The sequence below is a fragment of the Pseudomonas sp. GW821-FHT09H03 genome, assembly GCF_059415945.1.
The window spans coordinates 102,340-160,010 of record NZ_JBWKOF010000010.1 but is presented as its reverse complement, the minus strand read 5'-3'; the positions used below and the strand labels follow the sequence as shown (position 1 = coordinate 160,010).

At 57.7% G+C, this 57,671-nt stretch carries 51 protein-coding genes and 1 pseudogene (2 of these 52 only partly in view); 41 read left to right on the top strand and 11 right to left on the bottom strand.

The window, feature by feature from the left end; translation table 11 throughout:
- Positions 1 to 1,192, bottom strand: partial view of an HD domain-containing protein gene (locus AC07OG_RS16310; protein ID WP_495067497.1) — the 5' portion only. It extends 116 nt beyond the left edge of the window; 1,192 of the gene's 1,308 nt are visible here — the first part of the coding sequence; its start codon is at positions 1,190 to 1,192; the stop codon falls past the left edge of the window.
- A gap of 92 nt (positions 1,193 to 1,284) precedes the next feature.
- Positions 1,285 to 1,947, bottom strand: a pseudogene (locus AC07OG_RS16305) (SOS response-associated peptidase family protein).
- A 72-nt stretch (positions 1,948 to 2,019) separates the two neighbouring features.
- On the opposite strand from AC07OG_RS16305, the gene AC07OG_RS16300 reads away from it, so the two are divergent.
- Complete coding sequence (locus AC07OG_RS16300) at positions 2,020 to 3,072, top strand: PD-(D/E)XK nuclease domain-containing protein (RefSeq protein WP_495067496.1); 1,053 nt, start codon at positions 2,020 to 2,022, stop codon at positions 3,070 to 3,072.
- 445 nt (positions 3,073 to 3,517) lie between these two features.
- On the opposite strand, the gene AC07OG_RS16295 is transcribed toward AC07OG_RS16300, so the two are convergent.
- Complete coding sequence (locus AC07OG_RS16295) at positions 3,518 to 4,552, bottom strand: ABC transporter substrate-binding protein (protein WP_495067495.1); 1,035 nt, start codon at positions 4,550 to 4,552, stop codon at positions 3,518 to 3,520.
- Between the two features lie 147 nt (positions 4,553 to 4,699).
- Positions 4,700 to 5,473, bottom strand: coding sequence for a class II aldolase/adducin family protein (locus tag AC07OG_RS16290; RefSeq protein ID WP_495067494.1), 774 nt, complete (start codon positions 5,471 to 5,473; stop codon positions 4,700 to 4,702).
- A gap of 174 nt (positions 5,474 to 5,647) precedes the next feature.
- On the opposite strand from AC07OG_RS16290, the gene AC07OG_RS16285 reads away from it, so the two are divergent.
- The 3 genes from AC07OG_RS16285 (at position 5,648) to AC07OG_RS16275 (ending at position 9,357) form a co-directional block, all read left to right on the top strand.
- A complete protein-coding gene (locus AC07OG_RS16285) occupies positions 5,648 to 7,069 on the top strand; it encodes an aminotransferase-like domain-containing protein (protein ID WP_495067493.1) in 1,422 nt (473 codons plus the stop codon).
- A gap of 463 nt (positions 7,070 to 7,532) precedes the next feature.
- Positions 7,533 to 8,312, top strand: a complete 780-nt coding sequence (locus AC07OG_RS16280; RefSeq protein WP_495067492.1) for a transporter substrate-binding domain-containing protein — start codon at positions 7,533 to 7,535, stop codon at positions 8,310 to 8,312.
- A gap of 13 nt (positions 8,313 to 8,325) precedes the next feature.
- Positions 8,326 to 9,357 (top strand): histone deacetylase family protein, encoded by a 1,032-nt coding sequence (locus tag AC07OG_RS16275; protein ID WP_495067491.1) that lies wholly within the window; start codon positions 8,326 to 8,328, stop codon positions 9,355 to 9,357.
- 34 nt (positions 9,358 to 9,391) lie between these two features.
- Here AC07OG_RS16275 and AC07OG_RS16270 read toward each other — a convergent pair whose 3' ends face one another.
- The gene (locus AC07OG_RS16270) at positions 9,392 to 10,321 is read right to left on the bottom strand and encodes a LysR family transcriptional regulator (RefSeq protein WP_495067490.1); all 930 of its coding nucleotides are present in this window, start codon (positions 10,319 to 10,321) and stop codon (positions 9,392 to 9,394) included.
- A 230-nt stretch (positions 10,322 to 10,551) separates the two neighbouring features.
- Here AC07OG_RS16270 and AC07OG_RS16265 point away from each other — a divergent pair, with 230 nt between their 5' ends.
- The 6 genes from AC07OG_RS16265 (at position 10,552) to AC07OG_RS16240 (ending at position 15,888) form a co-directional block, all read left to right on the top strand.
- Positions 10,552 to 11,214 (top strand): amino acid ABC transporter permease, encoded by a 663-nt coding sequence (locus AC07OG_RS16265; RefSeq protein ID WP_495067489.1) that lies wholly within the window; start codon positions 10,552 to 10,554, stop codon positions 11,212 to 11,214.
- Complete coding sequence (locus tag AC07OG_RS16260; protein ID WP_495067488.1) at positions 11,211 to 11,972, top strand: amino acid ABC transporter ATP-binding protein; 762 nt, start codon at positions 11,211 to 11,213, stop codon at positions 11,970 to 11,972. The genes AC07OG_RS16265 and AC07OG_RS16260 overlap by 4 nt, the downstream gene beginning before the upstream one ends.
- Before the next feature lie 71 nt (positions 11,973 to 12,043).
- On the top strand, positions 12,044 to 13,372 hold the full coding sequence (locus tag AC07OG_RS16255; RefSeq protein ID WP_495067487.1) for an aminotransferase family protein: 1,329 nt from the start codon (positions 12,044 to 12,046) through the stop codon (positions 13,370 to 13,372).
- Complete coding sequence (locus tag AC07OG_RS16250; RefSeq protein ID WP_495067486.1) at positions 13,369 to 14,049, top strand: CoA transferase subunit A; 681 nt, start codon at positions 13,369 to 13,371, stop codon at positions 14,047 to 14,049. Before AC07OG_RS16255 ends, AC07OG_RS16250 begins: the two co-directional genes overlap by 4 nt.
- Positions 14,024 to 14,677 carry a 3-oxoacid CoA-transferase subunit B gene (locus AC07OG_RS16245; RefSeq protein ID WP_495067485.1) on the top strand — a complete coding sequence of 218 codons (654 nt, stop codon included), beginning with the start codon at positions 14,024 to 14,026 and terminating at the stop codon, positions 14,675 to 14,677. Before AC07OG_RS16250 ends, AC07OG_RS16245 begins: the two co-directional genes overlap by 26 nt.
- A gap of 14 nt (positions 14,678 to 14,691) precedes the next feature.
- Complete coding sequence (locus AC07OG_RS16240) at positions 14,692 to 15,888, top strand: thiolase family protein (protein ID WP_495067484.1); 1,197 nt, start codon at positions 14,692 to 14,694, stop codon at positions 15,886 to 15,888.
- A gap of 204 nt (positions 15,889 to 16,092) precedes the next feature.
- On the opposite strand, the gene AC07OG_RS16235 is transcribed toward AC07OG_RS16240, so the two are convergent.
- Together AC07OG_RS16235 and AC07OG_RS16230 are read right to left on the bottom strand one after the other, a co-directional pair.
- Positions 16,093 to 17,046, bottom strand: a complete 954-nt coding sequence (locus AC07OG_RS16235) for a 3-hydroxyacyl-CoA dehydrogenase (RefSeq protein ID WP_495067483.1) — start codon at positions 17,044 to 17,046, stop codon at positions 16,093 to 16,095.
- A 33-nt stretch (positions 17,047 to 17,079) separates the two neighbouring features.
- Positions 17,080 to 18,186 (bottom strand): ATP-NAD kinase family protein, encoded by a 1,107-nt coding sequence (locus AC07OG_RS16230; RefSeq protein ID WP_495067482.1) that lies wholly within the window; start codon positions 18,184 to 18,186, stop codon positions 17,080 to 17,082.
- A 112-nt stretch (positions 18,187 to 18,298) separates the two neighbouring features.
- Between AC07OG_RS16230 and gcvPA the strand changes: the two genes are divergently transcribed.
- Entirely contained in the window at positions 18,299 to 19,708 is a 1,410-nt protein-coding gene (gene gcvPA / locus AC07OG_RS16225) for an aminomethyl-transferring glycine dehydrogenase subunit GcvPA (protein ID WP_495067481.1), read from the top strand.
- Positions 19,701 to 21,239 carry an aminomethyl-transferring glycine dehydrogenase subunit GcvPB gene (gcvPB, locus tag AC07OG_RS16220; protein WP_495067480.1) on the top strand — a complete coding sequence of 513 codons (1,539 nt, stop codon included), beginning with the start codon at positions 19,701 to 19,703 and terminating at the stop codon, positions 21,237 to 21,239. The genes gcvPA and gcvPB overlap by 8 nt, the downstream gene beginning before the upstream one ends.
- 44 nt (positions 21,240 to 21,283) lie before the next feature.
- Here the strand turns inward: gcvPB and AC07OG_RS16215 are convergent, their stop codons facing one another.
- Positions 21,284 to 22,687 (bottom strand): aminotransferase, encoded by a 1,404-nt coding sequence (locus AC07OG_RS16215; protein WP_495067479.1) that lies wholly within the window; start codon positions 22,685 to 22,687, stop codon positions 21,284 to 21,286.
- Positions 22,688 to 22,803: 116 nt separating this feature from the next.
- On the opposite strand from AC07OG_RS16215, the gene AC07OG_RS16210 reads away from it, so the two are divergent.
- The 20 genes from AC07OG_RS16210 (at position 22,804) to AC07OG_RS16115 (ending at position 44,389) form a co-directional block, all read left to right on the top strand.
- Positions 22,804 to 24,258, top strand: coding sequence for an NAD-dependent succinate-semialdehyde dehydrogenase (locus AC07OG_RS16210; RefSeq protein ID WP_495067543.1), 1,455 nt, complete (start codon positions 22,804 to 22,806; stop codon positions 24,256 to 24,258).
- 63 nt (positions 24,259 to 24,321) lie between these two features.
- Positions 24,322 to 25,116, top strand: coding sequence for an IclR family transcriptional regulator domain-containing protein (locus AC07OG_RS16205; protein WP_258666297.1), 795 nt, complete (start codon positions 24,322 to 24,324; stop codon positions 25,114 to 25,116).
- A gap of 401 nt (positions 25,117 to 25,517) precedes the next feature.
- A complete protein-coding gene (locus AC07OG_RS16200; protein ID WP_495067478.1) occupies positions 25,518 to 26,285 on the top strand; it encodes an SDR family NAD(P)-dependent oxidoreductase in 768 nt (255 codons plus the stop codon).
- Positions 26,286 to 26,427: 142 nt separating this feature from the next.
- Positions 26,428 to 27,234, top strand: coding sequence for a transporter substrate-binding domain-containing protein (locus AC07OG_RS16195; protein WP_495067477.1), 807 nt, complete (start codon positions 26,428 to 26,430; stop codon positions 27,232 to 27,234).
- A gap of 67 nt (positions 27,235 to 27,301) precedes the next feature.
- A complete protein-coding gene (locus tag AC07OG_RS16190; protein ID WP_258666288.1) occupies positions 27,302 to 27,976 on the top strand; it encodes an amino acid ABC transporter permease in 675 nt (224 codons plus the stop codon).
- Positions 27,976 to 28,722, top strand: a complete 747-nt coding sequence (locus AC07OG_RS16185) for an amino acid ABC transporter permease (protein ID WP_495067476.1) — start codon at positions 27,976 to 27,978, stop codon at positions 28,720 to 28,722. Before AC07OG_RS16190 ends, AC07OG_RS16185 begins: the two co-directional genes overlap by 1 nt.
- Positions 28,643 to 29,380 carry an amino acid ABC transporter ATP-binding protein gene (locus AC07OG_RS16180; RefSeq protein WP_495067475.1) on the top strand — a complete coding sequence of 246 codons (738 nt, stop codon included), beginning with the start codon at positions 28,643 to 28,645 and terminating at the stop codon, positions 29,378 to 29,380. The genes AC07OG_RS16185 and AC07OG_RS16180 overlap by 80 nt, the downstream gene beginning before the upstream one ends.
- Positions 29,381 to 29,409: 29 nt before the next feature.
- A complete protein-coding gene (locus AC07OG_RS16175; protein ID WP_495067474.1) occupies positions 29,410 to 31,110 on the top strand; it encodes an FAD-dependent oxidoreductase in 1,701 nt (566 codons plus the stop codon).
- A 176-nt stretch (positions 31,111 to 31,286) separates the two neighbouring features.
- Complete coding sequence (locus AC07OG_RS16170; protein WP_258666278.1) at positions 31,287 to 32,222, top strand: dihydrodipicolinate synthase family protein; 936 nt, start codon at positions 31,287 to 31,289, stop codon at positions 32,220 to 32,222.
- A 13-nt stretch (positions 32,223 to 32,235) separates the two neighbouring features.
- Positions 32,236 to 33,363, top strand: coding sequence for an NADH:flavin oxidoreductase/NADH oxidase (locus AC07OG_RS16165; protein WP_495067473.1), 1,128 nt, complete (start codon positions 32,236 to 32,238; stop codon positions 33,361 to 33,363).
- A 22-nt stretch (positions 33,364 to 33,385) separates the two neighbouring features.
- Positions 33,386 to 34,516, top strand: a complete 1,131-nt coding sequence (locus tag AC07OG_RS16160) for an NAD(P)/FAD-dependent oxidoreductase (protein ID WP_495067472.1) — start codon at positions 33,386 to 33,388, stop codon at positions 34,514 to 34,516.
- Between the two features lie 24 nt (positions 34,517 to 34,540).
- Entirely contained in the window at positions 34,541 to 35,281 is a 741-nt protein-coding gene (locus tag AC07OG_RS16155; protein WP_495067471.1) for an SDR family NAD(P)-dependent oxidoreductase, read from the top strand.
- A 622-nt stretch (positions 35,282 to 35,903) separates the two neighbouring features.
- Positions 35,904 to 36,797, top strand: a complete 894-nt coding sequence (locus AC07OG_RS16150) for an amidohydrolase family protein (protein WP_495067470.1) — start codon at positions 35,904 to 35,906, stop codon at positions 36,795 to 36,797.
- Between the two features lie 35 nt (positions 36,798 to 36,832).
- The gene (locus AC07OG_RS16145) at positions 36,833 to 37,807 is read left to right on the top strand and encodes a dienelactone hydrolase family protein (protein WP_060541251.1); all 975 of its coding nucleotides are present in this window, start codon (positions 36,833 to 36,835) and stop codon (positions 37,805 to 37,807) included.
- 249 nt (positions 37,808 to 38,056) lie between these two features.
- Positions 38,057 to 39,064 (top strand): GlxA family transcriptional regulator, encoded by a 1,008-nt coding sequence (locus AC07OG_RS16140; protein ID WP_495067469.1) that lies wholly within the window; start codon positions 38,057 to 38,059, stop codon positions 39,062 to 39,064.
- 331 nt (positions 39,065 to 39,395) lie between these two features.
- Entirely contained in the window at positions 39,396 to 40,085 is a 690-nt protein-coding gene (locus AC07OG_RS16135) for an ABC transporter permease (RefSeq protein WP_060541253.1), read from the top strand.
- Positions 40,082 to 41,080, top strand: coding sequence for an ABC transporter ATP-binding protein (locus AC07OG_RS16130; protein ID WP_495067468.1), 999 nt, complete (start codon positions 40,082 to 40,084; stop codon positions 41,078 to 41,080). Before AC07OG_RS16135 ends, AC07OG_RS16130 begins: the two co-directional genes overlap by 4 nt.
- Positions 41,081 to 41,082: 2 nt before the next feature.
- Positions 41,083 to 41,751, top strand: coding sequence for an ABC transporter permease (locus AC07OG_RS16125; RefSeq protein WP_495067467.1), 669 nt, complete (start codon positions 41,083 to 41,085; stop codon positions 41,749 to 41,751).
- A 42-nt stretch (positions 41,752 to 41,793) separates the two neighbouring features.
- Positions 41,794 to 42,687 carry a glycine betaine ABC transporter substrate-binding protein gene (locus AC07OG_RS16120; RefSeq protein WP_495067466.1) on the top strand — a complete coding sequence of 298 codons (894 nt, stop codon included), beginning with the start codon at positions 41,794 to 41,796 and terminating at the stop codon, positions 42,685 to 42,687.
- Between the two features lie 157 nt (positions 42,688 to 42,844).
- Positions 42,845 to 44,389: an amidase family protein gene (locus tag AC07OG_RS16115; RefSeq protein ID WP_495067465.1), complete on the top strand. Its 1,545-nt coding sequence runs from the start codon at positions 42,845 to 42,847 to the stop codon at positions 44,387 to 44,389.
- A gap of 3 nt (positions 44,390 to 44,392) precedes the next feature.
- On the opposite strand, the gene AC07OG_RS16110 is transcribed toward AC07OG_RS16115, so the two are convergent.
- A complete protein-coding gene (locus tag AC07OG_RS16110; protein WP_060541258.1) occupies positions 44,393 to 45,277 on the bottom strand; it encodes a LysR substrate-binding domain-containing protein in 885 nt (294 codons plus the stop codon).
- A 158-nt stretch (positions 45,278 to 45,435) separates the two neighbouring features.
- Here AC07OG_RS16110 and ydiJ point away from each other — a divergent pair, with 158 nt between their 5' ends.
- Positions 45,436 to 48,453 (top strand): D-2-hydroxyglutarate dehydrogenase YdiJ, encoded by a 3,018-nt coding sequence (gene ydiJ, locus AC07OG_RS16105; RefSeq protein ID WP_495067464.1) that lies wholly within the window; start codon positions 45,436 to 45,438, stop codon positions 48,451 to 48,453.
- Here the strand turns inward: ydiJ and AC07OG_RS16100 are convergent.
- Complete coding sequence (locus tag AC07OG_RS16100; RefSeq protein WP_082457517.1) at positions 48,397 to 48,624, bottom strand: phage integrase central domain-containing protein; 228 nt, start codon at positions 48,622 to 48,624, stop codon at positions 48,397 to 48,399. The genes ydiJ and AC07OG_RS16100 overlap by 57 nt on opposite strands.
- Before the next feature lie 74 nt (positions 48,625 to 48,698).
- Here AC07OG_RS16100 and AC07OG_RS16095 point away from each other — a divergent pair, with 74 nt between their 5' ends.
- The 8 genes from AC07OG_RS16095 to AC07OG_RS16060 all read left to right on the top strand — a co-directional run bounded on the left by AC07OG_RS16095 (position 48,699) and on the right by AC07OG_RS16060 (position 57,051).
- Positions 48,699 to 49,625, top strand: a complete 927-nt coding sequence (locus tag AC07OG_RS16095) for a LysR family transcriptional regulator (RefSeq protein WP_495067463.1) — start codon at positions 48,699 to 48,701, stop codon at positions 49,623 to 49,625.
- 55 nt (positions 49,626 to 49,680) lie between these two features.
- The gene (locus AC07OG_RS16090) at positions 49,681 to 50,046 is read left to right on the top strand and encodes a 5-carboxymethyl-2-hydroxymuconate Delta-isomerase (protein ID WP_060541261.1); all 366 of its coding nucleotides are present in this window, start codon (positions 49,681 to 49,683) and stop codon (positions 50,044 to 50,046) included.
- A 462-nt stretch (positions 50,047 to 50,508) separates the two neighbouring features.
- A complete protein-coding gene (locus tag AC07OG_RS16085) occupies positions 50,509 to 51,891 on the top strand; it encodes a glutamine synthetase family protein (RefSeq protein WP_495067462.1) in 1,383 nt (460 codons plus the stop codon).
- A 176-nt stretch (positions 51,892 to 52,067) separates the two neighbouring features.
- Complete coding sequence (locus AC07OG_RS16080) at positions 52,068 to 53,717, top strand: phosphoethanolamine transferase (RefSeq protein ID WP_495067461.1); 1,650 nt, start codon at positions 52,068 to 52,070, stop codon at positions 53,715 to 53,717.
- A 71-nt stretch (positions 53,718 to 53,788) separates the two neighbouring features.
- Positions 53,789 to 54,451 carry a class I SAM-dependent methyltransferase gene (locus AC07OG_RS16075; RefSeq protein WP_495067460.1) on the top strand — a complete coding sequence of 221 codons (663 nt, stop codon included), beginning with the start codon at positions 53,789 to 53,791 and terminating at the stop codon, positions 54,449 to 54,451.
- Positions 54,452 to 54,574: 123 nt separating this feature from the next.
- Positions 54,575 to 55,708: a ribonuclease D gene (rnd, locus tag AC07OG_RS16070; RefSeq protein WP_495067459.1), complete on the top strand. Its 1,134-nt coding sequence runs from the start codon at positions 54,575 to 54,577 to the stop codon at positions 55,706 to 55,708.
- Positions 55,705 to 55,998 (top strand): YcgL domain-containing protein, encoded by a 294-nt coding sequence (locus tag AC07OG_RS16065; protein WP_060541266.1) that lies wholly within the window; start codon positions 55,705 to 55,707, stop codon positions 55,996 to 55,998. Before rnd ends, AC07OG_RS16065 begins: the two co-directional genes overlap by 4 nt.
- 120 nt (positions 55,999 to 56,118) lie before the next feature.
- Positions 56,119 to 57,051, top strand: a complete 933-nt coding sequence (locus AC07OG_RS16060; RefSeq protein ID WP_495067458.1) for a D-2-hydroxyacid dehydrogenase — start codon at positions 56,119 to 56,121, stop codon at positions 57,049 to 57,051.
- 125 nt (positions 57,052 to 57,176) lie between these two features.
- Here AC07OG_RS16060 and AC07OG_RS16055 read toward each other — a convergent pair whose 3' ends face one another.
- Positions 57,177 to 57,671 carry the 3' portion of a nitroreductase family protein gene (locus tag AC07OG_RS16055; RefSeq protein WP_495067457.1) on the bottom strand. Its footprint extends 99 nt past the window's final position, so the window shows 495 of its 594 coding nt (coding positions 100–594); its start codon lies off the right edge, out of view — the gene reads right to left on this strand; it ends in the stop codon at positions 57,177 to 57,179.

Genomic DNA, 57,671 nt, shown 5'->3' with positions numbered 1-57,671 from the left:
CTTCCTGTCTCCAAGCGGACAACTCTAATTTGGTTGGTTTACCCTTGCCTTGATTTTTCTGAACTAGAGCAATCATGCAGCTAGTTGAGTTTTGGCCCAGGGTGATTTTCTTGTTGCTATCTACAATTGATACTTCAATTTTGCGACTGATCAAGCCTTTTTCGTTCCATACAAAGTATCCGAAATCTTTAACGGGCTTCTTTTTTACATTGTTGGACATGAATTCTGCAATATCTGCGTTTTTATGTTTGGCCGATGCGTCGAAGTTTTTAAACCATACGTAATCTATTAGCTGATAATTGCATCCGGAGATGAGTTGTTTTGCTAATTCTTTTGTGTATTTGTTGGAGCGTAAGTCTTCTTCAAATTCTGGTTCGGTTTTAAACCATTGTTCCGGTGTAATTATTTTATGTTCTACTGCTAGACGAACGAGATCGGTCTGCAGTGCGTTGTACGGAATGCACTCAGGATGTGCAATTATCATTGTATAAATACGCTGCCGGAAATCTAGCCAGGTCTTTAGTGGTTCAATCGCTGCACTGCTAAAAGAGAGGCCGTTCTTTTCGTTCAGCCTCATGCTTTTCCGTATTTTGACAATGTTCTCTCTTGCGTTGTCCCAACCCAGCATGGCAGCCATTCGGTGTACGTTATCAATATTATCGATGTCGATGTCCGCAGACACGGCGCTGTGCTGTCCCTGTTTGGGACATACAAGATCGATTACTGCGTCTTGATCAACATTATGCCTTTGCAGGATTTCTGCCAGTTCTAAGTGTTTACCAAATACAATTTCTTGGTAAGCATTATCGTCGCTGATATTGCCGCGAATCATCCGTGAAAGAGTTTCTTCATGGTTGAACTTTGCATCGATTCGTTTGAGCTCAGATTCGACGAGGTGGCCATAAGGGGGGATTGCTGCATCATGTAGAATAGCTGCAGCCAATAGTGCCTTAGTTGCATCAACGCTGAGATTACTTTTGTGAGCCAGTTCAACTGCTAAAAAAGTAACTCCAATGGAGTGGGGAAGACGTCTGGATCTGCCCAGCTCTTGGATAAGAGGTACATCAAAATTCATTTGACGCATGTTTCGAAGCCGATGAATCTCTGGGCTATCTATGAGATCAGCCAGCAACGAGGTTAGGTTTTCATCAGAAAACCGTATGAGCCCATGCAAAATGTCGTGGAATTCCATATGGCCCTTCATTCAAGCGTAACGGGGTCTACAACCCAAATTGATCGATTGTACACGCTAAAGGTAAGCAGATCATATGCCACACGGTGATCTCACTTTGCCTTCAGACCCGACGAAAAGGGCGTTTTACACATACAATTACATTTGAGCGGCGGGGGATTTTTAGCTGAGAGGCTTATTAGGCCGGGTCCCTGATTGCGCACCTTACCAATTGCACGGTCCACTTTGAACCATTCGAACGCTTCCGTGGGCTCACCCTGCAGCGGCACCATCTGTTCCGTGCGTTCTTTTGGCGTACCAGGATCCAACCACTCTCTGGCCAACTCCGGTGACAACGTCACTGGACGCCGATCTTGAATGTCCACCATGCCGCCCGCCGCGCTGTCGGCGGTGATGATCACAAAGCCGTGGTGCTTGCCCGGCTCATACACGGCATTTGGGTACCGGCCGATCGCGGCGCAGAAATGGGGGACCGGTCCCGTCTTCGAATCAGGTATGGCCGTTTCTTCGGTCTGGACTCGTCCACCCAATCGAACCAGTTGTTGATCGCGATGATAGCCCGGTGCGGCCAGATGGCGCGGAAAAAGGGGCCGTGGGCGACCTTATCAATCCCTGGCATTAATCAGCGCGGCGCAGTTCTTGGCCCAGTGCGGGCGCCCGCCCCAGCGAACCATATCCGCGTGAAGATAGTTGCCCTCCTGATGGACGTTCAGGGAATGTCTCACTTTATGAGTCAAATCCGCATGGTCAAGCAGGTGAACCTGAGAGAACAAGATCGCATGTATGATGCGCACCTTGTGTAATCGAGAATCTCGGAGAAGAGTGCATTGCTGAAATGGATCTATAGATGTTTTGCTGGAAGCAAGGAGTACGGCTCGCTGGGTGAATTGGTTATGGATAATCGGCGCTGGCGCATGTTCGCTAAGGCCACGTTCACGATGCTGCCGCTGATGCCTGTGCTCGTATACTGTTCATGGATCGCGCCACGCTTCGAGGATTCTGGAGTTACAAATCCCGCAGTGCTTGAAGTGGTGAATAGCGAGCGGTATGAGCAAGCCACCAGTGAAGTCTTCGAGCTGCTCGACCGTTATAACCGTGGGGAGATTGGTCTGGACGCGCTGCATGGTCTGCAGGGCGTGCATCGAATTGGTGGTGTGATTGTCACGTTCAATTTGAAACTGATGCCGCGAGACGAACCCAGGGAGGGAGGAGGCAAACAATACAAGCTTGACGGACAGTACAAGGTTACCGTCTCGGTTGGCTACTTGATCCTGTTCCTTACCGTCGAATTAGCGTTAATCGCGATAGCCGGCTGCGTGGTTTTACTGGGGCCGCCACAAGCTCAGCGCAAGTTCGAAGAGCAAATACTGCAGGCACATTTCTCCCTTGACTCGCCTGTGCTACCGCCTGCGATAGTAGAACGCCCCGACCAGCTAGTCGTGCGCATGCTGGAGCGTTTTCATCGCTTCGCGAAAGATCTGGAATGTCGCTCGCGCGGCAGGGGAGGTATTCAGATCGAGGATGAATACGATGTGCAGTTTGTCGTTAATGCTTTGCTGAGGTTACAGTTTGATAATGTAAAGCCTGAGGAGCAGTCTCCAAGCATGGCAGCGGGCGCCACCCGTCCGGATTTCCTTCTGCCCGATCATGAACTCGTCGTCGAACTTAAAATGACGCGCGATGGCATGACTGCAAGAACTCTAGCCGATGAGCTGATATTGGACATCGCCCGCTATCGTGCCCATCCTCTTTGCCGAGCGATCATTTTTTTCGTCTATGACCCTCGCGGCCTGATTAAAAACCCAGTGGCATTGCAAGCAGAACTGTCGGAAATTGCAGGCGAATTGCCGGTAAGCCTGGTTGTGTCGCCGAACCACTGAGTCAGGAGTGTTGATGATCAGTCTGTCCGACGCTATCCAGACTGATCCACTCCCGTGCAAGATGGATTCCCGTGCCAGCTGGTGAACATTGAGGCTGCTTTGGTTCGTTCGAAGCAGTTTTTTTTGCCTATCCGAAACCAAGCTTCAGCCGAATCACATCACTGTTAGGGCAAATTTAGGGCATAACAAAGGCCTATAGGGGCCGCTTCCGGCCTAGAGTGAGCTGATTATTCCTAGTAAATACAGGCCTGTAGCGGACTGGAAAGCTGTCAGCGGGGGTTCGAATCCCTATCTCTCCGCCATATCAATGCAAAAAAGCCCCGTTTACGGGGCTTTTTTGTGCTTGCTGTCCCGTCCTGAATAAGGTTTACACCTTCGATTGGGCCGTTGTCCCCCTCTACATCAAATCAATCGTTTCCTTGCCGGCTACTATCACAACTCGCAATCAGTTCGTTTTAGCTACCCAGGCGTTGAAGCGCTGTTCAAGCTCTTCTCCATGGTCGACCCAGAACTCGCTGTCTATCGGCATGGCCTGCTCCAGGTTACTCGGGGCGGTATTCAGGCGAGCCGCCAAGGCCGGATCAAGCAATGCAGCGGTTTGCTGGTTGGTTGAACCATAACCAAGCTTTTCGGTATGGACTTTCTGGTTTTCCGGACGTAGCGAGAAAGCGATAAACCGCTCGGCCATCGTTTTGTTCTTGCTGCCCTTAGGGATCGCCCATGAGTCGATGGCATAGATACTCCCCTTCCAGACGATCTTCACATTGGCTCCCGTCTCTTGGGCGGCGAATACTCGACCGTTGAACGCTGTACTCATGACCACATCACCACTGGCCAGGAACTGCATAGGCTGTGCGCCCGCCTCCCACCATTGAATCTCAGGTTTGATCTGGTCCAGCTTACTGAATGCGCGATCAACACCCTCTTTGGTAGACAGCACTTTGTAGATGTCTGCGTAGCCCACGCCATCGGCCATCAACGCGGCTTCCAGCGTGTACTTGGCACCTTTGCGCAGGCTGCGTTTGCCAGGATACTTTTGTATATCCCAGAAGTCGGCCCAACCAGTCGGAGCGACCTTGAGTTTGTCGGCGTTGTAAGCCAATGCCATAGACCAGACCAGCAAACCAGCCCCGCACTCTGAAATTGTGCCTGGCACGAAGTCCGACGGTTTGCCGAGTTGTGCCGAATCAAGATGCTCAAACAACCCCTCTTCACAACCGCGAACCAGGTCAGGCGCCTCAACCTGCACCACATCCCAATTGACGCTGTTCGTGTCGACCATGACCTTGATGCGCCCCATCTCACCGTTGTACTCGCCGGCGACCACCTTGTTGCCGGTGGCTTTTTCGAAGGGTTTATAGAATGCCTCCGACTGCACGTCCTTGCTTACCCCACCGAACGAAATCACGGTCATTTCGCCCGCCATGACACTCGACGTGATGGCGCTGAGAAACAAGGCTCCGATTGCTTTCTTATTCATGTCTACCCCTAGGATTATTGGTTTTGGCAGATTTGAAACACACATGGCAGTGTTCAATGCGATCACTTACAGCTTTACCAACCCGACTCTGGAACCAGTCGGATAGTAATTTCTCTTATAGATAACAGCCTGACCGTCGATCATGCTTCAGCGTCGGTAATCCGTTTGATCACTCGCAATCAGGCGCAGAGCGGACGTCCAGCCGAGTTGGTGCAGCTGTTGATCAATCTCGTCATCGGACTGCTGAGCGGTCAGTTCGCACACCGCTTCAGGTGGCATGCGCAATGGTCGGCCGCCAGCCAGGGCTTGAACCTGAGCCTGGCAAGCACGTTCAAGAAAGTAGATCTGATTGAACGCTTCGGCGATGGATCGGCCTGCGGCTAGCAAGCCATGATTGCGCAGGATCATCGCCATGTGCGTACCCAGGTCGTGAACCAGTCGGTCGCGCTCTTCGGGGTTCAAGGCAATACCTTCATAGTCGTGGTAGCCAAGCCGTCGGTAGAACTTGAGTGCATGCTGACTGATCGGTAGCAGGCCTTCTTCCTGTGCCGAAATTGCAATGCCGGCCGAAGTGTGGGTGTGCACGACACAACTGATATCGGGGCGCGCCGCATGGATCGCCGAGTGAATGTTGAACCCCGCGCGATTGACACTTGCGGGGCCGTACCGGGAGTCCACGGCATGACCTTCATGATCAATCTTGATCAGATCAGAAGCACACATTTCATGAAACAGCACGCCATAGCGATTGATCAGAAAAAACCCTTCCTCACCAGGTACGCGGGCGGAAATGTGCGTATCGATCAGATCAGTCATGCGAAAGTGTGCGAGCAACCGATAAAGTGCAGCCAGATCGCATCGGGTATCCCACTCTTCGCTGGAGATCTGGCTACGGTCGATTTGATAGGTGATGTCGTGCATTACGTATCCTTGTTCATGGTATGTTTCAGCCGAATGGGTCGACCGGCAATAGGGTGATATTGCAACACCCTTGAACGGGTCACCATGAACAGAAAATGCCCCGAAACGGCATCACTGTTATGGTCTTTTTACCGATACACTCACCGCAGAACACCACACCCGGATGGTTGTTTTATGATGTTTTTGGACCCTTGCTCGGAGGTGTCACTGGTCAGCCAGATCGTCACCGGTATCAGCCTGGCGATCAAAGAACAGCGCTTGCGCCCTGGCAGCAAATTGCCCTCGATCCGCAAATTTTCCCAGAACCACAAAGTCAGCCACTTCACGGCAGTCGAGGCCTATGATCGGCTGGTCGCACTTGGTTACCTGACGCCGGTGCGCAATGCTGGCTTCTACGTACGGGGCGTATCGGACGGGACGCTTGCCGAGCCTGAACCCGCAACCGCCGAGACCGACAACGCGCTCGACTTCGACGCCTATCTGCTGCTGCAAAAAGTATTTCAGCCCATGGGGATGGAGCTGCGCCCTGGCGTCGGCCTGCTGCCTGAGCAGTGGACCGACCACAATGGCCTGCAACGCAGCCTGCGTGCGATGGGCCGTCGGGAGCCGAGCGATTTTTCTGGTTATGGGCACGCCAAGGGCTGTGCACGATTACGAGCAAAACTGGCTGAAAAGCTCGTAGATGCGCGCATTGCTGCGCACCCGCAACAGATCATGTTAACCAGCGGTGGTAGCCATGCGCTGGACCTGATAGTGCGCTACCTGGTGCAACGCGGTGACAACGTATTGGTCGATGAGCCGGGTTATCACAACCTGCTTCTGAACCTGCATCTGCAAGGTGCAAAGCTGCTGGGCGTCCCGCGTACCCGCGACGGAGTTGACCTGGCAGTACTCGAAGAGCTCATTCGACTTAATCGTCCGAAGGTATTTTTCACCAACACACGCCTGCAATGCCCCACCGGCACCAGCCTGTCGCTGGCCGTCGCCCATCGACTGCTGCAATTGGCGGAAAAGTACGATTTCCTGATCGTCGAGAACGACATCTACGCTGACCTCGACCCGACAGGCCAACAAGCGCTGGCCGGCATGGATCAGTTATCGCGAGTGATCTACGTTGGCAGTTTTTCCAAAACCATCGCTCCCGCACTGCGAGTCGGTTTTATCGCCGCTCATCAGGAACTGATCGACGAACTGGTCCCGCTGAAGCTAGTCAGCGGGCTGACCACCTCGGAGATAGCCGAAGAGCTGGTGCTCGATGTGCTGCTGCAGGGACGGCATCGCAAACACATCAAACAATTGCACAGCAATTTGGCGCAGGCTCACGAAACCGTGGCTCGCCGCCTGGAATCCGTGGGAATGGAAATATTTGTGAAACCACATGCAGGACTTTTTCTGTGGGCCCGTCATCCGCTGATAGAGAACTCCACCGAACTTGCCATGAAGGCCAAGGATAAAAAAATCCTGCTTGCACCCGGACAGCTGTTTATGCCGGATGCCAAAGTGGTGCCATGGATGCGCTTCAACGTAGCGCACTCGATGGACGACCTGATTTATGAGTTTTTAGCGCTCGAAGCTGACACACAGCTCAATCGCTGAATAGGGAATACTTCCGTATTAACGCCATTGGACACTCCTAGAGTTGAGGCGATGTTGGTTGCGGGCCGGATGTATCGGTTGCTATCTGCCGGGGCGGCTTGGGTAGCGCTTGCCAAGGGCAAACGCCCCTACAGATCTCCCCGTTCTGCCAGCGATATGCAGCCATCATTGCACGGACATAGAGCCCATCAAGCAGGTCGCCTCGCTCTCGGCGCTCACTGCGTTGTCCTTCATGGCGCTACACATCCTCCGCCGGCGGATCACCGATCGGCGTGGGTACCGGTTTTATGGATTGCTTAATAACCGATCACGAATGCAGGTCTGTCGGTCGAGTCCGTCCAGTTCGCCTTTGCGGCGGTGCTTAGTAAAACCACTCAATTGAGCGAAAAACAACATAGATTGACGCAAGGCGAGGCGATTGGAATGCTGGCGGTTAATCACCCGCCGACAGGAAATGACACCCATGAAAAAAACAATACGTGTTCTGGCCAGCTCCCTGCTTCTGGCCGCTACCTGCTTAAGCGTATTTACTGCTGCCCACGCCGAAGATCTGGATGCGGTCAAACAAAAGGGCGAGTTAAAATTCGCGCTCACCGGCAAATATCCTCCATTCAGCTTCATTGATGCGAACGGCAAGCTGTTGGGCTTCGACGTGGATATCGGTGATAGCCTGTCGAAACAAATCGGCGTCAAGCCGGTACCGGTGACGACTGCCTGGGACGGCATCATCGGGGGGCTGTTGGCCGGCAAGTACGACGCCATCATTGGGAGCCTGGCGATCACTGACGAGCGTCGTAAGGCTGTGGACTTCTCTGAGTCGTACTACCAGTCGGGTGCGCAACTGTTCGTACGCAAAGACAGCTCGGTCAAGAACATTGACGAAATGGATGGCAAGGTAATAGGTATCACCCTCGGCGAGACTTATGAAACATGGTTGCGCGAACACAAACCGAATGTGGTGCTGAAGACCTACAAGGGGCTGCCGGATATTCTCCTTGACCTGCAGAACAAACGCATTGACGGCTTTGTGACCGACAAAATTGCGGGCCTGCTAACCGTTCGCGACAGGCAACTGGATGCCAAGCCTGCCGGTGAGTTGCTCTATCCGGAGAAGATGGGCATCGCCGTGCGCAAGGACAGCCCACAGCTCAAGGCCGCGATCGACGCCGCTCTGGCAGAGATCGGCAAGGACGGTACCTACAAGAGCATCAGCGAGAAATGGCTGGGTAGCGACATACGTTGAAGGATGACGAGCGATGCTTACTTACTTTCACCCTGAGCAATACCTGCACCATCCGCGCACCTACCTGTCCCGCGGGCAGATGCGCACCCCACAGGAAGTTCCCGAGCGTCCGCGTCGCCTGCTGCGAGCCGTGAGTAATTTGGGCTTCGACCTGCGCCAGCCCGATGACTATGGCATGTTGCCGCTGGCAGCGGTACATAGTCCAGAATACCTACGCTTTCTCGAGGAGGCTCATGGCGAGTGGAAGGCCAGTGGTCAGGACTGGGGCGATGAAGTCATTTCCAACATTTTCATTCGAGATAACAACCCGCTGCGCGGAATCATTGCCAAGGCCGCACGCTACCTTGCAGACGGCAGCTGCCCGGTCGGCGAGCAGACGTGGCGTGGCGCCTACTGGTCGGCCCAGAGTGCAATCGCCGGCGCTCGCGCCTTGCTTGATGGCGTTTCCGAGGCTTATGCACTATGCCGCCCGCCGGGGCATCATGCACGCAAGGACGCGGCCGGTGGCTTCTGCTACCTGAATAATGCCGCCATCGCCGCCCAGGAGTTGCGCAAGGGGCATACCCGTGTCGCCGTGCTGGATACTGACATGCACCACGGTCAAGGCATTCAGGAAATCTTCTATGAGCGCGATGACGTGCTCTATGTGTCGATCCACGGCGATCCTACCAACTTCTATCCGGTGGTCGCCGGCTATGAAGACGAGCGCGGCAGCGGTGCGGGTTATGGCTACAACATCAACCTGGGCATGCCCCATGGTTCGGTCGAGTCTGTATTTTTCGAGCGTTTGCAGCAGGCCGTCACTGCGCTGCGCCGCTTCGAGCCAGACGCCTTGGTGTTGTCATTGGGCTTCGATATCTATGAGCTGGACCCGCAGTCCCAGGTGGCTGTGACCAGTCAGGGCTTCAACAGACTCGGTCGGGTTATCGGTGAGCTCGGCCTGCCGACGTTGATCGTGCAGGAGGGCGGATACCATCTGGACAGCCTTCAGATCAACGCCGAGCAGTTCTTCAGCGGCTTCCTTGAATCCCGACAGCAGCTCTGAGTCAGCCAGGCGGACGGCTTCTGGCTTCGTCCGCTCAGTTCGCCGGCAGGCGCAATGCAGCAGCGCAATCTTCGCGCTGCTGCATTGTCTCCACCACGTTGGTCAATGCCTGGCGCATGTCGTCGATCAGTCGATTGCTCTTTAATTCTTGTTTGTAAACCAGATAGAAGCTGAACCACTGTTCCAGGGCGAAAGGGCGGCTTAACAGCTTCGGACTCTCGCACAGGTCTGCAGCCGTTATGGCGTTGACCAGACTCAGCCCTCCACTGAGCTCGATCATCGTACCGATGCACGACATGCTCGACTGCAATTCGTGACGCAGAAGTCGGCGCAGACTGTTGTCGCGGTAGATTAGGTGGTCCGACTGGATCGGTTTGATCAGCCTCTGTCCGTTGAGGTCGGCTAGATCCAATTCCTCCTTCTGCGCCAGCGGGCTGCTGCTAGGCATCAGCACACGCATGCGCGCCGAAACCACCTGGGTAAACAGCAGATTAGGCTCGTGCACCTCATAGGAAACCAGCGCCATATCCAGCCGTCCGGCCTCTACCTCTGCTATCAGTCGGCCGCTCGCGGCTACGTCCAGCGACATGGCGATGCCCTGATGAGCGTGCAGGTATTGCTGTGCCACGCACGGCCCGAAACGATGGCCCAACCCTGGGGCGCATCCCAACTTGAGCGAGGCTACGCCGCTTTCCTGGAGGACGGAGATGTCCTCCTCAATGCGAGCTAGATTGCCCATCATCTGTACTGACTCGTTGAGCATATAGCGTCCCGCCGCAGTGATCAGCAGTCGCTGGTTCTCGCGGGTGAACAGGCGGATTTTCAGTGATTCTTCCAATCGCGCCAAGGCATGGCTGACCGCTGATTGGGTCAGTTTTAACTGCACTGCCGCTTGGCGAGTCGAACCGGTGGTGGCGATGGCATGGAAAATCTCTAGGTCACGCAGGCTGAAGTCGGAACGCATGGAATAAGCCTTTGTTAGTCAAGTGATTAAAAAAGATCATAAATTGACGGCTGTTTTTGTCAATGCAAGACTCAAGCTGCACAACATGGAAGGCAAAAGTCCTTGTTTTGCAGCGCTCTCGTATAACTCATTTGGGTATTAAAACAACTCATAGGGATAGTCCGTCGATGGCCTTTCCCGGCCTGCACCACGAGTGCAGGAGCCCATAGGCGCCACATCCGAGAATAAGAATGTTCGACTTCAACCTCGTGCTCAAATACCTCCCGATGCTGTTCGAAGCTGCGGGCATCACCGTCGAACTGACCTTGCTGACCATCCTCTTTGGGCTGCTCATCGGACTGCTCGCCGCTCTTTCCCGCCTATCCCAATATGCTGCCGTGCGGTGGATAGCTGCCGGCTACATTTGGCTGATCCGCTCAACGCCCTTGCTGGTGCAACTTTTTATAATCTACTTCGGCTTGCCGCAATTCGGTCTGGAACTGTCGCCCTTCGCCTCCGGGGTGCTCGGTCTGGCGCTAAACGTCGGGGCCTACAACGCAGAGACCATTCGAGCGGGCATCCAGGCGATTCCCAATGGTCAGATCGAGGCTTCGCGCTCTCTGGGTTTCGGCACCGCCAAAACCATGCGCCTGATCATCCTGCCGCAGGCTTTCAAGCTGATCGTGCCCCCTTTGGGAAACAACCTGATCATTTTGATCAAAGACACTTCGTTGGTGTCCACCATCACCTTGGCCGAGCTGTTTATGCGCACTCAGCAACTGGTAGGTGCAACCTTCAGACCGTTCGAGCTGTATTTCGCCTGCGCGCTGATATATGCGCTGTTGACCACAATCACCAGCCTGCTGCTGCAAATGTTCGAGCGGCGCCTGCTGCTCAAGGGAGGACGCACATGAATACTGGCAACGTGCAGATTCAACTGAAGGGCATCCACAAACAGTACGGTCCGCTGGAAGTGCTCAAGGGTATCGACTTGCAGGTGCACAAAGGCGAGGTCGTGGTACTGATCGGTCCGAGTGGTTCGGGCAAGAGCACCTTGTTGCGCTGCGTGAACATGCTCGAGGAACCGACCGGCGGGGAAATACTCTTCCAGGATCAGTTGGTGAATGACCGCAAACGCAGCCATCGTGCCCGTGAGAAATACCTCAACGCATTGCGCATGAAAGTCGGCATGGTGTTCCAGCACTTCAACCTGTTTCCGCACCTTACCGTGCTGGAAAACATCACACTTGCACCGACCCAGTTGCAGGGTGTTGATCCTGTTCAGGCCCGTGCCGACGCCGAGGAACTGCTGAAAAAAGTCGGCGTGTTGGATAAGCGCGACGTCTATCCCGGCAATCTCTCCGGAGGGCAGAAGCAGCGCGTTGCCATTGCTCGCGCTTTGGCGCTTAAGCCCGATGCCATGCTGTTTGATGAACCGACTTCGGCGCTTGACCCTGAAATGGTCGGTGGCGTACTCGGGGTCATGGAAAGTCTGGCTCGAAGCGGCATGACCATGATCGTGGTGACCCACGAGATGCGTTTCGCCGAGAAGGTCGCCGACCGAGTGGTGTTCATGGCCGATGGCAACATCGTCGAGCAGGGGACGCCCGCCGAAGTATTCCGAGCCCCGCAACAGCCGCGGACCCGTTTGTTCCTGGCCGACATCAGCTGAGTTCGGCTTCCATTGATTCCAGAACGCCGCCGCGGGTCCGCGAGCGGTGTGTTCAGCCCGGGGGGGCTCGCATGTCTGATTACCTTTTTTACCAATCTTCCGTACGTTTGCCGACCATCGCCCGGGCGCAGGGTATCTATGCCTGGGACGAACAAGGCAAGCGCTACATTGACGGTTGTTCTGGAGCCATCGTTGCACAGCTCGGTCATGGTCACCCGGCGGTGCGCGAGGCCATGTTAGCGCAACTGGACAAAGTCGCCTTTGCCTACCGCACCCAGTTCGAGAACCAGCCATCTCTAGACCTCGCAGAGCGCCTGGTTAATCTCACCGGTAAACGCTTTGACCGGGTGTTCTTCTCGTCGGGCGGATCCGAGTCGGTCGAGTCTGCGATGAAGATCGCCCGCCAGTACTGGTTCTGCAAAGGCGAGCCACAGCGCAAGGTATTCATCAGCCGCCAACCTGCTTACCACGGCTCGACCATGGGCGCGCTGGCAATGACCAGCTACACGCCGCTGACCAAGCCCTTCACACCAATGTTTCAGCACTACCCGAAGATCGCATCACCGACCCAGTACCGCATACCTGAAGGCCTCAGCCCCGAGACCCATGCGCTGAACTGCGCCGATGAGTTGGAAGCGGCGATCCTTGAAGCCGGCGCACAGAACGTCGCTGCCTTCATCGTTGAGCCAATCGGCGGTGCCAGCACTGGCGCTGAGGTGCCTCACAACGTGTACTTCCCGCGCATTCAAGCAATATGCAAGCGCTACGGCGTACTGTTGATCCTCGATGAAGTAATGACCGGTATCGGTCGTAGCGGCCGCTGGTTCGGTTATGAGCATTGGAATGTGCAAGCGGACATTTTGTGCCTGGCCAAGGGCCTGGGGGCCGGTTATTACCCAGTATCGGCAGTGTTGACCCGCGCTGAACTCACCGACCCGATCCTTTCCTCGGGAGGCTTCCAACACGGTTACACCTACGCCGGCAATCCGTTGGCCAGTGCTACCGCGCTGGCGGTGATCCAGGCTATCGAGGACGATAACCTTGTGCCACGTGTCGCGGACAATGGTGCCTATCTGCTGGAGCGCCTGCAGGCGCTCGGTGCACGGTACGAGTTCATTGGCGACGTGCGCGGCCTAGGCTATCTGCAGGCTATCGAGTACGTCTCTGACCGCACCAGCAAGGAACCTTTCCCGTTGGCCGACAATGTCAGCGACAGCATCACCCGCATAGCCCGAGAACACGGCCTGATCATTTACCCTCGACGTTCGCTGATGGGTGAGAAGGGCGACCACACGTTAATCTCGCCACCACTAATTACTACCCTTGCGCAGTGTGATGAGATCGTCGATTTGCTCGAGGCAACCTTCGACGCCTTCCAGGCGCAGCGGAGCCGCCCATGAACAAGCAACGATCGCTCGCCGACGCAGTGGATGCCATCGCTCATGGCAGTAGCATCATGGTCGGTGGCTTCGGTTCACCGGGCACGCCATTCTCCCTGCTGGAAGAACTGGGGCGGCAGGGCAAGCGTGACCTGGTGATCATTAAGAACGACGCCAACCAGGACGGTTATGGTGTCTCGCGGCTGATCGATGCCGGTGCAATCCGCAAGATGATCACCACCCATCTGGGCTTGAGCGGCGCGGCGCGGCGCGCGTTCACTGACGGCAGCCTGGAAGTCGAGTTCGTCGCGCAGGGTTTGTTCGCTGAGCGTATTCGTTGCGCAGGGGTTGGATTGCCGGCCTTCCTGACCGACATCGAGTTGCCGGATGAGCTCGGCCAGCAGCGCCAGACAGTGTCCGTCGATGGTCGCCAGTTATACGTCGAGTTAGCGCTTAAAGCCGATTATGCATTCATCGCCGGCCATCGCGCAGATCTCAATGGAAACCTGCAATACCATGGCAGCGCGCGCAATTTCGGGCCGCTGATGGCAATGGCCGCCGACTGTGTGATCGCCGAAGTCTACGATTTGCGCGAGCAGCCGCTGGCCCCGGACAGCATCCACACCCCAGGCATCTTCGTACACCATCTGGTCGCCGTATCAAGGAGCTCCCATGAGTACCAGCCCATCCTCCGCTGACCTGCGCCAGGCCATTGCTCGCCGCGCCGCTGCGGAGATTCGCGACGGCCAGTTAGTCAATCTGGGCATCGGTTTGCCGACGCTGATCCCCGACCACGTGGCGCCTGGCATTCAGGTGTGGATACATTCAGAGAACGGCATAGTCGGTGTAGGCCCCCAGGCCCGTGAGCACAACCTCGACGCCGAGTTGATCGACGCTGGAGGCGGCTATGTGACCGTAGTGCCCGGCGGAGCCATCGTCGATAGCGCTACCTCCTTCGGCATCATTCGCCGGGGCCTGTTAGATATTACGTTTCTTGGTGCCATGCAGGTTTCCGTGCATGGCGACCTGGCCAACTGGCTAGTGCCTGGCAAGATAGTCGCCGGGATCGGTGGCGGGGCAGAGCTGGCGCAGAAGGCCCGGCAGGTGATTGTGACCATGCCGCACTGCGACAAGGATGGCCGAGCGAAGATTCTCGAGCGCTGCGACCTGCCGCTGACCGCACGCCGCTGCGTGACGCGGATCATCACCGAGCACGCAGTGTTCGATGTCACCACCAGCGGTCTTGCGTTACGGGAAATTCTTGGCGATCTCAGTCTCACCCAGCTCAAAGCGATTACCGCGCCATTCCACGACGACCGTATCTGACCCGGAAGCCCAAGATGAATCACGCATCTTCTGCTGTATACATCGCTGCCTATGCTCGTACGCCTATCGGCCGCGCCTACAAGGGCGCATTCAACGATACCGACGCTCCTACCCTGGCGGCTTTCGCACTGAAGGCCGTACTACGGCGTGCGGCCATTGGCCGGCAGGACATCGATGATGTGATTCTCGGCTGCGCGTTACCCGAGGGTTCGCAGTACTACAACATTGGCCGCATGGCGGCGCTGGCAGCAGATCTCCCCCTACGTACGCCGGGTATGACGGTGGATCGCCAGTGCGCCTCCGGATTGATGTCCATCGTCATTGCCAGCCAGCGTATTCAGGCCGGCGACGCCGAGTTGATTCTGGCTGGTGGGGTGGAATCTATCAGCCTGGTGCAGAACGATCACATGAACAGCTACCGGCGACAAGATCGCGGCCTTCTGCAGCGATTGCCCGCCACTTACATGCCCATGGCGCAGACCGCCGAGGTGGTTGCCGGTCGTTACGGGATCAATCGTGAGGCGCAGGACGCTTATGCTTTGCGCAGCCAGCAGAACACGGTCGATGCCCTCGCCAGAGGAGTATTTGCCGAGGAAATCACTCCTGTGCGAGTGACGCAACGGATCCAGGACCGCGAAAGTGGCCTGGAGGAAGTGATCGAAATCGATATCGCCAGTGACGAATGTCCTCGCCCCGCTACCAGTGACAATGGCCTGGCAATATTGAAACCGCTGTTCGACAAGGGCACGGTCACAGCTGGTAACGCCTGTCCGCTGTCAGATGGTGCTGCCGCCTGCCTGGTGGTCTCGGAAGAGCAGTTGCGCAACCATAACCTGCAACCGCTGGGACGTCTGGTCAGTTGTGTGGTAGAAGGCTGCGCACCAGACGAAATGGGTATCGGACCCGTGCCGGCGGTGCGCAAGCTACTGCGCAGAAGCGGGCTTGAGGTGGATGATATCGGCCTTTGGGAGCTCAATGAGGCGTTTGCCTCTCAGGTTGTTTATTGCATCAACGCACTGGGCATTCCGCCTGAGCGACTCAACGTCAATGGAGGTGCCATCGCCCTTGGCCACCCCTATGGCATGAGCGGGACCCGCCTGGTTGGCCATGCCCTCCTCGAAGCGCGGCGACGCAATGTGCGCTACGCCGTGGTGAGCATGTGCATTGGCGGTGGCCAAGGCGCCGCCGCGTTATTCGAGTGTTCGCTTTGAGTAACACACAAGCTTTGGGGGATCGGGGGGCGGGGATGTGGACTGTTGCGTCGCGCCGGAACGCGCGTACCGTCTTTGGTGGAGCCGGCTCTTGGTTTCGTTGAGAGCAGCCTGCGACATGAATGGCGCAGGTGACCGTTCCAGGATGTGGAGTCCCGGAGGTGATAGATCACGACCGGGAGAAAAATATTGCCGGCTTTTGGGCTACGGCCTCGTCTTTTCTCTCTTCAACGCATCACTGGCTCGCTCCATCAGCGCCCGGTCTCGCCATGCGACCCGTTCTTCCCAATTCTCTAGCGGCACCAATGCCCGACGTTGTGCTTCGACCTTGGCCACCAGGTCGGCGGTCCACGGATCATGCTGCCCGCGTTCCGCTCCCATACGCGCGTAGGCCGGGCCCATTTTTAGAGCGTGCGAACCGATACCGCCGCGAGTATTGAGGTCGACGGTTTCGAAGGGGCCCATGAATGTCCAGCGCAAACCCAGACCCTGACTCACGACTTTGTCGATGTCGGCGACTGAGGTAATGCCATCACGCACCAAGCAATATGCTTCACGTAGCAATGCGCCTTGCAGGCGGTTGAACACAAAGCCTTCTATTTCCTTTTGCAGGCGCACGGGCGTCAGGCCCGCTTCGGTATAAAGAGCTAGAGCTCGGTCGACATGTTGCGCATCGGTGAACGGTGCGGGAACGATTTCGATCACCGGCAACAAGTATGGTGGGTTGCCCGGATGCGCAACCAGGCAGCGATCGCGACCGGGCAGCCCTTGCGCGAAGCTTGAAGCCGTCAGTGCGGAAGATGAACTGGCGAGAATCGCACTGGGAGGGGCGAGTCTGTCGAGCTGTCGAAATAGCTCGATCTTCAGGTCGAGCCGTTCCGGGGCGCATTCCTGAATTAGGCTGACGTCGGTCACTGCGCCGGCCAGATCTTCAAACAGATGCACCCGGGCGCTGAGGGTTTCTGGCGTTTCCTGGAGTAATCCGAAGGTAACCAGCTCCGAGCAACGGCTGAATATTTCCTGGCGGGCCAGTTGCAGGCGTTGGGCGTCCGGGTCTTGTAGGCGCACGCTCCAGCCGGCACGGGCGAAGACGATGGCGAATGCCACACCAATGCTGCCAGCGCCAATTACGGCAACCACGTGAGGGGATGAGTGCATGGGGTCTCCTGTTGTTTTTGTAGGGCAAAAAAGTCAGTGAACGACACGCACCATGGCGCTGCGTCCAGGGGCGGTGTGCACGCGGATAAATCCGCTGAGACGGGTGTCGATTTCCGGATCGCCGCTGTCGACAAACAATTGGCCCTGGGGCAGCGCGGCGATTTTTTCGCTGCTCGCCAGTACGTGTAGATGTGCCGGGCTAATCGATGCGAGAACTGCGGCGCTGATTTGCTGGTTGCCGCGACCGAACAGGCAACCCTGGCCTCCAGTAAGGCTGACCACCACGTGGGGCGGATATTTCACTGCGAGTGTCAACAGGTCGTTTTCGTTGGCGTCGCGACAGATCAAGGTTTTACCTAGGTAGGCGTCGACGCCCAGCAGCGTGCTGTCACCGTTTAGATGTTTGGACAAAGCTTGAATCGTCCGGCCGGGACCCAGGAAGTAAACGTGCCCTGCCTGCATCTGCGCGGCAAACAACGCCGCTTCAGCTTCTACGGCCCGGTCCGGATTGGAGCTGCCCGACTTGGCGCTTTGCATGTGTCGTGGCTCGGCTGGCACCCGTGCGTAGCCGTAAAGGCGGGTGCTGACGCGGTCTTCACGGGAAGCTTGTTCATCGATGTCGAGCAGTTCGGCTTCATGACTTGCGACACCGCCATTGGCGCAGTGACGGGCGAGTTCACCGGCATGTTCTGGCGAGCGTGCAAACACCCCGGAATACATTTTCACTCCGCAGGGAATGCCGAGCACAGTGGTCGTCATCGAAGATACGGCCGCCGCCACATCGCGGGCGGTGCCATCCCCCCCGCCGAACAGCAGCAGGTCAACCGACTGGGCGAGCAGTGCATGGCAGGCTTCAATTGTGTCTCGCGACGAGTACTCGGCTGGCGGAGTTGCAACAATCTGCGCCTGCAAGTCCGCTGCAGCACAGGCGTCCTCACCCATTTCGCCGGGCACAGTAAAAATCTGCGCATCGCTGCCGATCAGGCGCCGCAACGCCCGCACGCACCGATCGTGGGCTTGCGGCCGAGCGCCCAGTTGCAGCGCCAGAGCGACCATCTCGGCACCGTCGCTACCCTTCAGGCCAGTCGTTCCGCCGAGCCCGGCAAAGGGATTGATTAACAGGCCAACCTTGAACGTCATCGAGACTCGCCTTCGGGTCATTGAACGGTTGCGAGTGTCAGTATTGCCACGTAGATTGTGCGCAGTACAAACAAAAGTTCGCATAAGACCTAATATTGCGTCCGGAGGTAAGATGAGTCAACCAAGATTTGCCCATCCTTTTATGGCCAATGCACTGCCTGATATCAAGCAAGAGATGCTAGATGTCCTAGGTGTTGAGTCTGTCGAAGCGCTTTTCGAACAGATTCCTGAAGCGCACCGTTTGAAAAAAAATCCCGAACTTATGGGCGGTATGCGCTCAGAAGTAACCTTGAGCCGGCACCTTCGCGAAATCCTCGGTCGTAACCGTAACTGCAGCGATACGTTGAGTTTTCTCGGGGGGGGGTGCTGGCAGCATCACGTGCCGGCTATTTGCAACGAGATTGCCAGTCGCAGTGAATTCCTGACGTCGGTATGGGGCACGCCTTCGTCCGATCAGGGCCGCTGCCAGGCGTGGTTCGAGTTCAGCAGTCAGTTGGGTGAACTGGTCGGTTGCGAGTATGTTGGTCTGCCGGTCTACAGCTGGGGCTGTGCTGCCGGTCATGCATTGCGCATGGCTTCGCGACTGAACGGTCGCAATACGTTGTTGCTTCCGGCGATCATCGATCCAGAGCGGCTGGCGGTAATTCGCAATTACTGCGAACCCAACATGGCCAATGAACTGAGTTTAGAGTTCGTCGCCGCTGATCCCTTGACTGGCACCATGGATTTGCAGGACCTCAAGCGCAAACTCGGTGACCATGTCGCAGCGGTGTATCTGGAAACGCCGAACTACTTTGGCCTGATCGACGGTGGCGCAGCCACCATCGCAGAGTTGACGCATGCCCAAGGTGCGGAATTCGTGGTCGGCGTCGATCCGATCTCTCTCGGCGTGCTTGCGCCGCCACCGGAATATGGCGCCGACATTGTTGTCGGCACTATTCAGACTCTCGGCATCCCTATGTATGGCGGCGGGGGCTTGGGTGGGTTTATCGCTACCCGAGACGAAGAACGCTACGCTCGGGAGTACCCGACGCTATTGATCAGCATCACCACAACCTTGCGTTCTGGTGAAGTCGGTTTCGGCTTGTCGCTGGCTGAGCAGTCCTCTTATGGGCTACGGGAAAACGGAAAAGACTGGACCGGCAACTCGGTCTACCTGTGGGCAATCGCCAATGCGGTGTACATGTCGCTAATGGGCCCGCAAGGGTTCGTCGATGTCGGCGAATTGATCTTTGCGCAGGCGCATCAGGCTGCTCGACGTTTGAATGAGCTGCCGGGTGTATTGGTCCGGTATGGTGACGGGTTTTTCAAGGAGTTCGTGGTCGATTTCAATGCCAGCGGTCAGTCGGTGGCAACGATCAATCAGGCGTTGCTGGCGCGGGGGATTTTCGGCGGGCATGACCTGAGCCAGGAATTTCCGGAGCTCGGGCAGAGTGCATTGTACTGCGTCACTGAACTGCACCAGGACGCCGACCTCGACCGGTTGGTTGACGCCCTTCGCGAGGTATTGAGCCATGAATGAGTCCATCAAGTTGCGTCGATACCAGGCTGCCGTGTGGGACGAGCCGGTGGTGATGACCTTGTCTCGCGCCGGGCGCCGTGGCGTAGTGTTTCCCGTAGCCAACGTTCCCGGCGACCTGAGTGCGATCCCGGCGTCGATGCGCCGAAAATTTATGCCGCAACTGCCGGAAATGTCCGAGCCCGATGTGTTGCGCCACTACCTGCACTTGTCGCAACAGACCCTGGGGATGATGGGCATTTCCCTGTTTGGCACTTGCACCATGAAGTACAACGCACGTGTCAACGAAGCGATTACCGCACGTGATGATGTCGCGCAGTTGCACCCGCGTCAGCCTGATTCAAGTTTGCAGGGTTCGTTGCAGATCATGCACAACCTGGATTTGAATCTTCGGGCATTGTCGGGCATGGATCGCTTTGTGTTCCAGGCCGCTGGTGGCGCCGATGCGGCATTTCTGCACGTGTGCGTGACTCGTGCCTACCACGCGGCACGCGGTGAACTCGAGACGCGCGACGAGATCATTACCTCGATCCAGTCGCATCCGTGCAATCCAGCGACGGCGGCAACGGCGGGATTCAAGATCATCACTTTGCCGCTGGAGGAGAACGGCTATCCGTCCCTCGAAGCGCTCAAGGCGGCAGTCTCTTCGCGCACGGCGGCATTGATGATCAACAATCCGGACGACATGGGTATCTACAATCCAGACATTGCTGAGTGGGTGCGCGTGGTGAAGGAGGCAGGTGGTCTGTGCTTCTACGACCATGCGAATTTCAACGGTGTGATGAGCAAGATTCGGGCGCGGGATCTAGGCTTCGATGCTTGCATGTTCATGCTGCACAAAACCTTCGGTGCACCGAAGGGCGGTGGCGGGCCGGCCGTGGGCGCCTACGGTTGCAGCGACGAATTGATCCCTTATCTGCCGGGGCCTGTGCTGGTTGAAGAGCAAGGAGCGTTTCGACTGGAGGCGGGCACCGAGCTGGGTATTGGCCGGGTGCGCGAGTTCCTCGGTAACCTGCCGCAGATCATCAAGGCTTACGCGTGGGTGCGGGCAATGGGCATTGACGGGATCGCAGAGGCGTCGGATTTGTCGGTGCTGGCCAACAACTACATGGGCAAGAGGCTCAGTCAGATTCGTGGGGTGACTTGTTCGCATCCGCACGTCAAGGCATGGCGGCTGGAGATGACGCGCTACAGTCTCGAAGTGCTGACGCAAGAGACCGGTATCAGTGCCTATGACGTGCAGAACCGAATGGTCGATTACGGCGTTGACGCCTTCTGGCTGGCTCACGAGCCTTGGGTGATTGCCCAGCCGTTTACCCCCGAAGCGGGCGAGATGTGGTCCAAGGAAGACATCGATTACTGGATCGCAGTGCTGGCCCAGGTGTGCCAGGAGGCCTACGACAACCCCGAGCTGGTGCGTACTGCGCCGCACAATCATCCGATCGGTCGTCTTGATACTGGCCCTCTGGAAGACCCGGCCCGCTGGGCTACTACTTGGCGCGCTTATCAGCGCAAGCACCCCGGCGCTGAGTAATGTTTAGTCGCCGGCGCACACTGCGCCGGCGACTACCGTTTGTTTCAACCTTTCCAGTGACCCTCGGCGTGCAGTTGGGTGAACACCTTGTCCACGGCGCGTCGTGCACGCGCGACCATTTCGACCACTTCGTCCTCGCTGATCACGAACGGCGGCGAAAACGAGATCGAATCGCCTTGGGGCAATGCGCGGGTTATCAGGCCTTCTTCGAGCGCGGCGCGGGCGATCCGTGGTGCGACCTTCAACGCCGGGTCGAATGGCGTGGCTGGATCGCGACGAGCAACAAACTCGACCGCTCCCATCAGCCCGACGCCGCGTATCTCGCCCACCGCCGGATGATCGGCGAAAGCGTCGCGCAACAAACGATGCATCAGTTCGCCGCGTGCGCCGGCTTGGGCGACCAGGCCTTCGTCTTCGATGATCTGCAGGTTGGTCAGCGCAACGGCGGCGGCCAGTGGGTGAGCGCTGTAGGTGTAGCCGTGGGCGAATGCGCCATACTTTTCGCCACCGAGCAACAGGCCTTGCCAGATTTTGTCGGAAATTATGCACGCCGACAGTGGCACGTAAGCCGAGGTAATGCCTTTGGCAACCGTCATCAGGTCAGGGCGCATGCCCATTTTTTCGCTGCCGAACTGGGTGCCCAGGCGACCGAAACCGCATATCACTTCGTCAGCGATCAGCAGCACGTCGTATTTATCCAGCACCGCCTGCATCGCGGCGTAGTAGCCAGGTGGCGGGACGATCACTCCACCGGCGCCCATCACTGGCTCCATGATCATCGCCGCCACGGTGTCCGGGCCTTCGGCGAGGATCAGGTTTTCCAGGTCAGCGGCCAGGCGTGCGACGAAGGCCGCATCGCTTTGACCGGGTTCGGCTTGCCACAACCGGTGCGGCGCGGTGGTATGGCGGATAAAGGGCAGTGGCAGATCGAAGCCAGCATGCATCCCCGGCAGGCCGGTCAGGCCAGTAGCTACCACGGTGACGCCGTGGTATCCGCGATTGCGCGCAATGATTTTCTTCTTTTGCGGCAATCCGCGAGCATTGTTGTAGTACCAGACCAGTTTGACCTGTGTGTCGTTGGCGTCGGAACCGGAGTTGCCGAAGAACACCTTGGACATCGGCACTGGCGAGAGTTTGATCAATTTCTCGGCGAGCAGTATCGGCGTGTCGGTGGCCATCGATGAAAATGAGTGATAGTAGGGCAGCCGCATGGCCTGGGCGTGCAGAGTGTCGGCGATTTCCCGGCGACCGTAGCCGACGTTGACGCACCAGAGGCCTGCCATGGAGTCGATGTAGCGCCGGCCGTTGGTATCTTCCAGCCAGACACCTTCGCCCTTGACCATCACCAACGGGCCATTGCGTTCATGCTCGGCAAGTGCGGTGAACGGGTGCAGAAAATAACGCCGGTCCAAGTCATGCAGATCGGTCGATGGAGTATGTGAATCCATGGTCTCTCCTGTTGCGAACTTAGTTTTCGGTTGATGATTTGTGCGCATTGCGGTGTTATGGGCGTTGTGCGAACATAAATGTACACCTTAATCCCGCAACGAGGAAACAAATCATGCTGAACTTGAAAGACCCTTCATTGCTCAAGCAAGCGATTTTCGTCAATGGTGTGTGGTCGGTTCCGCCCGGTTGCGGTTGGATTGAGGTGACTAACCCGAGCACTGGAGAGTTGGTCGGGCGGGTTCCGAAGGCGGGGCGTGCACAGACCATCGAGGCCATTGAAGGCGCCGAGGACGCATTCCGGTTGTGGGCGGCGCGCCCGGCTGGCGAGCGGGCTAAAATAGTCAAGCGCTGGTACGACTTGATCGTGGAAAACGCCGACGACCTGGCGCTGATCCTCACCGCAGAACAAGGCAAACCTTTGGCCGAAGCCAAGGGCGAGATCCTGTACGGTGCTGCTTTTTTCGAGTGGTTCGCTGAAGAAGCCAAGCGTGTTTATGGCGAAATTCTTGCCGCGCCGCAGCGGGGCCAGCGCATGCTGGTATTGCGGCAGCCGATCGGCGTGTGTGCGGCAATCACACCGTGGAACTTCCCGATGGCGATGATTCCGCGCAAGGCTGGCCCGGCGATTGCGGCCGGTTGCAGCATGGTACTCAAGCCGGCCAGCGCCACACCGTTCTCGGCATTGGCACTGGCGGAGCTGGGCCACCGCGCCGGTTTGCCAGCCGGGGTGTTCAGCGTGGTGACCGGCGCAGCCGGGGAGGTGGGCGACGAATTGTCGACCCATCCGCTGGTGCGCAAAGTGACCTTCACTGGCTCGACCGAAGTCGGCCGTTCACTGATGGCCAAGGCTGCCGGGACCATCAAGAAAGTCGCGCTGGAACTGGGCGGCAACGCGCCGTTGATCATTTTTGATGATGCCGATATCGATGTTGCTGTTACCGGTGCCATTGCTTCGAAGTTTCGTAACATGGGTCAGACCTGTGTCTGTGCCAACCGCATCTATGTGCAGAGCGGCATTCATGACCGCTTTCTGGAGCGTTTTGCCGCGGCAGTCGCGTCGCTCAAAGTTGGAGACGGCCAGGTTGAAGGCGTGCAGCAAGGACCGTTGATCGACGAAGCGGCAGTGCAGAAAGTTCAGCAACATATAGATGACGCAATTACGCAGGGCGCCCGCATCGTCACTGGCGGTCGTCGTCATGCCTTGGGCCAGACGTTTTTTGAACCAACGGTACTCGCGGATGTAACCGCCAATATGCGCATTGCTGTGGAAGAAACCTTCGGTCCCGTGGCTCCGGTGTTCCGCTTTGAAACCGAAGCTGAAGTGATCGCGGCTGCCAATGACACTGAATTCGGCCTGGCGGCATACTTTTTCACGCGCGACAACGCCAGGGTGTGGCGGGTCAGCGAAGCGCTTGAGGTCGGCATCGTCGGGGTCAACACCGGTGCTACCTCCTATGAAGGTGCGCCCTTCGGCGGGGTGAAATCGTCAGGCATCGGTCGCGAAGGCTCTCATCACGCCATCGAAGAGTTCACCGAGCTAAAATACGTATGCGTTGCACAGGTGAGCTGATATATTCCGAACTAAACATCTGTGCGCAGGCCGCACAGATTTTCTTCAGGAAAGGTGTCCAAAATGCTCGAATCAGAATCACCAATCGACGACCTTGAGAACCGTGATCGCGATTATGTGGGTTCTTTCGCTCGCGGCCTCGAAGTCATCAAGACCTTCACCCGGCATACACCACGCCGCACCCTCAGTGAAGTCGCGGAAGCGAGCGGCATGAGCCGAGCGACTGCACGACGTTTTCTGTTGACCCTGGTGCGTGAAGGTTACGCTGAAAGCGATGGCAAATTTTTTAGCCTTAAACCGAAAATTCTCGAGATTGGCTTTTCAGCCTTGTCCTCGATGAATATTTGGGACGTAGCCCAGCCGATCATGAGTGCTTTGTCCGATCGTCTGCAAGAATCCTGCTTTGCGGCCGTGCTGGATGGCGACGCCGTGATTTATGTGGCTCGGGCCAACTCGACGCGGGTTGTCAACATTAGTATCTCGATTGGCAGTCGCTCGGCGGCGCACAGCGTTTCGACCGGGCGAGTGCTGTTGGCGGCGCTTCCAGAGGCTGAGTTGCAGGAATACCTGGACAAAACCACGCTGACTAAATTCACCCAGCACACCGTGACCTCCAAGGTGAAGCTGCGCGAGTTGATCAATGAAACCCGCTTGCGGGGCTGGTCGATTGTCGATCAGGAACTGGAGATCAGTCTGCGCTCGATATCAGTGCCCATACGTGATCGTGATGGCAAGGTTGTGGCGGCACTTAACGTCCCTTGCCCCACCGAGCGCGTGACCTTGCAGGACATGAGTACGCGGATTTTGACCGAGTTGCTGGAGGCTTCAAAAAACATCACGCAAGCGCTCCAGGGCTAAACCTCGCTTCTGCCGGCTTCGCGATTTTTCGCGCTCCGATCGTTGATCGGGCGCGATTTTTTTTGCCCGAAAATCCTCTCCCGAATCTGTGAAAAATCCTTTGAAAATATTGCGAACAGAAGTTTGCAATGCGCACAATTGTGCGATAAGTTAACGTCTACATCGAAAATAAAAAACACTAAATGATGGAGTCGTAGCCATGCATTCAGCTGTGCATACAACACCCTCGCGAGGCTCGTGGCCCGCGCCTCCTCTCGCCCTTTGGGCTCTGTCTCGACGTTGGCATGCCCATAACGGCAGCACGTTATTTGATCTGTGTATCGGCGGTCGGTAATTCGGCCAGTCAACCTTCGCCCGCGTATTGGCACCGTCAATGCCCGGGCTAATTCATGGAGTATCCAATGTTTGAGTTGAAGGGTAAGACGTTGCTTGTAACCGGCGCATCCAAAGGTATCGGCGCGGCTATTGCCACAGCCTTGGGTGAGGCGGGCGCACGAGTCATCGCGCATTACGGCACTGATCGCGAAGGTGCTGAGCAGGCACTGGCCGATGTGGCTGCAGAGGACAAGCTGTTTATACAGGCTGATTTGCATGACCTCGTCGCTGTTGAACGTCTGTGGGATCAGGCGCAAGCCTGGCAGGGGCGCATCGATGGCTTTGTCAATAATGCGGCGATCATGCGCTGGCACGGCGGCTTGGCAGCCGATGATGAGACTTGGGACAGCGTCTGGGAGGAAACCCTTAGCGTCAATGTTCTAGCCCCGGCGCGCTTGATCCGGCGTGCGGTGAAGCACTTTCAGGCCAATGGCGGCGGCATTTTGATCACCATTTCCAGTTGGGCAGCTCAGCGCGGTGTGACCAACCCGGACACTATTGCCTACGCTGCTTCGAAAGCCGCCGTGCGCTCGATGACCCAGACTGTGGCGCGGGCGTATGCCAAGCAGGGCATCCTCGCTTACATCGTGGCGCCTGGCGTGGTACGTACACAGATGTCTGAGTCGTTTGCTCTGACCCAGGGCGGCGAGGCGGGCGTTACTGCTCAGTTGGCCATGGGCGAGTGGGTACCACCCAGTGACATTGCGGCCCTGGTAGCGTTTTTGGCCAGCGGTCGCTCCAGGCACCTGAGCGGTGCAACCCTGGATGTGAATGGCGCCAGCTACGTGCGTTAAGTGAATTATTGCTATCAGGCTGTGCGCAGTGACACAAAATGTTCGCATTGCGCTTAAAAATATTGACATGTATGCGGCGAAGTCAGACATTGAGATTCCAGCCTGCGCTGGCGTCGCCTGCCCTCCAAATCAGGAGTTTCACATGCTGAAATTGAAAGCTGTCATTCTCTCACTGGCTGTTGTCGCGGTGGCCGTCTCTGGCGCGGTGCAAGCACGCAGCCTCGATTCGATCATTCAGAGCGGCACCTTGCGCGTCGGCGTTAACCCGAACTTTCCGCCGATGAGTTCCTATAACGATAAAAACGAATTGGTGGGCTTCGATATTGATGCCGCTAACGAAATCGCCCGCAATCTCTCCGTTAAAGTCGAGTTCGTGCCCACCGAAAGTGCTCAGCGAGTACCGTTCCTGCAATCGGACCGGATCGACATTTCCCTTGGTGCCCTCACGCGTAACTCCGAGCGCGGCAAACTGATCGATTTCACTGTGCCGCTGCACACCGAATCGATGGCCGTACTGACCACCGACAAGCTCAAGGTTGATAGCTGGAAACAGCTCGACAGTCCGGATATCAAATTGGTCAACATGCGCGGGAACTGGTCGGTCGACTACTTGAAAAAAGAGCTGCCAAAATCCAACGTCCTGTTGGTTGAAACCATTGCCGATACCGTGCGCGCGGTGGCTCAAGGTCGTGGCGATGCGATCGTGGAGAACATCGATTTCTTCATGAACTTCACCAAGAACTACCCCGATGTCAAATGGCGCGTGCTCAAAGACCCGATTTCCGTGGGTTATGACTGCATCGGCGTGGCGAAGAACAGCACCGGTCTGCGCGACTACCTGAACGTTCTGCTGTTCGAAATGCACAGTAACGGCTTCATCAATACCGCTTGGCAGAAAGCATACGGTGCGCCGATGCTCAAGCCTGTGGAAGCAAACCCGTACTTCTAACTCCCGCAATGACTCGTAGGCAGCCCGTTGGCTGCCTGCGGGTCGGCGAAAAAAGACGGATAGCCTCGTGGACTACACCTTTCAGTTCTCCAACGTAATCCAGAACCTGCCCTATCTGTTGAAAGGGGCGGTGCTGACCCTGGAAATCGCGTTTGTTTCCTTTTGGCTCGGGTCTGCCATCGGTCTGGCGGGCGCCATGGCCAAACTGCATGGCGGGCGCCTGCTGCGCGCGTTGGTCAGCGTTTACATCACGCTGTTCACTAACACGCCGGCGCTGGTGCAGATTTTCTTTCTGTTCTACGCGTTGCCCGATGTCGGCATCGTGCTGGAGCCGATGACAGCCGTGCTGATAGGTCTGACGCTCAACTCTGGTGCGTACCTGACCGATATCTTGCGCTCCGGCGTCGAGTCGGTGCGCAAGGCCGAGATCGAAACCGCCGTGACTCTCGGCATGTCCGGGTTGCAAACGGTCCGCTATGTGATCTTGCCGCACATTGCCAAGACCATTTACGCACCGCTGTGCAACTTCTTCGTGTGGCTAGTGCTGGGCAGCTCTCTCGGTGCCATTTTCGGTGTCGAGGAACTGACCGGCCGGGCCATCAATATTTCGACCGCCAACCTGCGAACCATTGAAACCTTCTCGGTGGTGGCGGCGATCTACGTGGCATTGACCTTCATTGCGTCGATTGCTTTGGGGCTGGTTGGCCGTCACCTGTTTCGCGCAAAAATCAAGGTGTTCTGATGTTCGATCTGATCATTTCCCAGGCCCCGCGATTCTTCACTTGGTACACCTTTGTCTTCGTGCTCGAAGCCATGGGCCGGACCTTGATGATGACTGTGATCGGCTGTTCCGTGGGGGCTGTCGCCGGTTTTGCAATCACGGTGATCCGCAGCACCACCAGCAATTGGATGATGCTGTTTCGGCTTGCGGTAACGGTGTACGTCGAGGTGTTTCGACGCATTCCGTTTCTGGTGATCCTGTTCATCGTGATGTACGCCTCGCAAGGCCTGGGCTCAAACATTTCGTTGTCAGCAATTGCCACCGTGTCGATCTGCCTGGTCGCCACCGCATTCCTCTCGGAGATTATCCGTGCGGGGCTTGAGTCGGTGCCTCGGCAGCAGCTTGAAGCGGCGCAGGTGATGAACTTCGGCTTTACCCGCACTCTGTTCATGGTGTTGCTGCCACAGTCCTGGAAAGTCATCCTGCCGCCGGCTTTCGCCTTCATGGTGATGTTCATCAAAGACACCTCGTTGGCGTCGCAGATGGGCGTCGTCGAGTTGACTTTCACCGGCAAAGTGCTGATGAACCGGGGCTATTCGCCGTTCCTGGTGTACGGCGTCATCCTTGCTGCTTATTTCGCCCTGTCTTACCCGCTCAGTAAATTTGGCGCTTATTTGGAGAATCGTCTTGGCTCACCTCAACGTCGTAAATCTGTCGAGCGCGTACGCGCAAATTCCGGTCCTGAAAAACGTGAACTTGTCGGTTGATCGCGGTGAAGTGATCAGCCTGATCGGGCCGTCTGGCTCGGGTAAAAGTACCCTGTTGCGAGTATTGATGGGCCTGTTGCCGCCTACGGCAGGGCGCGTGTTGATCGATGATGAGCCACTCGACTATGTGTCGAAAAGCAGCCTGCGGGCCGCACGGGATAAAATGGCCATCGTCTTTCAGCAGTACAACCTGTTCCAGAACATGGACGTGTTGCGCAACGTCACGATTGCCCCCACCAAAATCAAGAAGCGCCCGCATGACGAAGTCGAAATCGAAGCCAAGGCGCTGTTGACGAAGGTCGGGCTTGGCGAGAAATACCATGCCTATCCGGATGAATTGTCCGGCGGTCAGCAACAGCGAGTGGCCATCGCCCGGGCGCTGGCGCTGCGTCCGAAGATTCTGCTGCTGGACGAAGTGACGGCGGCCCTCGATCCAGAACTGGTCAATGAAGTATTGGACACGGTACGGGCGCTGGCCAAGGAAGGCATCACCATGTTGCTTGTCTCGCATGAAATGTCATTCGTGCGGGAAGTCTCGACCCGCATCGTGATGATGGACAAAGGTCAGGTGGTCGAGATCGGCACGCCGCAGCAGATTTTCGAGGCCCCGGTCGAAGCACGGACTCGCGAGTTTGTCGGCAAGATCCTGCGCCACTGAGGCACGACAACGATACATGGAGACGCTGGATGAAAGGCATTGCCATCACCTTCGAAGGCACCGAGTTAACCGCGCGTCCCGGCGAGTCGTTGGCCGCAGCGCTGATCGCGGGCGGTGTGAAGCATTTTCGGGAAACTCGCAGCGGTGCTTGTCGAGGAATTTTCTGCGGCATGGGTGTGTGCCAGGAGTGCCTGGTAGAGATCGATGGGCGGCCTAATCAACGGGCCTGCATGACCAAAGTCGTGGCCCCCATCAGCGTCAAGCGCAGTGTTGGCAATGCGCCGCTGCCGCTGGACGTAGCGCAAAACGTGGTGATCGAACCGATGCAAGTACGCGCCCCTGATGTGCTGGTTATCGGAGCGGGGCCGGGGGGCTTATCTGCAGCACTGGCGGCTCGTCAGGCGGGGGCCGACGTGGTAATCCTCGACGAACGTAGTCTTGCTGGTGGCCAGTATTACAAGCAGTTGAGTGTTGAGGGACCGGACATTGCGCCGCCGGACCGTCAGCATCGGCAGGGCGCCGAACTGATCGCCCAAGTGCAAGCCAGCGGTGTGGAAATGATAGGCGATGCGCTGGTTTGGGGCGCCTTTGAACCCGGCGAATATGGCATCGCGATCAACGGCCATACCCAGCGCTGGAAACCGCGCTGCACGGTGATTGCTACCGGTGCTTATGAGCGCGCCTGGCAGGTACCTGGATGGACCTTGCCAGGGGTAATGACCACCGGAGCTGCGCAGACGTTATGGCGCACCGCCCGACGTTTGCCTGGGCGCCGGGTGCTGATCGCCGGCAACGGTCCGCTGAACCTGCAATTGGCCGCGGAGTTGCGAGCAGGCGGGGCGACGGTGGTGGCGGTGGTCGAAGCGGCGGCCGCACCGGGGCTCTCGACGTTGTCCAGTGTGCTGCGCATGGCTGTCACTGCGCCTCGATTAATGCTCGATGGCTTGAGCTATCGGCTTGCTTTGCAACGGGGAAAGGGGCAAATGATTCACCGGGCGTTGGTGTCCGGCATCGAAGCTCGGGGCGAAGCGTTGCGGGTCAGTCTGTGCGACGCCGATGGCCAGAGCCTGGAGCAGGTTTTCGAAGTGGATTGTGTGTGCCTCGGCTATGGCTTCGAGCCTGCCAATGAGCTGCTGCGCGCCTTGGGCTGCAGTCACGATTACGACGCTGAACGCCGGCAATTGGTGACTCGCCGTGATACGCGCGGCCAGACTGATATCGACGGTGTGTTTGCCCTCGGCGACTGCACCGGATTGGGGGGGGCCAAAGTCGCGTTGGCCGAAGGGCGCATGGTGGGCCTTGAAGCGGCCATGGCTTGCGGCTTCAAGCTCAGCGGTGAACTGCACGAAAGTGGCCGCGAAGCCGAAGCCGAGCTCAAGCGCCAGCAGGCCTTCCAGAAAGCCCTGTGGACCTTTTATAAGGCTGATGCCAAACCGCCCGCTGTGACTTCGGGCACCAAGGGCGGATGCCTGGTTTGTCGCTGCGAAGAAGTCAGCTTTGCCACGCTGCAGCAGGCACTGGATGACGGCATCAGCACCGTCGGCGCGATCAAGCGTCACACACGAATCGGCATGGGCCGCTGCCAGGGTCGTTACTGCTCAGCGACACTCGATGAAAAGGTCTGCGCCCTTACTGGCGCTCAGCGTTCCGAGATGTCCGGGTTCGCGCCACGTTTGCCGGTCAAGCCAGTGACCATCGCTGAATTGGCGGGCTCCCTGGGAAAAAGTTAAACACGTTTATCGCGAACATTTGTTCGCCATGGTAACATTCGTTTGCGGGTGCGTTGGGTTTTATCGCTTTAAATAAGCATTTACGGGTCTTGTCCGCTGTTAAAACGTCATTTATGACATCTCTGCGCGAACATGCATCGCTTCCGCGCACAACCTAAGGGAAAGTGGAGTCAAACATGAGTAAAGAATTTCGCGGCAGTTACGGCGTCACCGTCACGCCTTTTACAGCTGACGGCAGCCAGATCGACTACAAGGCTCTGGCAGCGTTTATCGAATGGCAAATCGCGGCGGGCTCACCGGGCATCATCATCCTCGGCACTACTGGCGAATTCCTGACGATCTCGGATGACGAACGCACCCAGTACATCGAAACCACGGTGAAACTGGTCAACGGTCGTATCGATGTTCTTGTCGGCACTGCAGACGCCTATACCCCTAACGCCGTGCGTTATACCCGTGAAGCAGAGGCCCTGGGCGCGGATGGGTTCATGATTGCGCCGCCGTATTATTACACCCCGACCGAGGACGAGATCTTCAATTACTACCGGGCGATTTCTGAGTCGACTTCGTTGCCGATCATGCTCTACAACAACCCTGTGACCACCAACGTCGATATGTCCGCCGCACTCGTCGCACGCATGACCAAAGCCTTCGACAATGTGCGTTACATCAAGGAAGCGAGCATGGACGTGGGGCGCATCTACGACATCGTCGAAGGCACCCAGGGCGTGATGAATGTGTTTGCCGGAGAGCGTCCGGTCGAAAGCTTTTTGCTCGGCGCGGTCGGCTATGTGAACCCCTATGCCAACTACATTCCACGCGCTTCGACGCGACTCTGGGAAGCACTGGTGGAAGGCAAGTTGCAAGAGGCGAGCAAGATTCAAGCAATGATCAGCAGCTTCGATCACATCATTGCCGAAGGCCATCCGACCTATGGCCATCAGTGCTATTCGAAAGCCTTGGCGGCGTCCCAGGGGTACCCGGTCGGTGACGTGCGCGCGCCCTTGACGCAATTCGCTGACCTGGGTCAGGAAGGCGTGGAGCGCCGTACACGCATCGTTAGCATCCTCGACGATATCAATAGCTACGTGGCTGCTGAAGCAGCGAAATGAGCGAGGAGTAGTGATGAGCCGTCCACCGTTGTTCACCGCTTTCGAATCTCGCAGCGTGCGTTTTCGCAATCGATTGGTAGTATCGCCAATGTGTCAGTACCAAGCTGTTGAAGGCCTGGTCAACGATTGGCACTACGCCCACCACGCCCGGTTTGCCTTAGGCGGGATCGGCGGCGCGATGCTTGAAGCCACCGCGGTGATGCGCGACGGTCGCATCAGCCCCGGTTGCCTGGGCATCTGGAACGACGAGCAGATCGCCGGCCTTCGGCGCCTCGCCGGGCTCTATCATGAGCACGGCGTGCCGCTGGGCGTGCAACTGGCTCATGCCGGGCGCAAAGCCAGTTCGGCGGTACCGTGGCTGGGCAGTGGGCCATTAACGGCCGACAGTCCGACCCCCGCATGGCCCACATTGGCGCCCTCGGCACTGGCCCATAACGTCGACTGGCCGACCCCGGCCGCCGCCAGTCACGATGACATTCAGCAGGTCATCCAGGCGTTTGCGCAGGGGGCTCGTCGTGCGGTAGAGGCGGGGCTGGATTTTGTCGAGATCCATGGCGCCCATGGCTATTTGATTCATGAGTTTTTTTCGCCGCTCGCCAATCTGCGTACCGATGCCTATGGCGGCGACTTCGCCAACCGCGCACGGCTCGCGCTCGAGGTGGTGCGAGCCGTGCGTGCAGTGGTGCCTTCGAGTATGCCGGTGTGGTATCGCGCATCTTGTGTGGACGACGGGGAGGGCGGCATCAGCCTCGACGACAGTGTGCGTCTGGCCGCGTTGTTGGCTGCTGATGGCGTTGACCTGGTTGATTGCTCGGCAGGCGGGATCCTGGGCCCGGTCGCGCGTTCTGCCACCGTCGCCACGGCGGGGCACCAAGTGCCGTATGCAGCACGAATTCGTGCCGAGGCCGAGGTGGCGACCATGGCGGTCGGGATGATCACTGAAGCGCAGCATGCCAACCAAGTGATCGCCGAGGGCGCCGCCGACCTGGTGGCGTTGGGTCGGGCATTGCTGGATGATCCAAGTTTTGCATATCACGCGGCACTGGAATTGCAAGTGCCCGATGCCCATGATCTGCTGCCGCAGTCCCACGGTTTTTTTCTCGCCCGACGTCAGGCGCGCACGAAGGTGAAAGCCACATGAGTGATGATCCGGAGTTGTTTCCATGGCCGATGTGATTGTCATCGGCGGCGGTCTTGCCGGATGTGCCACGGCCTACTATCTGGCAAAGGATGGGGTGGACGTGCTGGTGCTCGAGCGCACAGAGCTCAACACCCAGGCATCGGGCTCGAATGCTGGCAGCCTGCATGCACAAATCCCCCATGACCCATTCGTCAACAAGGGCCCGGAGTGGGCGCGACGGTTCGCTCCGAGCATAGAGTTGATGGTGCGTTCCATTGCAATGTGGCACGAACTGCCCAACGAGCTTGGCGTCGACCTTGAAGTCTCAACCAAGGGTGGCCTGTTGGTAGCCACTACCGAGCAGCAAATGCGCGAAATCGCGGCCAAGGCTGAACTTGAGCGCGAGCATGGGCTGGAGGTCAATCTGCTCGATCAGTCTGCAGTCCGCCAGCTCGCGCCGTATCTCTCGGATCGGGTAATCGGCGGTGCTTTTTGCCCAATTGAGGGCAAGGCCAGCCCACTGATTGCAACGCTGGCGTATGCCGATGCGGCAAAACGTCTGGGGGTTAAATTCCGCCGCCACAGCGAGGTCGTCGGCCTCGAGCGTGGTCAGCAGAACTACCTTGTGCGGCTGGCCGATGAAGAGCTGATCGCTCGTCGTGTGGTCAACGCAGCGGGTGCAGACGCCGGGCGAATTGCTGCGATGCTTGGCATCCATACGGACGTCCAGGGCTTTGCGATTCAAGTCGCAGTGACCGAACAGACCGGGCCTTTGATTCCGCACCTGGTGTACTCGGCCGGGGAAAAACTCACGCTCAAACAGAATGCCATCGGTTCGGTGTTGATCGGCGGTGGCTGGCCGGCGCGCTGGCATGGCCGGGGGCATCCGGTGACCGATCCGGACTCGCTGGCGCAGAACATGGCACTGGCGTTGCAAACGGTTCCGGCGCTCGGCCCGTTGCGTGTGATCCGTACCTGGGCGGCGGTCGTCAACGGCACCGATGACTGGCGGCCGATCCTCGGTGAAGTACCCGGGGCGCCCGGTTTCTTTATGAACTTTTTTCCGTGGATGGGATTCACCGCCGGGCCAATCATCGCTCGAATCATCGCCAGCCTGGTGCAAGACAAACCGGTGCCACTGGATATTGATTACCGACCTTTCCTATGCCGCTAGTAGCTGGGCCTGCGGAGCTGACCCATGACTGAACAGGTAGTCCTGATCACCGGTGGCACGGGCGGTTTCGGGTTGGCTTTCGCCAAGCGTTTCCGCCAAGCCGGGGCCCGGGTGTATTGCGCAGACTTGCCTGGCTCAGCCAGCGAAAACGTTCTGGATTTTATTGCCTGCGACGTCACCCGCGACCAAGACTTGCAGCGGGCCGTGGCACACATTCTCGCGCAAAGCGGTCGACTCGACGTGTGCATTGCCAATGCCGGCTGGGTGCCGCCGTGGCGCAGCACTGGCGAACTTGAGGTTGCCGAGTGGGACCAGGCGCAAGCGATCAATGTGCGAGGGGTGGCGTTCACACTCGCGGCGAGCGCCGAAGCCCTGAAAGCCAGTCGCGGCGTGGCGTTGTTGATGTCTTCGGTCAACGGCCGCTTTGCCCACGGCCAACAAATGGCCTATAGCGCGTCCAAACACGCAGTGCTTGGGATTATGCGCTCGGCGGCCCGCGATTTGGGGCCGCACGGCGTGCGCGTTAATGCTATCGCCCCCGGGCCGGTCGCCACGCAAGCATTGCTCGGTCGTGTCGCGGCACGAAATCACCGACTCGAAACTGCCCCGCAACATGCTCTGCAAGCGATGGCCGAAGGCAACGCCCTTAAGCGTTTGGTCAGCGTCGAAGAGGTAGCCGAAGCGGTTTACTTTCTGTGTTCGTCGGCCGCCAGCGGAATCAGCGGTGTGGTGTTGCCGGTGGACGCGGGTATTGAGAGCTTTTGAGCTAAAAGCATCTATCTTTCGGTCGATGGTAGTTATGCCGATGTATTGGGCATGGGTTGGGACGAGCTCTAAACGTGGCGTCGGTCTACTCACCCTATCTTCTTGGACCCCTGACGGGAGCGGTACGGGATTTCCACATTCCGCCTACTGACGTGCGTCGGGTTAGGTGCCTGCTATCGACCGGTAGGCCTGTGGGTCACGAGTGCGTAGTCGAAAGACGCAATTCCCACCTTCATTACCGTTTTGGTTCGAGCGTGTAAGTTATTTCCGCTCGCTCAACTTACCGATCGTTGCGCAGATTCACATGCGTTCACCGTACTGACTATCCAGCTGCCCTAGAGTTTATTCCAGTGTTGCGACAACAAAATTTCGCCATTACCCGAATGTACCGCTAACCAATCGGCCTACCGAAGTATCAGTTCGGCGACCTCAAAATCCAGAGGACGATGACGCAGAGCGGCTCAAGAGCCTACTCGACGATTCAGATCCAAGCGTTTTTTCCGGATTTTCGTTGACAACAAATCCTTGATGGCGAAATTTTGATACTACACGTCGAGTTGGCGGGAGCGACGAAGCACTGACGGAGATTATTGTTTTCGCACAGAAGCAGGAAACAATAATCATGCTGCCGTCGACCAAAAGAATAGATTGCCACGTTCATTTTTATACTTCGGAAGATCTTCGTCGGGTGGCCGGCTCGCTGCCTTATACGTTACCTGAGCCGCATCCGCTGACTGCTTATTTGGATAGGTTGATAGATGCCGGAGTTGCACCGACGCTCATCAATAATGTTCATCTAAGTATCCTGCCGGATTCAGAAAACGTGTTCGCTTCCTTTGAGGAACTCAAGAAACTCCAGGCAGTAGACCCGCAGCGCTATGGGGGGGTCGAACTGGTGGGCACGATCAAGGCGGAGCCTGCTTATGCCACTCTGCAGCGTCTCTCGCACCCGCAGGTGATTGGCGCTCGAATCGTGCTGCATGATGCAAGACCTGAAACGGTTTCTGATACGCGGTTCAGTGATGGGCAATGGTCGGCATTTTATGCCCGCCTGTTCCCGCACCAGCATCTGCACATTTACGCGAAGGAAGCCGAGACGAATCTGCGCGTATTGCGCCAGATCCCTCGCGATGTACGGGTCATCATCGATCATCTAGGCACCTGTCACTGCGAGCGTGACATTACTGAACCCGCTTATACCGCGCTACTCGCTGAAGCGAGAGAGCGAGGCAACGTGTGGTTCAAAGGTCCCGGCTATCGCACTTCAGTTCACCCCGAGGAAACCGCTCGTTTCGTGACGCAGATTGTTCGCGCGGTTGGCGCGGGAAAGATACTTCTGAGCGCCACCGATGCACCTCATGTCGGTACTGACAACCAGGGTGTGCCGTATTCCGATCTTTTTGATTTGAGCAAGGCCTTCAACTTTGTTGATGCCGTTGCACATTATGTTTCTAAAGAAACCCGAATTCCTGTTGGCCAACTTCTGCGAGGAGCATCTGGCCAATTGGTAAGTTGATCTCCGCCCACGCTCCCACTTCGAGATATCTAGCGATGACGAACATTACAACAAAAGACATCAACTTCACCGTCAAGTATGGCGATGAAACCCTGAGCCTCAAAGGCACTGTTTTTCAGCCAGAACAACTCGATGCCGCGTCGCAAAAACTGCCACCGGTCATCTTCAACTCCGGCTTCACCGGCGGGGTCACGATGTACGGCCAACTATTCGGTCGCGCCCTGGCAGGCCTGGGCTATCGCGTCATGACCTACGACGTGGCCGGCTTTTTTTCCAACAAGCACATCCGAAATACCCTCGAGTCTGGTGACAAGGTCATCACCAACGTCATCCTGGAAGACCAGAAAGATGAAGTGCTCGGTGCCGTTGAATGGGCGCGCGAGAATTTCGGTGAGATGCCGGTGGTCGCATCCTGGGCGATGGGCTCGGTGGCAAGCCTCGGTGCAGTGGCTGAACTGGCTGCGGCCGGCGGTGAGCAGATCCGCTTCTGGGTACCCATGAGCTATACCAACATCCGTAAACTGCAATCCTTGCGAGCTGATCAGGCAGCAGCTGACGCGGCCATCCTGCAACTCGCGGATGACGCGCCGATCCCTCCATTCGACACCGGCACTGATGCGACTCGTCTCGGTTACTACCCGCTGGACCCTGAAACTCAGGCGTATGTTGATCAGCAACTGGGTGGCTACACTGAAGCAGGCGGAGCGGACCGTTGGCCGGGCTGCACCTACGTGACGGCGAAGTCCTACAAGTCCTATGTGGCGTATGACCCTGAGCAGTCCATCGAGGGTGCCAAAGGCTTCCCGCCTGCGCTGATCATCCACGGCGCCGACAACACCTTGCACATGCCGTCGGAGTCTGTGCGTCTGCATCAGAACTATCCGGGCGATGCCGGCCCGAACGCGCTGATCATTTCGCACATGCAACACGGCCAGCAGAATCAGGTCGACAGCCCTGTGTTCGAGTCGATGATCCAGAGCATCGACGAAGCTATCCGCGCGCGCGGCTGATCCGCTCGTCACTCTCCTGCGAGACCTCGGGCGTCGAGGACTCGCAGCGTTTTTTTGCATCGTGGGGTGTATTCCTCCCGTCATTCTGATCGGTTGTAACGCTTCGGCATGGCTCGTTCACTGTCTCAACGATTCAATCTGGCTGAATGCGTGCCCAACCCCTAACATGGTGTGTCCAAAGCCACTCCCTCGGGCTGGCCTAAGCTGTTCACTTGAACTGCTGGAACCAACCATGACAAGGACCCGGCGATGACAGCCCCCAGTGAATCAGCGACGTCTGTGAATAGCTCCACAACCAAGCGAATTGGGCTGCTCATTCTCCCTCAGTTCTCCATGATGGCCCTGGCAGGTGCCAGCGAGCCTCTGCGCGCGGCCAATCGACTTTCTGGCAAAGCGCTTTATGAGTGGAGCCTGCTTACGGAAACGGGTGGGCCGGTCAGCTCCAGCAGTGGTATCGAGATCCAGACAGTGCCGGTTGATCAGGCCCCGGAACTGGATCGTGTTTTTGTCCTGGCGAGCCTGGATATCGAGCGTCAGAAACCACCGAAAATGCTGCGCTTCCTGCAGCGAGCAGCGTCCCGCGGGATAACCGTAGGCGCACTGAGCACAGGTACGTTCATCCTCGCCCGCGCCGGGCTACTCGAAGGTAAGCGCTGCACCTTGCACTGGGAGTCCATCGGCCAGTTTTCGGAGGAATTCCCCACGATCGAAGTCACCAAGGAGCTGTACGTCAATCATGGAAACCGTTGGACGTGTGCCGGGGGGACGGCGGCCATCGATCTTATGCTGGCACAGATCGCGCTTGATTTCGGTAACCAGCTTGCGGCGAACATCGCCGAGCAATTTCTGCACGCCAGGATAAGGGCACCGGAAGAGCATCAGCGGATGTCGATTCAGTGGCGGTTCGGCATTCACGATCGCAGGCTGACAGCCGCCATCGCCTTCATGGAGGACAATCTGGAGAACATCGTCGGCATCGAAGAAATCGCCGACCGATGCAATCTGTCCCACCGCCAACTTGAACGGCTGTGGCATCAGCACTTCGGCATGACGCCGAAGAAATTCTATCTAGAGCTCAGGTTGAGCGAAGCGCGCCGGTTGCTCCGTGAGAGCGCCCAGCCCATTGCGTCGATAGCCTACAGCTGTGGGTTCGTCTCAGCGTCACACCTGGGTGCAGCTTACCGTCGTATCTGGGGATGTACGCCCGGTGAAGAGCGGCGGAAATTTGATGATGCTCACTCTGACTTCAGTCACTGAAAGCATGGATCAACATACGCTAACCCCCTGAAAAACATCTGAGCCAATCCTCTCCTCAAAATCCCGTAGCAAGCTAATGACTCGGGCGAGCAGGTGGTGCGCTCTGGCGAACTTTGGTCATTTGGTGATCCCGCATACTCCCGTCTTCAATTGCCCCTACGCTTTGCATCACACGTTGATTTGCTCCGAGACGTCGTTTTTTTGATAGAAATCGTCGAACTCGAATCTAAGAGGGCCTACGGTAGCGCGGTAATGTTTCTTACAGATCCGGCGCTCAATTCCAGATACGCGACCGATAAAAATAACAATGACTACAGAAGGCATAACAACCATGGAAACCTTGAGTTTCATTCTGGAAAACGTCGGGCTGATCAGTCTGCTACTCGGACAACACCTTCTCATCGTGGCGGTAGCGGTAGGTTTGGCAATTCTGACCGGCGTGCCTGTCGGGATCGCGATCTCTCAGCACCCCAGAACACGTCGTTGGGTCCTGGCCTTCGCTGCCGTCCTGATGACTATTCCCTCTGCCGCGCTGTTCGGGCTGATGATTCCGGCCCTGTCGCTGATTGGCTATGGGATCGGCGTCGTACCGGCGGTCATTGCGCTGTTTCTCTACTCCCAATTGCCCATCATCCGAAACACCACCACCGCGATCTCCAACATCGATCCGGCATTGCGCGAAGCGGCGATCGGGATGGGCATGTCGACCGGGCAACGATTGCGCAAGGTTGAACTGCCGATTGCGGTTCCGCTGATCATGGCGGGCGTGAGGATGGCGACCGTCATCAACATCGGCATCGCAGCCATCGCGGCCTACATCGGTGCCGGCGGTTTGGGCAGTCTCATCATTCGCGGCATTGCGCAGTCCGATACCCGCCAGCTGCTGGCCGGCGCGATCGTCATCAGTGTCATCGCCATTGCGGCCGATTACGCGTTGTACGGCTTGCAGCGCCTCCTGACGCCAAAAGGCTTGAACAAGAACAAAATGGCCACCGGCCAAATGAAGGAAGCGACGACGTGATCCAGATCGAAAACCTGAACAAGCAATTCGGCTCAATCACAGCAGTAGAAGATGTCTCATTCAATGTTGAAGAGGGGCAGATCTGCGTACTGCTTGGTCCGTCGGGCTGCGGTAAAACCACGACGCTGAAAATGATCAACCGACTGATCACGCCAACCTCTGGCACGATCAGGATCGGTGGTCGCGACACGTCCGAACTGGACAGCGTCACCCTTAAACGCTCCATCGGCTATGTGATCCAGCAAGTCGGCTTGTTCCCGAACATGACCGTTGAAGAAAACATCTGCGTCGTTCCGAATTTGTTGGGATGGGACAAAAGCAAAAGCCTAAAGCGCGCTGCGGAGTTGCTGGAAGTGGTCGCGCTGGATCCGTCCAAATTCCTCAAGCGCTACCCGTGTGAACTTTCCGGTGGTCAACAGCAACGCGTAGGCGTGGCCCGGGCCCTGGCAGCGGATCCGCCCGTCATGTTGATGGACGAGCCCTTTGGCGCGATCGACCCGATCAACCGGGAAGTGATCCAGGACGAGTTCATGCGCATCCAGCGACTCGTCAACAAGACCGTACTGTTCGTCAGTCATGACATCGATGAAGCGGTGAAGATGGCGGACTGCGTCGCCCTGTTCCATAACGGAAAAATCCAGCAATTCGGCAGCTCGGATGATCTGCTGGCCCGGCCCAACAGCGAGTTCGTGGCGAACTTCATGGGCGGCGATCGAATCATGAAGCGTCTGCGTCTGCTGCGCGCGGTTGATGTGGCCAGCAAAATCCCGCCGCGGGAACACATGCAGATCGTCGGCGGCAACAGCGGTGTTACTTCGCAATCGCACCTGATCGTTAAACCTGGGGATGACCTGCGTCAGGTGCTTTCGCAATTGCTGGGTCGCGGCCAGGACTGGGCACTTTGCAACGACAGCGACGGACGCTTTATCGGCTATGTCCACCAAACCGACATTTTGGCGCGACTTGTTGAAAACATTACTCCGGTGGTGCACTGACAATGTCTGACTTACTGATCAGATTGTGGGAAGGGCTGCAGTTTTACTGGGGCGACATCAGCTACCTGACGGTCCAGCATCTGCAGATCGTGGCAGTCAGTGGGGCACTTGCCCTGATCATCGCGCTGCCGTTGGGCGTCTGGATGAGCCGGTCGGCGAACCAGCGTTACGCCTTGGCTAGTATGCAGGTTCTTAACGTCGGCCAGGCGATTCCCAAGCTCGCGTTGCTGGCATTGGCCATGAGCTTTATTGGCATCGGCAGCGGAGCGGCCATCATCGGCTTGTTTGTCGCGACGTTGTTGCCCGTGACGGTCAACACCTATGAAGGCTTGCGCGCAGTGCCGCAGCACTTGCTTGAAGCCGCCGAAGCTATGGGTATGACGCCACGGGAAACGCTGTGGAAAGTTGAAATTCCGAACGCGATGAATGTGATTTTCGCGGGCATCCGCACGGCGCTGGCGATCAACGTCGGTACTGCGCCGCTGGCTTTCCTGGTCGGTGGCGGCGGGCTGGGCGAGTTGATCTTTACCGGGATCGACTTGAACGACTTCGGCATGATGCTGGCCGGTGCCGCAGCGACTGCGCTATTGGCGATTGCGGTCGATCTGGGCTGCGGCTTGATTCAAAACATTGCAGTGTCACGGGGCTTGAGGTTGACCGGGCGCGAATGAATCTGAAGACCATAGACAAAAATCAATAATATGAGGTGCACGATGATTTATCGAATGCTAGCCAGTTTGATCTTTACCCTGAGTCTTGTTTCTGGCGTTGTAGGCAGTGCTTCTGCAAATAATACGATTGTGGTCGGCGGCAAGAAGTTTACCGAGCAGCAATTGGTTGCCGAGATGACCACTCAACTCCTGCGCGCCAATGGCTACAATGTCGACAAACGCCCTGACCTGGGTTCTTCCGTTCTGCGCGCAGCACAAGAGAATGGTCAGGTCGATGTGTATTGGGAATACACCGGCACTTCGCTGATTACTTACAATAAAGTTACGGACAAGCTCAGCCCTGACGAAACGTACAAAAAAATCAGCGAGCTTGATGCGCAGAAAGGCATCACCTGGTTGAACTCTTCCAAGGCCAACAACACCTACGCCTTTGCCATGCGCAAGGAAGAGGCACAGAAGGATGGAATCGTTTCGATCAGCGATCTTGCGAAGAATATCGAAACAGGCAAGTCCTATAAGTTTGCCTCCAATGCTGAATTCTTTTCCCGGCCTGATGGCCTGGGTCCTTTGCAAGAGACATACAAGTTTAAATTTGAGCGCAAGAACATCGTCCGCATGGACGGCGGGCTGACCTATCAGGCGCTTAGGGATGGGCAGGTCGATCTGGCCTTGGTCCTGTCGACGGATGGGCGGATTCCGGCCTTCGGCTTTGTGGTGCTCAAAGACGATAAAGGCTTCTTCCCCAGCTATGCGCTGACCCCGGTTATTCGCACTGAGGTGTTTAAAGACAATCCGAAGATCGGCGAGTTGCTCAACGCCCTGTCGTCCAAGCTGGATGACGACACCATCGCGGGCCTCAATTCCCGGGTCGATGTCGGCCGTGAATCCATCGAAAGCGTGTCCAAGGAATTTCTGCAAAAGAGTCAGTTGCTGTAGTTAATTCGCGGGGACGTTGAAGTCACCCGGTTTGATCATGACTTTGCGGGCCAGCGCTCTTTAGCTGGCCTCTTTTTATCCTGCGTAGTTATGACGCTCAGCCCAATCGCTTAGGGCTTGAGCTCATTCCGTTCGTCTGTACTTAGGGGAATTACCCATGCAGTTGAATAAACAGTTCGTGGCGTGCGTGTTTTTGCTTCTGGCGGCAAGTGCTCAGGCAGATGACGGTATCGACCGTATGAGCCTCGCCGACATGCGTCATGCGTTGAATGCCGGGACCCTCAGTTCCGAGCAACTGGTCCAGCATTACCTGAATAACATCCAGGCCAACAATCATCAGGGCCAAAAGATCAATGCGCTGGTGACAATCAATGAACAGGCGATCAATCAGGCCCGCAAGTGGGATGTTGAGCGGGCGAAAAACCCCACTGCCAAATACGCGCCTCTGGCCGGCATTCCGTTCGTGGTGAAGGACAACTTTGACACTGCCGGTATGGTCACCTCCGGTGGCTCCTTCGTGCTACGTACGTCGGTGCCAAGTCAGGATGCTTTTACCGTCAAGAAGCTGATCGACGGGCAAGCGATCCTGCTCGGCAAAGCCAACCTGTCGGAACTGGCGGCGTCCTTTGGCTGGTTTGGTTACAGTTCGTTTGGCGGCCAGACGCTGAATCCGCGGAACACCAAGCGTGATGCTTCTGGCTCCAGTAGCGGTTCTGCCGCCGCCGTGGCGGCAGCGTTTGCACCGTTTGCGCTAGGGTCGGACACGAGCGGCTCGATCCGCGCGCCAGCCAGCGTCACCGGCACAGTGGGTTTGCGACCTTCGCTGGGGTTGATCAGCCGCAGCGGCATCATTCCACTGTCGCTCGCGTTTGATACGGGTGGCGTCATAACCAACAGCGTGCTGGATCAGGCCATCGTGCTGGATGCGATAAAGGGGCAGGACAAAAGCGACCCGGCGACCCTGGATCTGGTCTCCGACAAAATACAGTTCGAGTCAACGCTGAGCCGTTCCTCGTTGCAAGGCAAAACCATTGGCGTGATCACCAATTTCAAAGGCGCCAATCCAGAGGTGGATGCAGTCTTCAAGGCCGCTCAGGAAACCCTCGGCAAGCGCGGCGCTCGTGTCGTCTCCATCGAACTGCCAAAAGCTTTTGAAACCTTATGGAGCGATGTGCTCGGCCCAGTGGGAGAGGGCGAATTCAAGCCTCAATTCGAACGCTACCTCGCCACCCTCAATCCGGGCCAACCGCGAACGCTTGCGCAGTTTCTCGAGCTGGCCAGGCAAAATCAGGCGCAAAACGCTGCACACGGGATGAACCCGGCACGCCTGGCCGGACTGGAAACGGTCGCGAATGCCACAAGCACCGATTCGCCGCAGTACATCTCCATCCTGTCCCGGAAGATTCCTCAGTTGCGCGCGCAGCTGATGGGCATCATGAAGCAGAACAAAGTCGACAGTCTGTTCTTCGCGACCATCAACTGCCCTGCGTCGGTGGTGCATGGCGTGACCGATGACAGTTACGTCTGCACATCCGGCGATACCTATGCATCGTCGTATATTGCCTCCGCCACAGGATTTCCCGAGATTACGGTTCCGGCAGGCACCATCAAGGGCAACCTGCCGGTAGGTGTTTCGTTCCTGGGTGGCTATGGTGAAGACGCCAAGGTGGTTGGATTCGGCTATGCGTTCCTTGGTCGGTAAACGTCAGATCTGTGTTAGCAGCCAGGTACGAAACGCGACGAGTGATGGCAGCATTTCGTTGCGCGGCGGATAAGCCAGGTAATAACTGCGCTGGCTGGCAAAGGGCCGATCGAGGCTGATGAGTTCGCTGTTGGCCAACTCGTCGGCCACCAGAATACGCGGTACCAGACCGATGCCGATGCCGGCCCTGACGGCCTGGATCAAGTGTGAAGTGAGTTCGAAGCTCGGGCCCAGCCGCATCATCCGATGGGGCAGGCCTTGGTGGCTGAACCACTCGCCCCAGACGTTGGCATTGCTCGCGACGTTGAGTAGCGTCTGACCGCCAATGCGTTCCGGGGTCCAGGTGTCGTGGGCTTCGGCCGCTTGTGGGGACATGATAACCATCAGTTCTTCGGTGTGCAGGCGATGGCTGATCAAGCCTGGAAAGTCGGCATTGCCAACGACGATCGCGGCGTCGATGCCGCTGGTTTCAAAGTCTATGGCGTCGATTCGGGAATTGATGTGTACCAGCATGCCTGGATGGGTTTTGTAGAAGTCATGCAGGCGCGGCAATAACCACTTCGAGCCGAAGGTCGGCAAGGTGGCCAGGCGCAACGTGCCGCTGCCTGACTGATAAGCCATGGCCTGCAACGTGGCGCTGCGGATGCGCCCGAGCGCTTCGCTCATTTCCCGCTGATAAAGACGACCGACATCGGTCAGTTGTACTTGCCGGCCTTCACGGCGGAACAACGTCAGGCCCAGTTGCTGCTCCAGCGCTTGGACTTGCCGGCTCACGGCGCTTTGGGTCAGTGAGAGCTCCATCGCTGCACGGGTATAGCTTTCATGTCGGGCGGCGGCTTCAAAAGCCAGCAGCAACGACATTGAAGGGGTGAGGTGACGGTAATTCATTCGTAAAAGTCATCGATAGCGGCAGGATTATCCGTTTGTCTGGTGCCGGATCCTACAGGATCATTGGTGTAGCTGAAGACCTGAGGCTGACCCATTAATGCTCAGGCGACAAGTGTTTTGAGTTTTCCGTGATTAGACCAACAAGAGACCCGCCTGCGATGATCGCTCAGTTGCCTACCGTTGCACTCGCAGCACAGTACCCGGAATTTCTGCAAGCCCTGCGTGCCAGCGGCTTTCGCGGTCAGCTTAGCGCTGACTACGCCACCCGTACCGTACTGGCGACCGATAACTCGATTTATCAGCGTCTTCCGCAAGCGGCGGTGTTCCCCCTGGATGTGGATGACATCGTACGCATCGCGACCTTGATGGCCGAGCGACGCTTTCGCCAGATCAATCTGACCCCGCGCGGTGGTGGCACCGGCACCAACGGGCAGTCATTGACCGATGGAATCGTGGTCGATCTGTCGCGGCACATGAACAACATCCTCGAAATCAACGTCGCCGAGCGCTGGGTGCGGGTGCAGGCGGGCGTGGTCAAAGACCAGCTCAATGCCGCGCTCAAGCCTCACGGGCTGTTCTTCGCGCCGGAGTTGTCGACGTCCAACCGTGCCACCATCGGCGGCATGATCAACACCGACGCCAGCGGCCAGGGCAGTTGCACCTATGGCAAGACCCGTGATCACGTTCTGGAGTTGCATAGTGTGCTGCTCGGTGGTGAGTGCTTGCACAGCCATCCGCTGTCAGATGCGGAACTGGAGGCGGCTTGCACGCAGCCCGGCCGTATCGGCCATGTGTATCGGGTGGCGCGCAGTATTCATGAGACCCAGGCCGATCTGATCGAGGCGGTGTTTCCCAAGCTCAACCGTTGTCTGACCGGTTATGACCTGGCGCACTTGCGCAATGAGCAAGGGCGTTTCAACCTCAACAGTGTGCTCTGCGGTGCGGAAGGGTCATTGGGCTACATTGTCGAAGCCAAGCTCAACGTGCTGCCAATTCCAAAATACTCAGTGCTGGTGAACGTGCGTTACGGCAGCTTCATGGATGCGCTGCGCGATGCCAATGCGTTGTTGGTGCACAAGCCGTTGTCCATCGAAACCGTGGACTCCAGGGTGTTGCTGCTGGCGATGAAAGACATCGTCTGGCATAGCGTCGCCGAGTATTTTTCGACGGACGCCGAGCGCCCGACGCTGGGCATCAATCTGGTTGAGTTTAGCGGTGACGACGTGACGCAAGTGAACGCTCACGTAGCGTCTTTCGTGGCGCATCTGAAGGCCGACACGACGATCGAGCGGCTGGGCCACACGTTGGCGGAAGGCGCCGAAGCCGTGTCCCGCGTCTACACCATGCGCAAGCGATCGGTCGGACTGTTGGGCAACGTCGAAGGCGAGGTTCGGCCACAGCCATTTGTCGAAGACACCGCCGTGCCGCCGGAGAAACTGGCCGACTACATCGCTGAGTTTCGTGCATTGCTCGATAGTTATGGCCTGAGCTATGGCATGTTCGGTCACGTCGATGCTGGCGTGTTGCATGTGCGCCCGGCGCTGGACATGAAAGACCCGGCCCAGGCCGCACTGGTCAAACCGATTTCCGATGCTGTGGCCGAGCTGACAAAACGTTACGGGGGGCTGCTGTGGGGCGAGCACGGCAAAGGTTTACGTTCGGAATACGTTCCCGGGTTTTTTGGTGAGTTGTACCCGGCGTTGCAATCGCTCAAGGGGGCGTTCGACCCACACAATCAGTTCAACCCCGGGAAGATCTGCACGCCCCCAGATGCTGCCCAAGGTTTGCTCAAGGTTGACGAAGTTTCGCTGCGGGGTGATTTGGATCGGCAGATTGATGAGCGTGTCTGGCAAAGCTTTGGAACCGCGATGCACTGCAACGGTAATGGCGCCTGCTACAACTACGACCCCAACGATGCGATGTGTCCGTCGTGGAAAGCTACACGTGAGCGGCAGCATTCGCCCAAGGGCAGGGCGTCGTTGATTCGCGAGTGGTTGCGCTTGCAAGGCGCGGCCAATATCGATGTATTGCAAGCGGCCCGGGGCAAGTTGTCGTGGTTGAGCGGGTTGCCGACAAGGTTGCGTAATAACCTGGCGCGTTCGCGCGGCGAGGCGGATTTCTCCCATGAAGTCTATGACGCGATGGCGGGCTGCCTGGCCTGCAAATCCTGCGCGGGACAATGCCCGGTCAAAGTCAACGTCCCGGAGTTCCGCTCGCGTTTTCTGGAGCTGTACCACGGTCGCTATCAGCGTCCTCTGCGTGACTACCTGATCGGCTCGCTGGAGTTCACGATTCCATACATGGCTTACGCGCCGGGCCTGTACAACGCAGTGATGGGCTCGAAATGGGTGAGCCGCCTTCTTGAGCGACAAGTCGGCATGCTCGACAGCCCACTGATCCACCGGCATGACTTGCAGGGCACTTTGACCCGCTGCAAAGTCGCAGTCGCCAGCGTGCCAGCCCTGCGCGAACTGACCGTGGCACAACGTGAGCGCAGCGTGGTGTTGGTGCAGGACGCCTTCACCCGTTACTTCGAAACGCCGTTGCTGGCGAGCTTCATCCAGTTGGCTCATCAATTGGGTTATCAGGTGTTTCTGGCGCCCTATAGCCCCAACGGCAAGCCTTTGCACGTTCAGGGTTTCCTCGGAGCGTTCGCCAAGGCGGCGATCCGCAACGGCAATCAACTCAAGGCTCTCGCCGACTGCGGCGTAGCACTGGTGGGATTGGACCCGGCGATGACGCTGGTCTACCGCCAGGAATATCAGAAAGTACCAGGACTCGATGATTGCCCGAAAGTCTTGCTCCCGCAGGAGTGGCTGTTCGATGTGTTGCCCGCAAACTCGCCTCCCGCTCCCCAGACATTCCGTTTGTTGGCGCACTGCACCGAGAAGACCAATGCCCCGGCCAGTACTGCGCAATGGGAAGCCGTGTTTGCCCGGCTTGGGCTCAAGCTGGTGACAGAGGCGACCGGCTGCTGCGGCATGTCCGGCACCTACGGCCATGAGGCGCGGAATCAGAACACCTCGCGGACCATTTTCGAGCAGTCATGGGCTGGCCAGTTGGATAAAAAGGGCGAAGCGCTGGCGACGGGTTATTCCTGCCGCAGCCAGGTAAAGCGCTTAACCGACAGGCAGCTGCGTCATCCGTTGGAAGTGGTGTTGGAGTATGCGCGCTAGCTCACCGATAATGGGGGCGGCGTAAGTAGTCAGTGTATTCGTCCACTGTTGAGCATGTTTGACGTTTTTCCAATCGGCACGATGGGCCTCTATGTAATCGTTGACTACGTCTTGGAGCGTTACGGATTTCTGTATGCGATGGCCCACAAAGGGTAGGAAGGTGGCGAGCATTGGCACTTGAGTTGCGTAGACGCCACTTGCCCCAGCTACCTAAACTGTCGGCAGCTAAGGATCGAGGGCAGGGAATGAATCGCAACGAACTACGCAAGGCCGATATCAACCTGATGGTGGTGTTCGAGACCTTGATGCTCGAACGCAACGTCACGCGGGTGGCGGAGAAGTTGTTCCTCGGTCAGCCGACCATCAGTTCTGCGCTCAATCGCTTGCGTGCGATGTTCAATGATCCGTTGTTCATTCGAGTCGGCCATCGCATGGAGCCGACGGCGCGGGCCGAGGAAATCATCAGGCACCTGTCGCCGGCACTGGATTCGTTGTCGGTGGCCTTGAGCCTGACCCATGACTTCGATCCGGCCAGCAGCACCATGACCTTTCGCATCGGGCTGTCCGACGACGTCGAGTTTGGCCTGTTGCCGCCGTTGGTGCGGGCCCTGCGCCAGGAAGCGCCGAAGGTGGTGTTTGTCGTGCAGCACGTCGATTACTGGCGGATTCCCGATCTGCTGGCGTCCGGCGATATCACCGTGGGTATTAGTCAGACACGCGGTTTGCCGGCCAATGCCAAGCGCAAGTTGCTGCGCCATATCCAGCCGAGCATTCTGCGCGCCGATGCCTCTGATGCGCCGCTGACCCTCGATGAATATTGTTCGCGCCCGCATGTGCTGGTGTCGCACACCGCCAATGTCAGCGGTTATGCCGATGAGTGGCTGGCAGAGATAGGTCGCAGCCGTCAGGTGGTGCTTTCGGTGCCGCAGTACAGCGCGTTGCCGGCCTTGCTCGCCGGGACTGACCTGATTGCCAGCCTGCCGGACTACACTGCCGAGGCGATGGCAGCATCAGGGTTGTTGTTCAATGAACCCTTTCCTTTCGAGACACCAACCCTGGACCTGTCCATGGTCTGGCTCAGTCATGTCGATACCGATCCCGCCGAGCGCTGGTTGCGTTCGCGCCTGGAAGCCTTCATGAGCGAGCGTGACGTGTTGCCGCCGCCCGAGTGAACAGCGTGTTGCCGTGTTATACGTACGACCTTCGGACCCCTTAAGGAGCTACCTCATGCCTCACCTGCACATGGAATACACCGCCAACCTGCCTGCGCTGAATGCCGATGTGGCGTTGATGCGGCTGAACAATACGCTGGTGGGGTCCGGCCAGTTTGCTGCTGAATTCGACATCAAGAGCCGCGCCGTCAAGGTTGAGGCATTCAAGGTCGGAACGGCATTGGCCGAGCGGGCATTCGTGCATGTGAAGCTGGCGTTGTTGAGCGGCCGCTCGGCACAGATCAAGAAACAGCTGTCTGAAAGCCTGCTGGCGGTGGTGCAGGATTTGTGTGAGTGGCCGGCCGGGGTGGAGGTTCAGTTGTGTGTGGAGATTCTTGATATTGATCGGGACTCCTACAGCAAGGCGGCTATCAACGGCTGAATTTCAGGTGGTTGCCTGTTTGGCGTTGCGCTAAACGACACAAAATACTGTGGGAACGAGCAGGTTCGCTCCCACAAAAAGCCCGGGATGTACGGGAGATGTTTAGTCGTTTCACAACCAAAGTTCTTCAAATCCCGATTTAACCCCTCAAGCCGCCGTGTGACGCTGCTGCTCATCTGTTTACTCGGTTCGCTCTATGGACGGTTGGCCAGTCACAATCCACTACAAGGCATGCAACGGCGTTCGAGCGTCGAGCCTTGGTCGTCGATTCACGTGCGCCACCGCCCCCAGTCTCTCTGCACTCCCTTCTGAATTGGCCTTCTGGGCGTTATGGCACTGTCGCCATGCGCGCCCGCCGGATTTCTGCATTTCCCGTTGATCTTCTTACAGGTCCCGCGCTGCGCGCCGGATCAAAGCGGCAGCGCCTGCGCGTTTGCCTGACGCGGAAAAATGAGAATGCCCATGAGTTGTGCCACGACCTCCTTCGCCACGAAGCAAGAAGCCCTGACGTTCCTGGACCAGAACCCGGATATCGAGATGTTCGAGTTGTTCATCCTCGACAACAACGGTGTGCCCCGGGGCAAGTTGCTGCATCGGGATGAATTGCTGGCGGTGTATGAAAGTGGTCGGCCACTGCCGAGCACCATCCTGGGCCTGACCATCAACGGCGATGATGTGGAAAATTCCGGGCTGGTCTGGGATGTCGGTGATATCGATTGCCGGGCTTACCCGATCAGCGGCAGTCTGACGCGCATGCCGTGGCGTCTGATTCCAACAGCGGCGGTGCAGGTCAGCATGCACCCCACTGAAGGCATGCCGGCGACCATCGCCGATCCCCGGCACTTGCTGGCGAAAGTCATTGAAGGCCTGCACGCCGATGGCTATTACCCGGTCATGGCCGCCGAACTGGAGTTTTACCTGCTCGATCAGCAACGCGACAGTCATGGCCGGCCGCAACCGGCGCGGGATGTCGACGGCGGTCGCCCGCGCGGGACGCAGGTCTACGGCTTGCGTGAGCTGGAGCAGATAGAACCGTTTCTGGCCGACCTCTACAACGCCTGCAAACTCCAGGGGATTCCCGCGCGCACGGCGATTTCCGAGTACGCACCGGGACAAGTGGAAATCACCCTGGAGCACCGCACCGATGCATTGCAGGCGATGGATGAAGCGGTGCGTTACAAACGCCTGGTCAAGGGCGTCGCCCACAAGCACGGCATGACGGCCTGCTTCATGGCCAAGCCGTTTGATGATCTGGCCGGCACCGGCATGCACATGCACGTCAGTCTGGCGGACGAGGAGGGGAACAATCTGTTCGCCAGCGAAGCCGCGGACGGCACACCCCTGCTCAGGCAGGCGGTGGGTGGCATGCTCGCTACCTTGCTCGATTCCCTGCTGCTGTTCTGCCCCAACGCCAATTCCTACCGCCGGTTCCAGACCAACAGCTATGCGCCGCTGGCAGCCACCTGGGGTGTGGACAACCGCACCGTCAGCTTGCGCGTGCCCGGTGGTCCGGCGTTCTCCCGACATATCGAACACCGCATCTGTGGCGCCGACGCCAACCCGTATCTGGCGGCGGCGGCGATTCTGGCCGGGATTCATCGGGGTATCCGTGAGCAACTTGATCCTGGTGCGCCGGTCGAGGGCAATGGCTACGCCCAGGCCAGCAAGCTGTTGCCGACCGACTGGCTGACCACGCTGCGTTCACTGGAAGCGTCGAGTTGGGCAAAGGATGCGTTCGGCAGTGAATTCCTTGGTGTGTATCTGGCCGTGAAACGCGCCGAGTATCGCCAGTTCATGGGGGAGGTCGGGGAACAGGATTGGCGGTGGTATTTGCATCAGGCCTGAGTGAAAGTTAATTATTCTCAAATAGCGTAAATCTTAGAATCCTATTAAGAGCCAACTAATCGTTGGCTTCTTTTTCACAAAAAATTGATGGTCGGCTTTCTAGCATGAGTACTGTCACGGTAAATGAATTTTTCACATTTGCCGAAGGCACTTATCTTCAGGAATAGCCGAACCTCATGTTTAAGATCAAAGCCGTGCGCCCCGAGTGGGTGACACTGATTGCCAGCGCATTTTTGTTATTTGGCTTCAATTTTGTGCTGTGGCAGCACCTGTTCGAAATCACCGCGTCTGACGGCAAAGGCATTGCCATGCGGGTGGCATTCGGGGTGATGATCTTCGCCGCCTTCAATATTTTCCTAACCTTGCTGGCTTTACGCCCGGTGCTGAAACCGGTGCTGAGCCTGCTGTTCATGATCAGTGCGGGCGTTGCTTATTTCATGGGCCAATACGGCGTCTTGATCGACGTTGGCATGTTGCGCAACTTCGCTCAAACCAATGCCACGGAAGTGCGCGACTTACTGTCGATCAAGTTACTTGCTTATATTGTTTTTCTCGGCGTGTTGCCAACCTGGTTGTTGTGGAAAACGCCGATAAATTATCGCCGCTGGCATCGTGAGTTATTAAGCAAGGCACTCGTGATGTTTGCCTCGGCGGCGGTCATTGGTGGTGTCGCGCTGGTTAACTATCAAGGCCTTTCTTCACTGTTTCGCAATCACCATGAACTGCACTTGATGGTAGTTCCGAGCAACTACATCGGTGCCTCCGCCGGTTACTTGAGCGAGCAGGTCGTATCAGCACGCCAGCCTTTTGTCAAAGTCGGTGAAGACGCCCGCCGCGATCCTGCCTGGCGAACCCATGGTCGCAAGTCCTTGACGGTACTGGTGGTCGGTGAAAGTGCCCGGGCGGAGAACTTTGGCGTCCTCGGCTATAACCGCGATACCACGCCGAAACTGGATAAGGAAGCTGGCCTGATTGCCTTTACCGATGTGAAGTCCTGCGGCACTGAAACAGCAGTGTCGGTGCCCTGCATGTTCTCCAATATGGGGCGCAAGAATTACGACGCAAGCAAGGCCAAAAATGAAGAAGGCCTGCTGGATGTACTCAAGCGCGCCGGCCTCGACGTGATCTGGCGTGACAACCAGTCAGGCTGCAAGGGTACCTGCGATCGCGTCACCCTCGACGACGTCAGCAACCTGAAAGACCCGGTGCTGTGCGCCAACAGTGAATGTCGCGACGAAATCCTCCTGCAGGGTTTGCAGCACTTTATCGATACGCTGGATAAGGACACGGTGTTGGTCCTGCACCAGATGGGCAGCCACGGTCCGGAGTACTTCAAGCGCTACCCGAAAGAGTTCGAACACTTTACCCCGGTCTGTGAAAGTAACGCGCTGAACAACTGCAGTCGCGAAAGTATCGTCAATGGCTACGACAACACCCTGGTGTATACCGACCATGTGTTGTCGACCCTGATCGACTTGTTGCGCAAGAACCAGGACAAGGTCGATACCGCCATGCTTTATCTGTCGGACCACGGCGAGTCCCTGGGTGAATACAACCTGTTTCTCCATGGCACGCCTTACATGCTGGCGCCAGACCAGCAAAAGCATGTGGCGATGCTGGCCTGGTTCTCCGACAGCTATCAGAAGTCGTTCTCGGTAGACACTCATTGCCTGCAACTGAGCCGGGAAATGCCATTGAGTCAGGACAACCTGTTTCATTCGATGCTCGGCCTGCTGGAGGTCGACAGCAAGGTTTATAACCAGGGTCTGGATATGTTTGCCGGATGTCGCGGCGCGGTGACCGATGGCGTGTTGGCCAAGGATTGATTGCTTCGACCCTGTCTCACGCGACGGCCGCCGACCAGCGGCCTGTAATCCTTCTCCAAGAGCCATTGCACATGTCCTTCCAGCCCCCATCCGCCTTCGAGCTTGAAATTGCCCGGCGTTACGATCAGGAGCACGCGCGCGTCTGCCTGCAGCCGCACACGCCAGGCTTGGTCGAGCGTCTGCGGTACTGGCGCGAGGAGCGGCTGGTACGTAATGCGCTCAAGGTCGCTGGTGAACCCGGTCTGATCCTCGATGTGGCCTGTGGAGTCGGGCGATACTGGCCGGTACTGGCCGGGCACGCCAATCGAGTGATTCTTGCGACTGATCCGTCCCAGGACATTCTCGATCATGCGCGCACCCACCATCCACAGAGTCTGTTCAAACGGGTCAAGACCTTTCAAAGCTCAGCTTTCGCCATCGGCTTGTCGGAGAATGCGGTTGACTGCATTTTTTGCATGCAAGTGTTTCAACACCTCACCACCCGCGAACTTCGTCTGGCGATGCTTGGCGAGTTCCATCGGGTCAGCCGCGATACAGTGATTGTGGCGGTCTACCTTGATGGTCGCTTCCAGGGACAACATTGCGACGGGGAGGGTGTCGCGACCCGGTCGTTACCGGGTAAGGCCGAAGTGGAAAACGAATTCCGGCAGGCGGGTTTCCGTTTGCTCAACCAACAGGATTTCCTGCCCGGTTGCGCGCGGATGCGCGTTTACGTACTGGGCAAGGCCAGCTAGCGTCGATTTGTCGGACTATTCTTGGTATCAGGCACGAATTTTCGCTAACGCTCTTGTTCAGTGGATGCGCGGAAATCGCCGGGGGCGATATATACTGCGCGCCATTCTTCAAGGGAGAGCCGTGTGGCCATCGATATTCACTGGATTCGCGACAACGATAGCCTTGGTCGGTTTTGTACCGAGTGGCAGCAGCTGCCATTCGTTGCCCTCGATACCGAATTCATGCGGGTCGACACGTTCTACCCCATCGCCGGCCTGCTGCAGATTGGCGATGGCGTTCGCGCTTACCTGATCGACCCGCTGACCATCGACAACTGGCAACCTCTGGCCGCGCTGCTGGAAAACCCGGCGGTGGTCAAAGTGGTGCACGCCTGCAGCGAGGATCTCGAGGTTCTGTTGCGCCTGACCGGCAGCCTGCCGGCCCCGTTGTTCGATACACAACTGGCCGCCGCGTACCTGAACCTGGGTTTCTCCATGGGCTATTCGCGACTGGTGCAGGAAGTGCTCGGCATCGACCTGCCCAAGGGTGAAACCCGTTCCGACTGGCTGCAGCGGCCGTTGTCCGACACCCAGATCAGCTACGCCGCCGAAGATGCCTTGCACCTGGCGGAAGTTTTCGTACAGCTTCGTCCGAAGCTTTCCGATGACAAATACGCCTGGGTGCTCGAGGACGGTGCCGAGCTGGTGGCTAACCTGCGCCGCGAAACCGACCCATACGAGGTCTATCGCGACGCCAAGCTGGCCTGGAAACTGTCCCGCGCCCAGCTCGCCGTACTGCGTGAACTCTGCGCCTGGCGCGAGCAGCAAGCCCGGGCCCGTGATTTGCCACGCAATCGTATTATTCGTGAACACTCACTGTGGCCACTGGCGCGCACGCAGCCGGACAACCTCGGTGCCTTGGCGAAAATCGAAGACATGCACCCGCGTACCGTGCGTCAGGACGGCGAGTTTCTGCTTGATCTGATCAAGCGCTCTGGCAGTGTGTCGCCTGATCAATGGCCGCCAGCCGTACCGGAGCCGTTGCCGGTGGACGCTGCCGTATTGCTCAAGCAACTCAAAGCCATCGGCCAGGCCGAGGCCGAGCGCCTGAACATCGCGCCGGAACTGATGCTGCGCAAGAAAACCCTGGAAGCGCTGCTCAAGAGCGGTTTCCCCAATGGTCCCTACCAATTGCCTGATTCGCTGCGTGGCTGGCGCCGCGAATTGATGGGCCAGGCGCTGCTCGACAGCCTGGCCACCGCCGGAGAACAGCCTTGAAACGTATTTGCTCCATCTACCGCAGCTCGAAGAGAAACGAAATGTACCTGTATGTGCTCAAGAGCGATGCTCTGGAGCGCGTGCCGGAGACTTTGATGGCCGCCTTCGGCAAAGCCATCCATGCTTTTGACCTGGTGCTGACGCCCGAGCGCAAACTGTCGCGCGAAGACATTGCCGTCGTGCTGGAGAACCTTGAAAAACAGGGTTATCACCTGCAGATGCCTCCGGCCGAGGATGAATATATCGAGCACTTGCCGGAAGAACTGCTGCGCCGCAACGACCCGATGTAAAACCCAGACAGGTTCTGTTCAGAGCCTTTATGAAACACTGGAAGGATTTTCGCGGTGGCCGTGACGACGTTGTGAAGCGTTGTCGGCGGCCATCTGCACTGTTTTTGAAAGGTTTGAAGCATGCGCGTTCTGATTGCCGAACACGACCACCCCGTCTACGCCCGGTTGTTGCGCGAGGCTGCGCCGGATCTGAAGGTGCTGACCAGCGGTGATTCCGCCGAACTGGCCAGTCAGGCCGCCGATTGCCCGGTCTGGCTTGGTCAACCTGATCTGCTGGCCACGCTGTTGCGTCAGGGCCACCAGCCCCAATGGCTGCAATCGACCTGGGCAGGCATCACTCCGCTGCTGGCCGACGGTTTGCCTCGCCACTATCGGCTGACCCGCGCAGTGGGGATTTTCGGTCAGGTCATGGCCGAATATGTACTGACCTACATGCTCGGTCATGAACGCGAAGTGCTGGCGCGACTGGTCAGCCAGGTCGAGCGCAAGTGGGACAATCGCGCAAGCCGTAGTCTGGCGGGGCGCAAGGTGCTGATTGTGGGCACCGGTGATATCGGCCAGCGTGTGGCGCAGTTCCTCGTGCCGTTTGGCGTTGAACTGTACGGCATCGCTAGCAGCGCTCGTGAGCAGGCCCCCTTTATTGAAGTTGGTGCACTGGCGGATCTGCCGCGACTGGTCGGCGACGCGGACTATGTGGTCAATCTGCTCCCCAATACCCCGGACACCCACGATATTTACGATGCCGCGCTGTTCAGGCAATTCAAGCCGACCGGGCTGTTTATCAACGTCGGACGCGGTGTCGCCGTGGTCGATGCGGACCTGGTCGAGGCCTTGAAAGAAGGGCATCTGGCTGGCGCGATAATCGACGTGTGCCGCCAGGAGCCGTTGCCGCAACGACACCCATTCTGGACTGCCTGGGGGTTGCTGCTGACCGGCCACAGCTCGGCACCGACTTCACCTGCGATGATGGTACAGCTGTTTGTCGAGAACCTGCGGGCGTATCAGGCGGGCGAAGGGATGCGCGGGGAAGTGGATTTCGATCGCGGGTATTAAAATCACCCCAATCGACTGCGGGAGCGGGCTTGCTCGCGAAGGCGGTGTGTCAGCCAGCATAAATGTCGACTGGTTCACCACCTTCGCGAGCAAGCCCGCTCCCACAGGAGGGGATGCTGTGGGAGTTAGAGGGTGAAATCACCCTCGGCCGCCAGCTCGTTCAGCGGCCGCCGCGGGCTTGGCGCTTCGCGGGCCTGCAGGTAGTCCGCCAGGCTTGCCTTGTCACCCAGCTTGCCGACCGCAACGGCGGCGTGCAGGGCGTAGCCTTCAGGAATGTTCAGCTCCTTGCGGGTCAGTTCCTGGTCGAAGCCGGCCATGCCATGGGTGTGCCAGCCGCTGATGCTCGCTTGCAGCGCCAGGTGGCCCCAGGCCGAGCCTGTGTCGAAGGTATGCCACAAGGCCGGGGTTTCTTCGGTGGCACCGGGTGCGGCGAAGGTGGTCTTCGAGATCACAATCACCAAGGCCGAGGCGTGTTGCGCCCAACTGCGGTTGAACTCGTTCAGCAAACCCAGGTAACGCTCCCAGTTCGGTGTATCGCGACGGGCGTAAAGAAAGCGCCAAGGCTGCGAGTTGTACGCCGATGGCGCCCAGCGTGCGGCTTCGAAGAAGCTCAGCAGGGT

What these genes read in the sequence shown, in the direction of transcription:
- AC07OG_RS16295 (WP_495067495.1), bottom strand. Translation starts at nt 4,552, where the DNA reads ATGAATAAGAAAGCAATCGGAGCCTTGTTTCTCAGCGCCATCACGTCG.
- AC07OG_RS16290 (WP_495067494.1), bottom strand. Translation starts at nt 5,473, where the DNA reads ATGCACGACATCACCTATCAAATCGACCGTAGCCAGATCTCCAGCGAA.
- AC07OG_RS16285 (WP_495067493.1), top strand. Translation starts at nt 5,648, where the DNA reads ATGATGTTTTTGGACCCTTGCTCGGAGGTGTCACTGGTCAGCCAGATC.
- AC07OG_RS16280 (WP_495067492.1), top strand. Translation starts at nt 7,533, where the DNA reads ATGAAAAAAACAATACGTGTTCTGGCCAGCTCCCTGCTTCTGGCCGCT.
- AC07OG_RS16275 (WP_495067491.1), top strand. Translation starts at nt 8,326, where the DNA reads ATGCTTACTTACTTTCACCCTGAGCAATACCTGCACCATCCGCGCACC.
- AC07OG_RS16270 (WP_495067490.1), bottom strand. Translation starts at nt 10,321, where the DNA reads ATGCGTTCCGACTTCAGCCTGCGTGACCTAGAGATTTTCCATGCCATC.
- AC07OG_RS16265 (WP_495067489.1), top strand. Translation starts at nt 10,552, where the DNA reads ATGTTCGACTTCAACCTCGTGCTCAAATACCTCCCGATGCTGTTCGAA.
- AC07OG_RS16260 (WP_495067488.1), top strand. Translation starts at nt 11,211, where the DNA reads ATGAATACTGGCAACGTGCAGATTCAACTGAAGGGCATCCACAAACAG.
- AC07OG_RS16255 (WP_495067487.1), top strand. Translation starts at nt 12,044, where the DNA reads ATGTCTGATTACCTTTTTTACCAATCTTCCGTACGTTTGCCGACCATC.
- AC07OG_RS16250 (WP_495067486.1), top strand. Translation starts at nt 13,369, where the DNA reads ATGAACAAGCAACGATCGCTCGCCGACGCAGTGGATGCCATCGCTCAT.
- AC07OG_RS16245 (WP_495067485.1), top strand. Translation starts at nt 14,024, where the DNA reads ATGAGTACCAGCCCATCCTCCGCTGACCTGCGCCAGGCCATTGCTCGC.
- AC07OG_RS16240 (WP_495067484.1), top strand. Translation starts at nt 14,692, where the DNA reads ATGAATCACGCATCTTCTGCTGTATACATCGCTGCCTATGCTCGTACG.
- AC07OG_RS16235 (WP_495067483.1), bottom strand. Translation starts at nt 17,046, where the DNA reads ATGCACTCATCCCCTCACGTGGTTGCCGTAATTGGCGCTGGCAGCATT.
- AC07OG_RS16230 (WP_495067482.1), bottom strand. Translation starts at nt 18,186, where the DNA reads ATGACGTTCAAGGTTGGCCTGTTAATCAATCCCTTTGCCGGGCTCGGC.
- gcvPA (WP_495067481.1), top strand. Translation starts at nt 18,299, where the DNA reads ATGAGTCAACCAAGATTTGCCCATCCTTTTATGGCCAATGCACTGCCT.
- gcvPB (WP_495067480.1), top strand. Translation starts at nt 19,701, where the DNA reads ATGAATGAGTCCATCAAGTTGCGTCGATACCAGGCTGCCGTGTGGGAC.
- AC07OG_RS16215 (WP_495067479.1), bottom strand. Translation starts at nt 22,687, where the DNA reads ATGGATTCACATACTCCATCGACCGATCTGCATGACTTGGACCGGCGT.
- AC07OG_RS16205 (WP_258666297.1), top strand. Translation starts at nt 24,322, where the DNA reads ATGCTCGAATCAGAATCACCAATCGACGACCTTGAGAACCGTGATCGC.
- AC07OG_RS16200 (WP_495067478.1), top strand. Translation starts at nt 25,518, where the DNA reads ATGTTTGAGTTGAAGGGTAAGACGTTGCTTGTAACCGGCGCATCCAAA.
- AC07OG_RS16195 (WP_495067477.1), top strand. Translation starts at nt 26,428, where the DNA reads ATGCTGAAATTGAAAGCTGTCATTCTCTCACTGGCTGTTGTCGCGGTG.
- AC07OG_RS16185 (WP_495067476.1), top strand. Translation starts at nt 27,976, where the DNA reads ATGTTCGATCTGATCATTTCCCAGGCCCCGCGATTCTTCACTTGGTAC.
- AC07OG_RS16175 (WP_495067474.1), top strand. Translation starts at nt 29,410, where the DNA reads ATGAAAGGCATTGCCATCACCTTCGAAGGCACCGAGTTAACCGCGCGT.
- AC07OG_RS16170 (WP_258666278.1), top strand. Translation starts at nt 31,287, where the DNA reads ATGAGTAAAGAATTTCGCGGCAGTTACGGCGTCACCGTCACGCCTTTT.
- AC07OG_RS16165 (WP_495067473.1), top strand. Translation starts at nt 32,236, where the DNA reads ATGAGCCGTCCACCGTTGTTCACCGCTTTCGAATCTCGCAGCGTGCGT.
- AC07OG_RS16160 (WP_495067472.1), top strand. Translation starts at nt 33,386, where the DNA reads ATGGCCGATGTGATTGTCATCGGCGGCGGTCTTGCCGGATGTGCCACG.
- AC07OG_RS16155 (WP_495067471.1), top strand. Translation starts at nt 34,541, where the DNA reads ATGACTGAACAGGTAGTCCTGATCACCGGTGGCACGGGCGGTTTCGGG.
- AC07OG_RS16150 (WP_495067470.1), top strand. Translation starts at nt 35,904, where the DNA reads ATGCTGCCGTCGACCAAAAGAATAGATTGCCACGTTCATTTTTATACT.
- AC07OG_RS16145 (WP_060541251.1), top strand. Translation starts at nt 36,833, where the DNA reads ATGACGAACATTACAACAAAAGACATCAACTTCACCGTCAAGTATGGC.
- AC07OG_RS16140 (WP_495067469.1), top strand. Translation starts at nt 38,057, where the DNA reads ATGACAGCCCCCAGTGAATCAGCGACGTCTGTGAATAGCTCCACAACC.
- AC07OG_RS16135 (WP_060541253.1), top strand. Translation starts at nt 39,396, where the DNA reads ATGGAAACCTTGAGTTTCATTCTGGAAAACGTCGGGCTGATCAGTCTG.
- AC07OG_RS16125 (WP_495067467.1), top strand. Translation starts at nt 41,083, where the DNA reads ATGTCTGACTTACTGATCAGATTGTGGGAAGGGCTGCAGTTTTACTGG.
- AC07OG_RS16120 (WP_495067466.1), top strand. Translation starts at nt 41,794, where the DNA reads ATGATTTATCGAATGCTAGCCAGTTTGATCTTTACCCTGAGTCTTGTT.
- AC07OG_RS16115 (WP_495067465.1), top strand. Translation starts at nt 42,845, where the DNA reads ATGCAGTTGAATAAACAGTTCGTGGCGTGCGTGTTTTTGCTTCTGGCG.
- AC07OG_RS16110 (WP_060541258.1), bottom strand. Translation starts at nt 45,277, where the DNA reads ATGAATTACCGTCACCTCACCCCTTCAATGTCGTTGCTGCTGGCTTTT.
- ydiJ (WP_495067464.1), top strand. Translation starts at nt 45,436, where the DNA reads ATGATCGCTCAGTTGCCTACCGTTGCACTCGCAGCACAGTACCCGGAA.
- AC07OG_RS16100 (WP_082457517.1), bottom strand. Translation starts at nt 48,624, where the DNA reads ATGCTCGCCACCTTCCTACCCTTTGTGGGCCATCGCATACAGAAATCC.
- AC07OG_RS16095 (WP_495067463.1), top strand. Translation starts at nt 48,699, where the DNA reads ATGAATCGCAACGAACTACGCAAGGCCGATATCAACCTGATGGTGGTG.
- AC07OG_RS16090 (WP_060541261.1), top strand. Translation starts at nt 49,681, where the DNA reads ATGCCTCACCTGCACATGGAATACACCGCCAACCTGCCTGCGCTGAAT.
- AC07OG_RS16085 (WP_495067462.1), top strand. Translation starts at nt 50,509, where the DNA reads ATGAGTTGTGCCACGACCTCCTTCGCCACGAAGCAAGAAGCCCTGACG.
- AC07OG_RS16080 (WP_495067461.1), top strand. Translation starts at nt 52,068, where the DNA reads ATGTTTAAGATCAAAGCCGTGCGCCCCGAGTGGGTGACACTGATTGCC.
- AC07OG_RS16075 (WP_495067460.1), top strand. Translation starts at nt 53,789, where the DNA reads ATGTCCTTCCAGCCCCCATCCGCCTTCGAGCTTGAAATTGCCCGGCGT.
- AC07OG_RS16060 (WP_495067458.1), top strand. Translation starts at nt 56,119, where the DNA reads ATGCGCGTTCTGATTGCCGAACACGACCACCCCGTCTACGCCCGGTTG.